Source organism: Methylocystis silviterrae, assembly GCF_013350005.1.
Lineage (GTDB): Bacteria > Pseudomonadota > Alphaproteobacteria > Rhizobiales > Beijerinckiaceae > Methylocystis > Methylocystis silviterrae.
In genome coordinates, this window is the sequence record NZ_JABVWW010000001.1 from 341,650 (window position 1) to 397,892 (window position 56,243).

52 protein-coding genes (2 of these 52 only partly in view) are annotated in these 56,243 nt (G+C 63.4%); 34 read left to right on the forward strand and 18 right to left on the reverse strand.

The window, feature by feature from the left end; all coding sequences use genetic code 11:
* The 4 genes in view from HUN39_RS01580 to HUN39_RS01595 are tightly spaced (at most 41 nt apart) and all read left to right on the forward strand, a layout consistent with a single transcriptional unit that may run on beyond the window.
* Positions 1-494, forward strand: the 3' portion of a protein-coding gene (locus HUN39_RS01580) for a chorismate mutase (protein WP_175092754.1). 385 nt of this gene lie to the left of the window's left edge; the window shows 494 of its 879 coding nt (coding positions 386-879); its start codon lies off the left edge, out of view; it ends in the stop codon at positions 492-494.
* 2 nt (positions 495-496) lie between these two features.
* Positions 497-1,627, forward strand: a complete 1,131-nt coding sequence (gene hisC / locus HUN39_RS01585; protein WP_175092755.1) for a histidinol-phosphate transaminase — start codon at positions 497-499, stop codon at positions 1,625-1,627.
* Positions 1,620-2,543 (forward strand): prephenate/arogenate dehydrogenase family protein, encoded by a 924-nt coding sequence (locus HUN39_RS01590; RefSeq protein ID WP_175092756.1) that lies wholly within the window; start codon positions 1,620-1,622, stop codon positions 2,541-2,543. Before hisC ends, HUN39_RS01590 begins: the two co-directional genes overlap by 8 nt.
* Before the next feature lie 41 nt (positions 2,544-2,584).
* Positions 2,585-3,280: a class I SAM-dependent methyltransferase gene (locus tag HUN39_RS01595; RefSeq protein ID WP_175092757.1), complete on the forward strand. Its 696-nt coding sequence runs from the start codon at positions 2,585-2,587 to the stop codon at positions 3,278-3,280.
* Here the strand turns inward: HUN39_RS01595 and HUN39_RS01600 are convergent.
* Positions 3,255-3,608: a polyhydroxyalkanoic acid system family protein gene (locus HUN39_RS01600; RefSeq protein WP_175092758.1), complete on the reverse strand. Its 354-nt coding sequence runs from the start codon at positions 3,606-3,608 to the stop codon at positions 3,255-3,257. The genes HUN39_RS01595 and HUN39_RS01600 overlap by 26 nt on opposite strands.
* Before the next feature lie 140 nt (positions 3,609-3,748).
* Between HUN39_RS01600 and HUN39_RS01605 the strand changes: the two genes are divergently transcribed.
* Both HUN39_RS01605 and HUN39_RS01610 read left to right on the forward strand, forming a co-directional pair.
* The gene (locus tag HUN39_RS01605) at positions 3,749-4,432 is read left to right on the forward strand and encodes an extensin-like domain-containing protein (RefSeq protein ID WP_332310700.1); all 684 of its coding nucleotides are present in this window, start codon (positions 3,749-3,751) and stop codon (positions 4,430-4,432) included.
* A 111-nt stretch (positions 4,433-4,543) separates the two neighbouring features.
* A complete protein-coding gene (locus HUN39_RS01610; protein ID WP_175092820.1) occupies positions 4,544-5,506 on the forward strand; it encodes a class I SAM-dependent methyltransferase in 963 nt (320 codons plus the stop codon).
* A gap of 72 nt (positions 5,507-5,578) precedes the next feature.
* Here HUN39_RS01610 and HUN39_RS01615 read toward each other — a convergent pair whose 3' ends face one another.
* The 4 genes from HUN39_RS01615 to sseA form a co-directional block, all read right to left on the reverse strand.
* Positions 5,579-6,550: a PstS family phosphate ABC transporter substrate-binding protein gene (locus HUN39_RS01615; protein WP_175092760.1), complete on the reverse strand. Its 972-nt coding sequence runs from the start codon at positions 6,548-6,550 to the stop codon at positions 5,579-5,581.
* Between the two features lie 295 nt (positions 6,551-6,845).
* Positions 6,846-8,255, reverse strand: a complete 1,410-nt coding sequence (gene glnA, locus HUN39_RS01620) for a type I glutamate--ammonia ligase (RefSeq protein ID WP_175092761.1) — start codon at positions 8,253-8,255, stop codon at positions 6,846-6,848.
* Positions 8,256-8,364: 109 nt separating this feature from the next.
* A complete protein-coding gene (locus HUN39_RS01625; RefSeq protein ID WP_014890136.1) occupies positions 8,365-8,703 on the reverse strand; it encodes a P-II family nitrogen regulator in 339 nt (112 codons plus the stop codon).
* 174 nt (positions 8,704-8,877) lie between these two features.
* Positions 8,878-9,756 (reverse strand): 3-mercaptopyruvate sulfurtransferase, encoded by an 879-nt coding sequence (sseA, locus tag HUN39_RS01630; RefSeq protein WP_175092762.1) that lies wholly within the window; start codon positions 9,754-9,756, stop codon positions 8,878-8,880.
* Positions 9,757-9,849: 93 nt separating this feature from the next.
* On the opposite strand from sseA, the gene HUN39_RS01635 reads away from it, so the two are divergent.
* The gene (locus tag HUN39_RS01635) at positions 9,850-10,266 is read left to right on the forward strand and encodes a hypothetical protein (protein ID WP_175092763.1); all 417 of its coding nucleotides are present in this window, start codon (positions 9,850-9,852) and stop codon (positions 10,264-10,266) included.
* Between the two features lie 76 nt (positions 10,267-10,342).
* A complete protein-coding gene (locus HUN39_RS01640; protein WP_175092764.1) occupies positions 10,343-11,179 on the forward strand; it encodes a DUF3108 domain-containing protein in 837 nt (278 codons plus the stop codon).
* Between the two features lie 16 nt (positions 11,180-11,195).
* On the opposite strand, the gene HUN39_RS01645 is transcribed toward HUN39_RS01640, so the two are convergent.
* Complete coding sequence (locus tag HUN39_RS01645) at positions 11,196-11,588, reverse strand: DUF1190 domain-containing protein (RefSeq protein ID WP_175092765.1); 393 nt, start codon at positions 11,586-11,588, stop codon at positions 11,196-11,198.
* 791 nt (positions 11,589-12,379) lie between these two features.
* On the opposite strand from HUN39_RS01645, the gene HUN39_RS01650 reads away from it, so the two are divergent.
* Complete coding sequence (locus tag HUN39_RS01650) at positions 12,380-13,165, forward strand: response regulator transcription factor (protein WP_175092766.1); 786 nt, start codon at positions 12,380-12,382, stop codon at positions 13,163-13,165.
* A gap of 154 nt (positions 13,166-13,319) precedes the next feature.
* On the opposite strand, the gene HUN39_RS01655 is transcribed toward HUN39_RS01650, so the two are convergent.
* Positions 13,320-14,123 carry a YdcF family protein gene (locus HUN39_RS01655; RefSeq protein ID WP_408631384.1) on the reverse strand — a complete coding sequence of 268 codons (804 nt, stop codon included), beginning with the start codon at positions 14,121-14,123 and terminating at the stop codon, positions 13,320-13,322.
* 92 nt (positions 14,124-14,215) lie between these two features.
* Positions 14,216-15,892, reverse strand: a complete 1,677-nt coding sequence (locus HUN39_RS01660) for an electron transfer flavoprotein-ubiquinone oxidoreductase (protein WP_175092767.1) — start codon at positions 15,890-15,892, stop codon at positions 14,216-14,218.
* Between the two features lie 174 nt (positions 15,893-16,066).
* Here HUN39_RS01660 and HUN39_RS01665 point away from each other — a divergent pair, with 174 nt between their 5' ends.
* The 4 genes from HUN39_RS01665 to HUN39_RS01680 all read left to right on the forward strand — a co-directional run bounded on the left by HUN39_RS01665 (position 16,067) and on the right by HUN39_RS01680 (position 19,419).
* Positions 16,067-17,056 carry an HlyD family secretion protein gene (locus tag HUN39_RS01665; RefSeq protein WP_175092768.1) on the forward strand — a complete coding sequence of 330 codons (990 nt, stop codon included), beginning with the start codon at positions 16,067-16,069 and terminating at the stop codon, positions 17,054-17,056.
* Positions 17,053-17,982, forward strand: a complete 930-nt coding sequence (locus tag HUN39_RS01670) for an ABC transporter ATP-binding protein (RefSeq protein WP_175092769.1) — start codon at positions 17,053-17,055, stop codon at positions 17,980-17,982. Before HUN39_RS01665 ends, HUN39_RS01670 begins: the two co-directional genes overlap by 4 nt.
* Before the next feature lie 83 nt (positions 17,983-18,065).
* Positions 18,066-19,166: an ABC transporter permease gene (locus tag HUN39_RS01675; RefSeq protein ID WP_175092822.1), complete on the forward strand. Its 1,101-nt coding sequence runs from the start codon at positions 18,066-18,068 to the stop codon at positions 19,164-19,166.
* Positions 19,167-19,215: 49 nt separating this feature from the next.
* Positions 19,216-19,419: a hypothetical protein gene (locus HUN39_RS01680; RefSeq protein ID WP_175092770.1), complete on the forward strand. Its 204-nt coding sequence runs from the start codon at positions 19,216-19,218 to the stop codon at positions 19,417-19,419.
* Positions 19,420-19,452: 33 nt separating this feature from the next.
* Here HUN39_RS01680 and ubiA read toward each other — a convergent pair whose 3' ends face one another.
* A complete protein-coding gene (ubiA, locus tag HUN39_RS01685; protein ID WP_175092771.1) occupies positions 19,453-20,409 on the reverse strand; it encodes a 4-hydroxybenzoate octaprenyltransferase in 957 nt (318 codons plus the stop codon).
* Positions 20,410-20,413: 4 nt separating this feature from the next.
* Positions 20,414-20,857: a hypothetical protein gene (locus HUN39_RS01690; RefSeq protein ID WP_175092772.1), complete on the reverse strand. Its 444-nt coding sequence runs from the start codon at positions 20,855-20,857 to the stop codon at positions 20,414-20,416.
* A 140-nt stretch (positions 20,858-20,997) separates the two neighbouring features.
* Between HUN39_RS01690 and HUN39_RS01695 the strand changes: the two genes are divergently transcribed.
* Together HUN39_RS01695 and HUN39_RS01700 are read left to right on the forward strand one after the other, a co-directional pair.
* On the forward strand, positions 20,998-21,759 hold the full coding sequence (locus HUN39_RS01695; RefSeq protein ID WP_332310702.1) for a 16S rRNA (uracil(1498)-N(3))-methyltransferase: 762 nt from the start codon (positions 20,998-21,000) through the stop codon (positions 21,757-21,759).
* A 256-nt stretch (positions 21,760-22,015) separates the two neighbouring features.
* Positions 22,016-22,339 (forward strand): hypothetical protein, encoded by a 324-nt coding sequence (locus tag HUN39_RS01700; RefSeq protein ID WP_175092774.1) that lies wholly within the window; start codon positions 22,016-22,018, stop codon positions 22,337-22,339.
* Positions 22,340-22,387: 48 nt separating this feature from the next.
* Here HUN39_RS01700 and HUN39_RS01705 read toward each other — a convergent pair whose 3' ends face one another.
* Both HUN39_RS01705 and HUN39_RS01710 read right to left on the reverse strand, forming a co-directional pair.
* Complete coding sequence (locus HUN39_RS01705; protein ID WP_175092775.1) at positions 22,388-23,776, reverse strand: glutamate--cysteine ligase; 1,389 nt, start codon at positions 23,774-23,776, stop codon at positions 22,388-22,390.
* A 196-nt stretch (positions 23,777-23,972) separates the two neighbouring features.
* Positions 23,973-24,881, reverse strand: a complete 909-nt coding sequence (locus HUN39_RS01710; protein WP_175092776.1) for a DUF937 domain-containing protein — start codon at positions 24,879-24,881, stop codon at positions 23,973-23,975.
* A 299-nt stretch (positions 24,882-25,180) separates the two neighbouring features.
* Between HUN39_RS01710 and ispH the strand changes: the two genes are divergently transcribed.
* From ispH to HUN39_RS01765, 11 genes are all read left to right on the forward strand, one after another.
* Positions 25,181-26,149, forward strand: coding sequence for a 4-hydroxy-3-methylbut-2-enyl diphosphate reductase (gene ispH / locus HUN39_RS01715; RefSeq protein WP_175092777.1), 969 nt, complete (start codon positions 25,181-25,183; stop codon positions 26,147-26,149).
* 29 nt (positions 26,150-26,178) lie between these two features.
* Entirely contained in the window at positions 26,179-27,144 is a 966-nt protein-coding gene (thrB, locus tag HUN39_RS01720) for a homoserine kinase (RefSeq protein WP_175092778.1), read from the forward strand.
* Positions 27,141-27,617 carry a ribonuclease HI gene (rnhA, locus tag HUN39_RS01725; RefSeq protein ID WP_175092779.1) on the forward strand — a complete coding sequence of 159 codons (477 nt, stop codon included), beginning with the start codon at positions 27,141-27,143 and terminating at the stop codon, positions 27,615-27,617. Before thrB ends, rnhA begins: the two co-directional genes overlap by 4 nt.
* Positions 27,618-27,809: 192 nt before the next feature.
* Positions 27,810-29,558, forward strand: a complete 1,749-nt coding sequence (locus HUN39_RS01730; RefSeq protein ID WP_232365842.1) for an OmpA family protein — start codon at positions 27,810-27,812, stop codon at positions 29,556-29,558.
* Between the two features lie 21 nt (positions 29,559-29,579).
* Complete coding sequence (locus HUN39_RS01735) at positions 29,580-30,368, forward strand: hypothetical protein (protein WP_175092780.1); 789 nt, start codon at positions 29,580-29,582, stop codon at positions 30,366-30,368.
* Positions 30,369-30,400: 32 nt separating this feature from the next.
* Positions 30,401-31,180 (forward strand): pentapeptide repeat-containing protein, encoded by a 780-nt coding sequence (locus tag HUN39_RS01740; RefSeq protein ID WP_175092824.1) that lies wholly within the window; start codon positions 30,401-30,403, stop codon positions 31,178-31,180.
* Positions 31,177-32,100, forward strand: a complete 924-nt coding sequence (locus HUN39_RS01745) for an ROK family protein (RefSeq protein WP_175092781.1) — start codon at positions 31,177-31,179, stop codon at positions 32,098-32,100. Before HUN39_RS01740 ends, HUN39_RS01745 begins: the two co-directional genes overlap by 4 nt.
* A gap of 118 nt (positions 32,101-32,218) precedes the next feature.
* Entirely contained in the window at positions 32,219-33,022 is an 804-nt protein-coding gene (locus HUN39_RS01750; RefSeq protein ID WP_175092782.1) for an NAD kinase, read from the forward strand.
* 5 nt (positions 33,023-33,027) lie between these two features.
* Positions 33,028-33,327 carry a (2Fe-2S) ferredoxin domain-containing protein gene (locus HUN39_RS01755; RefSeq protein WP_175092783.1) on the forward strand — a complete coding sequence of 100 codons (300 nt, stop codon included), beginning with the start codon at positions 33,028-33,030 and terminating at the stop codon, positions 33,325-33,327.
* A 61-nt stretch (positions 33,328-33,388) separates the two neighbouring features.
* Positions 33,389-34,117 (forward strand): aldolase/citrate lyase family protein, encoded by a 729-nt coding sequence (locus HUN39_RS01760; protein ID WP_175092784.1) that lies wholly within the window; start codon positions 33,389-33,391, stop codon positions 34,115-34,117.
* Positions 34,118-34,125: 8 nt separating this feature from the next.
* Complete coding sequence (locus HUN39_RS01765) at positions 34,126-35,121, forward strand: hypothetical protein (RefSeq protein WP_175092785.1); 996 nt, start codon at positions 34,126-34,128, stop codon at positions 35,119-35,121.
* Positions 35,122-35,175: 54 nt separating this feature from the next.
* Here HUN39_RS01765 and HUN39_RS01770 read toward each other — a convergent pair whose 3' ends face one another.
* Entirely contained in the window at positions 35,176-36,789 is a 1,614-nt protein-coding gene (locus HUN39_RS01770) for an outer membrane beta-barrel protein (protein WP_175092786.1), read from the reverse strand.
* 353 nt (positions 36,790-37,142) lie between these two features.
* On the opposite strand from HUN39_RS01770, the gene HUN39_RS01775 reads away from it, so the two are divergent.
* Complete coding sequence (locus tag HUN39_RS01775) at positions 37,143-38,696, forward strand: FAD-dependent oxidoreductase (RefSeq protein WP_175092787.1); 1,554 nt, start codon at positions 37,143-37,145, stop codon at positions 38,694-38,696.
* A gap of 8 nt (positions 38,697-38,704) precedes the next feature.
* Here the strand turns inward: HUN39_RS01775 and HUN39_RS01780 are convergent, their stop codons facing one another.
* A complete protein-coding gene (locus tag HUN39_RS01780; protein ID WP_175092788.1) occupies positions 38,705-44,560 on the reverse strand; it encodes an apolipoprotein A-IV repeat region-like domain-containing protein in 5,856 nt (1,951 codons plus the stop codon).
* 269 nt (positions 44,561-44,829) lie between these two features.
* Between HUN39_RS01780 and HUN39_RS01785 the strand changes: the two genes are divergently transcribed.
* Positions 44,830-45,273 (forward strand): Hpt domain-containing protein, encoded by a 444-nt coding sequence (locus HUN39_RS01785; RefSeq protein ID WP_232365843.1) that lies wholly within the window; start codon positions 44,830-44,832, stop codon positions 45,271-45,273.
* On the opposite strand, the gene HUN39_RS01790 is transcribed toward HUN39_RS01785, so the two are convergent.
* Complete coding sequence (locus tag HUN39_RS01790) at positions 45,240-46,148, reverse strand: transporter substrate-binding domain-containing protein (RefSeq protein WP_175092790.1); 909 nt, start codon at positions 46,146-46,148, stop codon at positions 45,240-45,242. The two genes, HUN39_RS01785 and HUN39_RS01790, sit on opposite strands and share 34 nt — an antisense overlap.
* 529 nt (positions 46,149-46,677) lie before the next feature.
* Here HUN39_RS01790 and HUN39_RS01795 point away from each other — a divergent pair.
* The 3 genes from HUN39_RS01795 to HUN39_RS01805 all read left to right on the forward strand — a co-directional run bounded on the left by HUN39_RS01795 (position 46,678) and on the right by HUN39_RS01805 (position 49,800).
* Entirely contained in the window at positions 46,678-47,562 is an 885-nt protein-coding gene (locus tag HUN39_RS01795; protein ID WP_232365844.1) for a glycosyltransferase, read from the forward strand.
* Between the two features lie 144 nt (positions 47,563-47,706).
* The gene (locus tag HUN39_RS01800) at positions 47,707-48,204 is read left to right on the forward strand and encodes a hypothetical protein (RefSeq protein WP_175092791.1); all 498 of its coding nucleotides are present in this window, start codon (positions 47,707-47,709) and stop codon (positions 48,202-48,204) included.
* A gap of 636 nt (positions 48,205-48,840) precedes the next feature.
* The gene (locus HUN39_RS01805; protein WP_175092792.1) at positions 48,841-49,800 is read left to right on the forward strand and encodes an IS1595 family transposase; all 960 of its coding nucleotides are present in this window, start codon (positions 48,841-48,843) and stop codon (positions 49,798-49,800) included.
* Here the strand turns inward: HUN39_RS01805 and HUN39_RS19390 are convergent.
* Together HUN39_RS19390 and HUN39_RS01815 are read right to left on the reverse strand one after the other, a co-directional pair.
* Entirely contained in the window at positions 49,797-51,521 is a 1,725-nt protein-coding gene (locus HUN39_RS19390; protein WP_175092793.1) for a site-specific DNA-methyltransferase, read from the reverse strand. The two genes, HUN39_RS01805 and HUN39_RS19390, sit on opposite strands and share 4 nt — an antisense overlap.
* Before the next feature lie 72 nt (positions 51,522-51,593).
* Complete coding sequence (locus HUN39_RS01815) at positions 51,594-52,061, reverse strand: hypothetical protein (protein ID WP_175092794.1); 468 nt, start codon at positions 52,059-52,061, stop codon at positions 51,594-51,596.
* Between HUN39_RS01815 and HUN39_RS01820 the strand changes: the two genes are divergently transcribed.
* Positions 52,017-52,823, forward strand: a complete 807-nt coding sequence (locus tag HUN39_RS01820) for a glycosyltransferase family 2 protein (RefSeq protein ID WP_332310703.1) — start codon at positions 52,017-52,019, stop codon at positions 52,821-52,823. The two genes, HUN39_RS01815 and HUN39_RS01820, sit on opposite strands and share 45 nt — an antisense overlap.
* Here the strand turns inward: HUN39_RS01820 and HUN39_RS01825 are convergent.
* Positions 52,782-53,855 (reverse strand): DGQHR domain-containing protein, encoded by a 1,074-nt coding sequence (locus HUN39_RS01825; protein ID WP_175092795.1) that lies wholly within the window; start codon positions 53,853-53,855, stop codon positions 52,782-52,784. The genes HUN39_RS01820 and HUN39_RS01825 overlap by 42 nt on opposite strands.
* Before the next feature lie 280 nt (positions 53,856-54,135).
* Here HUN39_RS01825 and HUN39_RS19535 point away from each other — a divergent pair, with 280 nt between their 5' ends.
* Both HUN39_RS19535 and HUN39_RS01835 read left to right on the forward strand, forming a co-directional pair.
* Positions 54,136-55,623, forward strand: a complete 1,488-nt coding sequence (locus HUN39_RS19535; protein ID WP_332310704.1) for an ATPase domain-containing protein — start codon at positions 54,136-54,138, stop codon at positions 55,621-55,623.
* A protein-coding gene (locus HUN39_RS01835; RefSeq protein ID WP_232365846.1) for a hybrid sensor histidine kinase/response regulator crosses the window boundary here: on the forward strand, positions 55,623-56,243 show its beginning. It continues 951 nt past the right edge of the window; only the first 621 of its 1,572 coding nucleotides appear in the window; it begins with the start codon at positions 55,623-55,625; the stop codon falls past the right edge of the window. Before HUN39_RS19535 ends, HUN39_RS01835 begins: the two co-directional genes overlap by 1 nt.

Below are 56,243 nucleotides of genomic sequence, written 5' to 3' on the forward strand. Positions count from 1 at the left end.
ACGGCGCTGGCGCTGTGATCGACGCGGTCGCCGCGTCGACCGGCGATCTGGGGATACTGCGCGCGACGGGCGGGCTGTCGGATGGCGCCTGGTGGATGCGCCTCGTCGGCGAAGGCGCTCCCAAGATCATCGCGCGCCTGCCTTTCGTCGAGCGGCCCAATCATCCTGCGGGTCTGCCGATGTTCGTCGTCGCGCGGCTTCCGGCCGACGCAATGGCGCAGGGCGTGACGCTTTATGCCGTCGGCCTCGCGCGCTGGACTCACGCGCTGCCCGCCGCTTTCCAGACGCTCAAAGGTGAAATCCTCGCGAGCGCCCCGCATCCGGAAGGGCTGGCGCTGCTTGTCGCGGCCGCCGGCGACGCTGACGCGCAGTCCTTCGCCAAAGCCTTGGCCGAAGCGGGGGTGGAGGGCGCGCGCGTCGACGTGATCGGCAGCCATGCGATGCGCTTCCAGCTTAACGACGCGCGCAGCGGCGTCTTCGCGCCAGGCGATTGATCATGACGAAGCCCACCCCCCGTTCAACCGTTCTCGCGATCGACGCTTATGTGCCCGGCAGGAGCGCCGCGCCGGGCGCTGCGCGCGTGTTCAAATTGTCGGCCAATGAGACGCCGCTGGGGCCATCTCCGCGCGCGGTAGAGGCCTTGCGCAGCATGGCCGGCGAGATTGCGCTTTATCCCGAAGGCTCTTCGCGCGCCCTGCGCGAGGCGATCGGCGCGCGTTACGCGCTAAACCCAGATCGGATCATCGCCGGCGCCGGCTCGGATAATCTTCTGGAGCTGCTTGCGCTCGCCTACATCGGGCCAGGCGACGAGGGCGTTTACAGCCAGCACGGGTTCCTTGAATACAAGATCGTCACTCTGGCTGCGGGGGGAACGCCGGTTGTCGCTCCCGAGACGAACTACACGGCGGAGGTTGACGCGCTTCTTGCCTGTGTGAGCGAGAGAACAAAGATCGTATTTCTCGCCAATCCAAATAATCCGACGGGAACGTTTTTGCGCGCGAGCGAAGTCTCGCGGCTGGCGCGTTCGCTTCCCGCGCATGTGCTGCTCGTGCTCGATTCCGCCTATGCCGAATATGTCCTGCGCGAGGATTACGAGGCGGGCGTCGCGCTGGTCGACGCGCATGAAAATGTCGTGATGACCCGCACCTTCTCGAAAATTTACGGCCTTGCGGGCCTGCGCGTTGGCTGGGCCTATGGACCCGCGCATGTGATCGACGCGCTGAACCGAATCCGCTCGCCCTTCAATGTCTCGAGCGCGGGTTCAGCAGCGGCGATCGCCGCGCTGTCGGATCGCGCGCATCTCGACGCGGCGATCGCGCATAATGACCGCTGGCTGCCGTGGCTCTCGCGAGAAATTTCCGCGCTCGGTCTCGACGTTCTGCCGAGCGTCGCCAATTTCGTCGCCATACGTTTTCCGGACGCGCCGGGATTGACGGCCGTCGACGCCGACCGCTTCCTCATGTCGCGCGGTCTGGTGCTGCGCGCCATCGGCGCCTATGGCATGGGGGAATTCCTGCGGCTTACCGTCGGCGCGCAGGAGGCGAATGAACGCGTCGTCGAAGCGCTTGCTGAATTCATGCAGAGCGCCCGGGCGCTGCAAAACGCGCAAGCAGACGTTCATGGCTGATCCTGCGTGTGAACGCCTGGCGCTGATCGGCGTCGGACTCATCGGCTCATCGATCGCGCGTGCGGCGCGCCAATTCGGCGCAGCCCGGCGCATCGCGGTGATGGATTCATCGCAAGAGGTCGTCGGCCGCGCCGGCGAACTCGGTCTCGCCGACGTTGCGACACAAGATTTTGCGCAGGCGGTTCGTGGAGCCGATCTCGTCATTGTGTGCACGCCTGTCGGCGCTTGCGGCGACGTTGCGCAATGCCTCGCGCCGCATCTGGAAAAGGGCGCGGTTCTTTCCGACGTCGGCTCGGTGAAAGGCGCCGTCGTCGCGCAGATGACGCCGCATCTTGCCGAACCGGCGCGCTTCATTCCCGCCCATCCGATCGCCGGCACGGAGTTCTCCGGGCCGGACGCAGGATTCGCCACGCTGTTTCAAAACCGTTGGTGCATTCTCACGCCGCCCGACAACGCCGACGCCGCAGCCGTGGAAAAGCTGACGACATTCTGGATGCGTTTGGGGGCCAACGTCGAGACGATGAGCGTCGCGCATCATGACGCCGTGCTCGCGCTGACGAGCCACCTGCCGCATCTGATCGCCTATAATATCGTCGGAACGGCGGATGATTTCGGCGACGAGACGCGTTCCGAGGTCATCAAATTCTCGGCGTCCGGCTTTCGCGATTTCACGCGCATCGCCGCGTCGGATCCCATCATGTGGCGAGACATCTTCCTCGCCAACAAGGACGCCGTTCTGCAGATGCTCGGACGCTTCAACGAAGATCTCAGCGTGCTACAGCGGATGATCAGGCGGGGCGACGGGGAAGGACTGCTGGAATTCTTCTCGCGCACCCGCGACATCCGCCGCTCGATCGTCGAGCAGGGCCAGGACACGGCCGCGCCTGACTTCGGAAGGCGAGCCGAAGGGCGGTGAAGACCGTCTCTCCACGGCCGCTGTCTTCACGGGAATCACATATGACCGAAGCGAATTTCGACGCGCTGCGCGCCGCTTTCGAAAACGCCGTTCCCGGCTATGACGCGCTGCGACGCAAACTCATTCCGCATTTCGACGCCTTCTATGGAACCGCGCTCGATCTTCTCGAAGAGGTCGTGGGCGAGGGAGAATTTCGATGCGTCGACCTTGGCGTCGGCACGGGTCTTTTGTCGGAAATGATTCTCAAGCGGTTTCGCGGCGCGCAGGTCGAAGGCGTCGATCTCGCGCCGAAGATGCTCGATGCGGCGCGCGAACGGCTTGCGATTTACGGCGCGCGCCTGCGCCTGTCGCTCGCGGACTATGCAACCACGTCGCTCCCTGGGCCGCTCGACGCCGTCGTCTCGGCGCTCTCGATCCACCATCTCGATCACGAGGCGAAGCGCCGCCTCTTCCGGCGGATTCATGATGCGCTGCGACCCGGCGGCGTTTTCATCAACGCCGACCAGTCGCTCGGCGCGACCAGTGAAATCGAGGACGCCTATCAGCGCCGTTGGGAAGCGGATGTCCGAGCTTCGGGAATCGCCGCCGATGATTTCGCGGCGGCGAGAAAGCGCACAGAACTCGATCGCAGCGCGACCTTCGCAGATCAGATCGCCTGGCTCGAAGACGCGGGGTTCCGCTATGCGGACATTGGCTGGAAGCGCCACCGCTTTACGGTGTTTTACGCCCGCCGTTAGGATCGTTTTTTGACGCGTTGCCGATTCGCAAGGCATCGCCGGCGTTGCGCGAGATGACCTGCTGCACGGCGCCGGACAGCGCCGCGAGCAGCCAGGGCAGCTGAACGTCAATGCGCAGCAAATCTTTTAGCACCGTGATCTGCGCCGATGCCGCCTGGCCGAGCGCCCTCACGTGAACCGTCGCCACGTCCCCCGCCCAAGTGACTTCGGAATGCGCGACCTTGTCCACATATTCGCGCTGCATCTTTGTCAGCTGTTCGGAGACTCGGGCTTTCGCCGCTTCGACGCCGAGATCATGCGGCACTGTGACGGTGATGGCGTTCGACATAGGCTTCCTCCACTTGCCACAATGTAGGCGCCCTCTGAGGGATTAGAAGAATGGCGCGGCTAAAGGCGATGACGAGAACCGGGATCTCTCGCGAGCTTGTACGATGTACAGTCGAGGTTGCGCTCGCTCTGGCGTTAAGCGTGGTCGCAACTTCCGCTGGGGCGCTCGACGCGCCGTCGCCTCCACGACGTCCGGAGTTTCAAGCCGTGCCCTTGCCCGGGGCAAAGCCCGCGGCAGGCGACAAGCCGCCGCAAGGGGAGACCCAGTCCGCCGAGGATTGCATGGCGAATCTGCGCGCGGCTGGCGTCGCTTTCGAACCCGCCGAAGCGCCTGCCGGCGCGCTTGACGGTTGCGCGATCGAGGCGCCCGTGCGTCTCGTTTCGGTGACGGCCGGCATACGGCGCATTGCGCTCATCGCAAAGCCGCTGCTGGCTTGCGGCTTCGCGCTGCAGTTTTCCGATTACGTGAAAAATTTGCTGGCGCCGCTCGGCGCCGGGACGATGGTCGCCTCGCTCGTCGCGATCGACACAGGTTCGGGATACGAATGCCGCGGCCGCAATCATGATAACGGGGCCAAGCTGAGCGCGCACGCCAAAGGGCTCGCTCTTGATGTCGGCGCATTTGTTTTCTCGGACGGTCGAAAGATCGCCGTCGACGCTCAGCCGGACGCTCAATCGACCGCTTACGTCAGAGGGCTACGAACGGCGGCGTGCGGCTGGTTCACCACGATCCTGGGCCCTGGATCAGATCCCTATCACGCAAGCCATCTTCATTTCGACATCGAGCGCCATGGATCGAATGGCGGCTATCGAATCTGCCAATAGTCGAAAAAAATAGAATTCCCTGCGCTGAAACGTTAAGGTGCCGTTCATCTTTCATGGTGAACGCGACGCGCCGGCGTGGCACGCCGCAGCGATGCAGCGTTGTCGCTTCGGATGGACAACACAGGGAGGCTTGGAATCGTGATCGATGACTATGGCGAGATCAACACAGCCAAGGCGAATTTCGACGAAATCTATGTAATGGATGACCCAAGGTCGTACTATTCTGTCCTGGGTGGTTTGGATTACATGATTCCCGACGTCGCTGAGCCCGTCATCCGGCAGGTGCTTGCGGCAAAGGCTTCCGGCGGAAATAAGCCAGTCGTCCTCGACGTCGGTTGTTCGTACGGCATCAATGCCGCAGTGCACCGTTTTCCGCTCAGTTTCGATACGCTGAGGCGTCGATATGCACGGCGCGAACTGGTGGAACTATCCTCCGATGATTTGTTGCGGCTCGACGCCAATTATTTCGCGGCCTGGCCGGATCGCGGCCTGGCGAGCTTTATCGGCCTCGACGTCTCGGAGCCTGCGATTCTTTACGCAAAAAGCGTTGGTCTGATCGCGGACGGCGTCATCGCCGATCTCGAGGAGAATGAGTTGACGTCGGACGCTGCGCGCATCGTCTCCCGCGCGGACGTCATCCTCTCGACGGGCTGCATCGGTTACCTGGGCGAAGCGACTTTCCGCAGGCTGCTGGCGCAGATGAAGCGGCGGCCATGGGTGATCTCCTTCGTGCTGCGCATGTTTCCCTTCGATGGCGTTGCGCAGACGCTCGGCGACTTTGGCTACGTCACGGAGCACTTGGACGGCGCCACCTTCATCCAGCGGCGCTTCCGAAACGGCGATGAATTCGAGCACACGTTGCAGACTCTCGCGGCCCTCGGAAAAGACACGCATGGCCTGGAGGCGGAGGGCCTCTACCACGCCGACCTCTACATTTCCCGTCCCGCCGAGGAAACGGCGCAACTGCCGCTCTGCGACTTCGTCACGATCGCGAGCGGCCGCTATCGGTCGTTCGGACCGCGCTATGTCCATGTCGAGACCGAAGAAGGCAAGCTCGTCACGCTCGAGCCTTGAGCGCGCAATCGCCTAGGGCGCGCTCGGCGAAGTGAGCGTGGTCAGACGGAGACCGGTCTCACCTGTCGCGGTTCACCTCGACGATGCGAGTAGGCCGAGCCGCGTCAGCTCGTGCTCGCGAATGTTGCGGGTGATCGGATAATAGCCGCCTTTTTTCGCCTGGGTCTGGCCATCTCTCGAAAGCACATATGTGACGAACTCGCCGCTCAGCGCGTCGATCGGCTTTTTGGGATCCTTCAGCAGATAGACGTAGAGGCCTCGCGCCAGCGGATATTTGCGCGAATAGGTATTGTCGAAGGAGGAGTCGTAGCAGCCCTTGCCGGCAGTCACGGGAACGGCGCGCACTGCGTCCGTCCTATAGCCGATGCCTGAATAGCCGATCGCAGACTTGTCGGCGCCGACGGCGCTCACGACGGCTTCGGATCCGACCTGCATCTTGATGTCGTCCTTGAAATCGGCGCCGCTCAAGACATGCTGTTTGAAGAGCTTGTAAGTGCCGGAAAGGGTGTTGCGGCTGTACATGGCGATCGGCTTGGCCGCCCACTCGCCGGTCAAACCAAGTTCGCCCCAGGTGCGGATGCTTTTTCCGCCGCCGCTTTTCGGATCGGCCGCAAAAACCCGTTCCATCTGCTCCATGCTGATGCACTGGAGCGGATTGTCCTTATGGACATAAATCGCGAGAGCGTCGATCGCGACCAGAACCGCCGTTGGCTTGTAGCCGAATTTCGCTTGGAAGGCGGCGATCTCGTCCGGCGTCATTTGACGCGACATTGGACCGAGTTGCGCTTCTCCCGAGAGGAGCGCCGGCGGCGCCGTGTTCGAGCCCTTGCCGACAAGTTCGATCGACACATTCGGGTAGATCGACTGAAACCCTTCGGCCCAGAGCTCCATTTCGTGATGCATCGTGTCCGAGCCGATCGACCTCAATTTTCCCGACAGTCCGTTGACGACCTTGTAGGGGGAGAGCTCCAAATCGAGCGCAACAGCGCCGGCGGCCACAACCACGAAAGCCGCGACGGCGGCGGAGAGGGCTCGCAGTTTCATGGCTTTGCTTTTCTCCGTTGCATCAATCATTGCGGCCGAAACCACCTCGCCGCGGCAAGCGCGCGATCGACGTGGAACGGCCGGGGGATCGTCCTCTAGGCGGATTTCAGTGAGTCGTTCTTGCTTTCGCCGCAATTTCGCTCGGCGAAATGACAGGCGCATGACGCCAATGCGACGGCGCGGCCGCGCAGCGTGCAGCTCAAGAAAAAGCGCAAAAAAAAACCGGAAGGCGAGGCGTCGCCTTCCGGTTTGACGTGATGCGGCCGCTGCGCGAAGGCGCCGCCGCGTCTGTTCGTCAGTAGCTGTAATACATGTCGAATTCGACCGGATGCGGCGTCATTTCGAAGCGCATCACGTCCTGCATCTTGAGGTCGATGTAGGAGTTGATGAAGTCCTCGTTGAAGACGCCGCCGGCCGTCAGATAGGCATGGTCGGCTTTGAGATTCGCGAGCGCTTCGCGCAGGCTGCCGCACACCGTCGGGATGGCCTTCAATTCTTCCGGCGGGAGATCGTAGAGATCCTTGTCGGCCGGTCCGCCCGGATCAATCTTATTGGCGATGCCGTCGAGGCCCGCCATCAGCATGGCGGCGAAGGCCAGATAGGGATTCGCCGTCGGATCGGGGAAACGAACCTCGACGCGCTTCGCCTTCGGGCTGGAGCTGAAGGGGATGCGGCACGACGCCGAGCGGTTGCGTGACGAATAAGCGAGCAGCACTGGCGCCTCATAGCCCGGAACCAGACGCTTATACGAGTTGGTCGACGGGTTGGTGAAGGCGTTCAGCGACTTCGCATGCTTGATGATGCCGCCGATGTACCACAGGCACTCCTGAGAGAGGCCGGCGTATTTGTCGCCTGCGAAGACCGGCTTGCCGTCCTTCCAGATCGACTGATGGACGTGCATGCCCGAACCGTTGTCGCCAAACACCGGCTTCGGCATGAAGGTCGCCGACTTGCCGTAGGAATGCGCCACCTGATGGATCGCATACTTATAGATCTGCAGGTGGTCGGCGACCGTGACGAGCGTCTCGAACTTCAGACCGAGTTCGTGCTGGGCCGAGGCGACTTCGTGATGGTGCTTCTCGACCTTGACGCCCATGGCTGACATGGCGGCGAGCATCTCGCTGCGCATGTCCTGTCCGGCGTCGACCGGCGGCACCGGGAAGTAGCCGCCTTTGGTGCGCACGCGGTGGCCGAGATTGCCGCCTTCATAGGCCGTGCCGCTATTGGAGGGCAGCTCGGTCGAATCGAGCGTGAAGCCCGTATCGTAGGGCTCGGTCGAAAAGCGCACGTCGTCAAAGACGAAGAATTCGGCCTCGGGACCGAAAAAAGCCGTGTCGCCGACGCCAGTCGATTTCAGATGCTCCATCGCCTTCTTGGCCACGCCGCGCGGGTCGCGGTTGTAGGGCTGGCCCGTCGAGGGCTCTACGACGTCGCAGACGACGGAGAGCGTCGACGCCGCGAAGAACGGGTCCACGGCGATGGAATTCAGATCCGGAAGGAGCGTCATGTCCGATTCATTGATCGCTTTCCAGCCGGCGATCGACGAGCCGTCGAACATGATGCCTTCGGTCAAAGCTTCTTCATCGACAATGGAAACGTCGAACGTCACATGCTGCCACTTGCCGCGCGGGTCGGTAAACCGGAAATCGACGTATTTAACGTCGTTATCCTTGATCTGCTTAAGAACGTCCTTGGCCGTTGTCATGTGGTTCGATGCCTCTCTTTGCTGATCTTGCTGTTTAGTTGTTTTCGCGTTGGGCGCGGCGGAACGTCTGAAGATGTTGGCGAGAAAGCTCATGGGCGGGGGCTCAGTGCTAGATGGCGTCCGCGCCGGTCTCGCCGGTGCGAATTCGGATCGCGCCTTCGACGTTGGAAACAAAAATCTTGCCATCGCCGATTCGGCCGGTTTGCGCCGCCGTGCGTATCGCCTCGACGGCGCGCTCCACGGCGTCGTCCGCAAGAACGATCTCGATTTTAACTTTCGGTAGGAAATCAACGACATATTCGGCGCCGCGATAGAGTTCCGTGTGCCCTTTTTGACGGCCAAAACCCTTCGCCTCGGTGACCGTAATCCCCTGGAGGCCCGCCGCCTGCAGCGCTTCCTTCACTTCATCGAGCTTGAACGGCTTAATGATCGCCTCGACCTTTTTCATCAAATCCCCCGCGCGCTTAGCTTAAGCCCCGGCCCGCTAGCGACTTTGGCTCTGCTGAAGAGCCGCCGAGCTTCTAACATTGCCGCCCTAGTCGCGCCATGGCCAAAGTTCCGGCGCCAACCCAAGTCTGTCGCCTATTAAACACACAGTATGCACTTATTTTAGGCCATAAGCCTAACTTATAGGCTCTGTTGGCTCGTCGACGATGGCAGGCAGGTCTTCCCGGGCGCCCCATTCCGACCAGGAGCCGTCATACACCGTGGCCGGCGGACGCCCCGCCGCCGCGAGCGCGAGGCTGATGAGGCAAGCCGTGAGCCCGGAGCCGCAGGTGGCGATGACCGGCGCGTCGGGATTGACGCCCGCCGAGGCAAAGGCCGCTTCGAGCCCGGGCTTGTCCTTTAGCTTTCCGCCTTCGAGGACATCGCCGAATGGAAGGTTCAGCGCGCCGGGCATGTGGCCGGAGCGCAGGCCCGGGCGCGGCTCAGGCGCCCATCCGTGGAAACGCTCCGCGCCGCGCGCGTCGACCACCTGCGGCCCGCCGAGATCAAGCGCGCGCCGCACCGCCTGCGCGTCGGCGACCAGGCTCGCGTCGAAACGGGGCGTAAAAACCGCCGGCGCTCTCTTGCGCGCCTCGCCCTGTTCGAGCGGGCGGCCTTCGCCCTGCCACGCAGGAAGGCCGCCCGCGAGGATCGAGACGCGTTCCGCGCCGAAGACGGTAAGCGTCCACCAGAGACGCGGCGCTGAAAATATGCCGACGCTGTCGTACACGACGGCCTGCATTCCGTCTCCATATCCGAGCCGGCGCATCTCCGCCGCGAAGACTTCGGGCTTGGGCAGCATATGCGGCAAGTCGGTGGACGGATCGGCGATCGCGTCTATATCGAAGAACTGCGCGCCGGGAACATGCCCCGCAAGGAACTCGGCGCGAGCGTCGCGGCCAGTCACCGGCATGTGCCACGACGCGTCCAGGACAACGAGATCCGGCGCGTCGAGACGCTCTGCGAGCCACGCCGTGGTGACGAAGAGCTTTTCGGGATCAATTCTATGCGACATCGTCCGCTCGCTGCGCCCGACGCTGCTTGCATCCGGCGGTCCGGCGTTCACAATACGCCGATTCGATTCTCACGCCATTGGCGCTTGACCGACATGCTCGACATTCCAGGCAAGGCCTGCGGCTCCTGCTTCTTCTGCTGCAAGGTTCTTGAAATTGACGAATTCAAGAAGCCGGCGGGCAAGCTCTGCGAGCATTGCGTGCTGACGGGCGGCTGCGGCGTTTATGACACGCGTCCGGACGTGTGTCGCGACTACTACTGCCGATGGAAAGACGAGCGCAGCTTTTCCTCGCAACTGCGACCCGACAAGGTCGGCACGCTGCTGATGGATGACCCGGACAGCGACGAATACCACGCGGTCTGCGACCCGGAAAAGCCGTTTTCCTGGCGCAATCCTCTCGTATTCAAGCATCTTGTCGCCGAGGCGAAGGCGGGACGGCTCGTCGTCGCAAAGGCGGGGTTGCGGGCATGGCGCATTTTCGACGACGGACGGTGGCAAGAATGGGCCTGAGCCTCAGAGCCGCGCGCGCCAAGAATTCGACCGAGAATTCCGAGGAATTGTCTGCGCCGAGCGACGCTTCGAGGCCATGAGAGCGGCCGCCCGGCTTTCTTGCCTTGCGGCGCGCGGCGGCTGCGCCGCCGCAGCGATGTCGGTAGCGCTCTGCGCGCCCGCCGCCGCGGAGATGCTCAGGGCGCATTACGCCTTGAGTCTCATGGGGCTCTCCATCGGCAGCGCATCCGCTTCCGGCATCGTCGACGCGCAGAATTACCGCGTTGATATCTCGATGCGGACGACAGGGCTCGCCAATCTCATCAACAACGCCAAGGGCGCCGCCAGCGCGAGCGGCGGCCTGACCGCCGGCGGTCCGTCGCCGGCAAATTACGCCAACACCACATCAAACAGCGAGGAGACGCGTACGGTGCGCATGTCGCTCGCCGGCAACGCGGTGCGCGCGGTGGAGGTGAGGCCCGCGCCTTGGGACGCCGAAGCGCGCGTCCCCGTGACGGAAAGGGCCAAGCGCCACATCGTGGATCCGGTCAGCGCGCTGATCATGCGCGTGCCGCCTGGAGAGGAGCTCACGGGTCCTTCGGCGTGCAACCGAACCATTTCCGTTTTTGACGGCGTGACGCGTTTCGACGTGGAGCTCGCCTATGCCGGCGATCACACGGCGCAAACGCGAGGTTACGCCGGCCCCGTCACCGTATGTTCGGCGCGTTACACCCCGATCGCCGGGCATCGCCCCGACAGCTCCGCGACACGCTATATGGCGAACAATCACGACATCAGCGTTTGGCTCGCGCCGCTTCCCGAAGCGCGCGTCGTGGTGCCGATTCACATTGCGATCGGCACCGCCGCCGGCAAGCTCGTCATCGACGCGTCGGAGTTCCAGATCGAGCAGCGCCGCGCCGATTTCAGGCGCTGACCGGCTTCGGCCGATTTCACTCGACGCGAACTTCCTTGGTCTTTTTCCGGTTCATGCGGTCGGACTCATATTCGAGATATCTGACTTCCAGAGGGTCGGAGCCCTTATTCGGGCGCAGACAGAATGACGGGCGCGGCGAAAAGCCTCCGTCCTGCGCCTCGAAGCAATCCGAGAAGCGCACCTCGCACTGAAACATCGTTTCGCTTTTTGGCGCCGCCCGCGCCACGACGGCGCGCGCCTTCTCGATCGCCTGCCTACAGACGTCGGGGTTGAAGCCCCAGGCCTCGCAGTCGCTTTGCGTCGCCATATATTTGCCGTCGGCTGAACAGACGGGCGAGCGTCGGAACGCGTAGTAGGCTGAAAATCCAGCGGCCGCGACAGCGACAGCGATGATGAAAAACTTGAACATCGGACTTCACGCTCGCGAGATGGACTGTTGCCGCGCTCCGATAGATAGTCGTCGGCGCGCAGCGGCGGCAAGCGCAAACTGAGCCCTTGTACGAGCTTTGATGCGGCGATGCAGCGCAGCGGCGGCCCTGTCGGTCGCTTGACAGCGCTTTGCGTCTGCAATACTCCGAAACCACCGCATTTCGGAACCGCGGCCGAGAGCTGCGAGCATTATAGCTCTCCGGACGCGGCTAGGGCCGAATAAGCGATGCAGACGCGTTCCCGCCTAGGTGAGGTCGACGTTGAACCAAAACCGAGGCGGGCCGACGTCAGCCATGCTTTCCACTTGACCAATTCGACGAAGAAAGCAACGCCGCGGTCGCGGATTGCAGCCTGAATCTCGGCTTGTGGCGAAACCGGCAGTGTGTGTGACAAAAGGAGGAAACTATGGGCGCTATTCTTGAACTGACGAGCTATGCAGCGACCCCGGTCGGCATGATCGCGATCATCGTCATCGGCGCGGCCGCGTATTTCGCCGCCCGCTGGGTGTTCAGCGACTAAAACAAGCTTCAGCATTCAAAACGCGGCGCGCTGGCCTTAGGCCAGCGCGCCGTTTTTGTTTGTCTGCTCGCCCGCGTTCGGCGCGCGCAAAGAGGCTTGCATCCGTGGGAGCCTGCGGTATTGTGACGTACGCCCCACCTCTAACGGGCAGGGCGCGCCGGACCCGCCGGGCTCCAGGATTGGGGTGCGTCCTAGGCCAGTGCGGGGCGATCTCGACCAATACGCTGCGCTTCGCGCGGCGGCGGAGGCTGAATGGCTCCTACCTCTTCGATCAGGGCCGCGAATGACCACAGGGACGGCGCGCGCGCCGCTCGGCCCAATGGCGCCGACGGCGTCCGCGCGACGGCGGAGGCGGATCGCATCGACGTCGCCATTGCCGATAAGAGCCCGCTGATCCTCGCGGGGCTGGACAAGCTGCTGTCGGACGACCGCCGGTTCACCCTTGTAGCGAAGCTGACGGACGGCGAAGAATTTCTCGAAGCGGCGCGTCAGCAGAAATTCACTATCGCCGTCATCGGCTGGCAATTGCCGACGCTGCACGCCCGCGACGTCTTGCGCGCGCTGTCGCGGCAAGTCGCGGCGCCGAAGATCGTCGTCTACAGCGGCACCAATGATCCAGCCGCGCCGGCCGAAACTCTGCAGCTTGGCGGCGCAGGCTTCGTCTCCAAGCGCGCGCCGCCGGAGCGGCTTCTGGATGTGTTGGCCGCGGTGGCGGCGGGCGACATGGTGTTTCCCTTCGTCGACATCCGCAAGATGCGGAGCGACCCGCTGGAAAATCTAACCCTACGGGAGCGGAGCCTGTTATCGGCGCTCGGCTCCGGCCACACCAACAGTCAGCTCGCCAAGGATTTCGGCGTCTCGATCAACACGATCAAATTCCATCTGCGCAATCTTTTCGAAAAGCTCGATGTGCGCAATCGGGCGCAGGCGATCGCGCTCTTCCTGGAGATGAAGCACGGCGCATATCCAGGCGGGGCCGGCGGGCGCAGCATGGAGCCGGCGGGCGCGTCGCGCGGAAGACGGCACCGTTCGGACTAGATCACGCTGCATTTGGTCGGAATCGCCAAAATGCAGATAAATTGATCGATTCCAAAAGTTCAGAGCGCGCTCAACGCGAAAAACCGGTTTCCACTTTTTCGCGAGCCGCGCTCTAGGCGCGCATGGGCGGCGCCCTCTATGGGCAATGGCCGGACTAAGGCGCGGGAAACAGCGCGTCGCTTTTTCCGGTCAGCCGATAGGCGACCAGTCCCGCCCACTCATGCGCGGCGAATTCCACAAGTCCGAGCGCTTTCGTCGCGAAACGCGGGAATTCGAGCCCAGAGTCGCCGCTGGTGCGATAGTCGACCGGATAAGCGATCACGTCGAAGCCCGCCTGACGGAACACGCCGACGGCGCGTGGCATGTGAATCGCCGAGGTGACGAGCAGCCAACGCGCGCCAGGCTTGGGGCGAAGCAGTTCGTGCGTGAAGACGGCGTTCTCGTAACTATTGCGCGAGCGACGCTCATAAAGAACGTCGCCCTGATCGAGTCCGATCTCACGCCAGAAGCGCTGCACCGCGTCGGCTTCAGAGTAGGGCGAAGCCTGCGGCGCGGCGGAGCCGCCGGTAAAGACGAGACGCGCATTGGGATATTTGCGTTTGAGCGCGATCGGCGCGGTCAGGCGCTCGGCGGCATCGACCAGCGTCGGACGATCGCGGCTGGCGCTCAGCCGCTCGTCGATCGTTCCGCCGAGCACGATGATGCCGTCGGGCGCCGGCATATCGTCGGGCGGCGGAGGAAAACGCGCCTCGAGCGGACCCGCAAGGAGACCGCCGAGCGGTCCGAAGGCCATCAGCAGCAAGGCGAGCGCGCTTACGGTCGAGAGCGCGCGTCCCCAAGTTTTCCAGCGCGTGAACAGCAGCGTTGCGCCGATGACGGCGAGGAAAATGAAAAAATGGACCGGCGCCAGAACGAACGCGAAGCTTTTCGAGACGATGAAGAACATCGGTTCATGCATCTTTCCGGCGCGTCATCGCGCGCAAAGCGGCGGAAGCGAAGGTATTGCGGACGGCTTCGCTTCGCGCGCAATGGCGCCTTCGCTGCGACCAATCACATATTCGGATAGTTCGGTCCGCCGCCGCCCTCCGGCGGAACCCAGGTGATATTTTGCGCCGGGTCCTTGATGTCGCAGGTTTTGCAGTGAACGCAATTCTGCGCGTTGATCACAAAGCGCGGATCACGGCGCGTCGTCTCATCGGCATAGACCACCTCATAGACGCCCGCCGGGCAATAGAGTCGCGCGGGCTCGCCGTAGATCGGGAGATTGCGCGCGATCGGAATCGCGGGATCGGCAAGCTTCAGATGAACCGGCTGATCCTCCTCGTGATTGGTGTTCGAGACGAACACCGACGACAGCTTGTCGAAGGCGAGCTCGCTGGCGCGTTTGGGATAGACGATCGGCGTGACTTCCGAGAGCGGCTTTAAGGTCTCGTAATCGGCCTTGCCGTGCTTGAGCGTGCCGAAGAAGGAAAAGCCGAAAAGTTCGTTCATCCACATGTCGAGGCCAAAGAGTGGCGCGCCGACATAGGTGCCGTATTTCGACCAGAGCGGCTTGACGTTGCGCACCGGCTTTAAATCGCGGCCGATCTCGGAGGCCCGCCAGGCGGCGTCATAGGCGTCGACCGCGTCATGCGCGCGGCCTTCGCCGATCGCCGCCGCGATATGCTCGGCGCACAGAATGCCCGAGACAATGGCGTTGTGGGACCCTTTGATGCGCGGCACGTTCATGAAGCCCGCGGCGCAGCCGACCAGCGCGCCGCCCGGCATGACGAGCTTTGGCACGCTCTGCCACCCGCCTTCCGTCAGCGCGCGCGCACCATAGGAAAGACGTTCGCCGCCTTCGAGGGTGGGCGCGATCATCGGATGCGTCTTGAAGCGCTGAAACTCGTCGAAGGGAGAGAGCGTCGGATTTGAATAGTTGAGATGCACGACGAAACCGATCGACACGAGATCGTCGTCGAAATGATAGAGGAAAGAGCCGCCGCCGGTGTCGGCCGCAAGCGGCCAGCCGAAGGAATGCTGCACAAGTCCATCCTTGTGTTTCTCCTTCGGAATGCGCCAAAGCTCCTTGAAGCCGATGCCGAATTTCTGCGGCTCGCTGTTTGCGCAAAGGTCGTATTTGGCCAGCAACTGCTTGGTGAGCGAACCGCGCGCGCCTTCGGCGAAGATCGTATATTTGCCTTTGAGCTCCATCCCGCGGGTGAAGCTGTCCTTGGGTTTGCCGTCGCGTCCCACGCCCATGTCGCCGGTCGCGACGCCGACGACTTCGCCCTTGTCGCCGTAAAGAACTTCGGCGCCGGCGAATCCGGGATAGATCTCGACGCCAAGGTTTTCCGCTTCCGAGGCGAGAAAGCGCACGACATTGCCGAGCGAGCCGATGAAATTGCCGTGATTGTTCATCAGCCGCGGCATCAAAATATTAGGAATGCGAATGCTGGCTTTTTCCGACAGCAACAGGAAATGGTCCTCATGCACTTTCGTCTTCAGCGGCGCGTCGTCGCGCGTGCGCCACTCGGGCAGAAGCCGGTCGAGACCGATCGGATCAATGACCGCGCCGGAGAGAATATGCGCGCCGGGCTCGGAGCCTTTCTCGATGACCACGACGGAGAGATCCGGCGCAACTTGCTTCAAGCGAATCGCCGCGGCGAGGCCGGCCGGGCCCGCGCCGACCACGACCACGTCATATTCCATAGATTCGCGTGGCGGCAGCTCCGTATCTTCAGCCATTTTCAATCCCTTTTGCCTTTTCTTGGAGGCATTCTAGCCTTTTTGCCGCCGTCGCGGCAAAAGGAGTTTCGCCTTGGAGGGGCTTTGTTGGAGGCGCCTCGCGGCAAGGTTTCGTCGCGCGGCGGGGAAGGTGCATAATCCGGCCATGCTCGACCCGCTCTACGCCCCCGCCGCATGAAGCGTCTCGCGGTCTTCATCGCGCTGGCGCTTCTCGCCGTCGTCGTTTGGCGCGTCGCCTATCGTCCGGCGACTCCCGCCGATGTCTTTCTGGGCTATGTCGAAGGAGAGATGCTCTACATCGGCCCTTACGAGACCGAGAGGGTCGCGAGCCTCGCGGTTTCGGCCGGCGCCCAGGTCAAACAGGGCGATCCGCTGTTCACGATGTCGACGACGCTTCTCGATCGCGTGCGCGACGAGTCGTCGGCGCGCCTCGCCCAACTCGAGGCGCAAGTCGAAAATCTGCAGGCGGCGATGAATCGGCCCGAGCAGATCGCCGTTCTTCAGGCCGCGCTGGAGCGCGCCGAGGCCGCCCTCGAATTGTCCCGCGCTGATTACGAGCGGCAGCGAAAACTATACGCCAAAGGTCACGTCGCGAAGGCCGCGCTAGATCGCGCCGAAATGGCCCGAGCGCGCGATGAGGCGAGCGTGGAGGAAGCGCGCCGGCAGGTTCAGGCTTCGCGCATGGCGAGTCGCTCGCAGGAGATTGAAGCCGCTGAAGCCAGTCTGAAGCAGGCGCGCGCGCAACTCGACGCGCTGAACATCCGCATCAAGCGCCAGAGCGTGGTCGCGCCCGCCGACGGCGTCGTGCAAGATATTTTTTTCCGCCCCGGCGAGATCGTCAACGCTGGTCAGCCGGTCGTTGCGCTATTGCCGCCGGAGAATCGCAAGGTGCGCTTCTTCATTTCCGAGCCGGAGCTGCCGAAGATCTCGCTGGGCGAACGGATGCGCGTCACCTGCGACGGCTGCGCCGATGATCTCTTTGGGCGCGTCAGCTATATCGCCAGCCGGCAGGAATACACGCCCCCCGTGATCTTCAGCGACAAGGAGCGCGCAAAACTCGTTTTTAAGGCCGAAGCGCGGCTCGAAGGCGCGGCGCGCGCATTGCCGCTCGGTATGCCGGTCGCCATCGGGCCGGCGCCGGAGTCGACGGGAGCGGCGCCGTGAGCGCTGAGAGCGACATCGCGATCGATGTGCGTGGGCTTACCAAATCCTTCGGCGCCAAAAAGGTCGTCGACAATTTCACGCTGCAGGTGGCGCGCGGCCACATCCAGGGCTTTCTCGGCCCGAACGGCAGCGGCAAGACGACGACGATCCGCATGCTCTGCGGCCTGCTGACGCCCGATTCGGGCGAGGGCGAATGTCTTGGCTTCGACATTCGCCGGCAGCAGGAAGAGATCAAGCGCTATGTCGGCTATATGACGCAGGGCTTTTCGCTTTATCGCGACCTCACCATTCGCGAAAATCTGGAGTTCGTCGCGCGCGTTTACGGTCTCGAAGCGCCGGAAAACGCAGCTCAGGGCGCGCTCGAGCGCCTCGGCCTCGTCGCGCGCGCCGACCAACTCGCCGGCGAGCTTTCCGGCGGCTGGAAACAGCGACTGGCGCTTGGCGCATGCATCTTGCCTGGCCCGTCGCTGCTCCTCCTCGACGAACCGACCGCGGGCGTCGATCCCAAGGCGCGACGCGACTTTTGGGACGAGATCCATCATCTGGCGACGCAAGGCTTAACGGTGCTCGTTTCGACGCACTACATGGACGAAGCGGAGCGCTGTCACCGAATCGCCTATATCGCCAATGGGCGGCTGCTCGCTTCGGGCACGATTCCGGAGATCATCGCCGGCGCGAATCTCTCGACCTGGGTGGTGACAGGCGAAGGCCTCGATCGGCTCAGCAGCGAATTGAAACGTCAACCCGGCGTAGACATGGTTGCGCGTTTCGGCTCGGCGCTGCATGTCGGCGGCCGCGATGAAGCGGCGATGGAGCGCGTCGCGGATCGCTATAGCGCCGAAGGCCTTCATCATTGGAGACGCGACGAGCCATCGCTCGAAGACGTGTTCATTGATCTGATGACCCGCGCTGGAGCCGACCCGTGAGCACGCAGGAAGACCCGCGGAGCGTCGTCCCGCGTCCGGCGCGCCGCGGCCCGCTCGCGCAGTCTTGGCAGCGTGTCGTCGCGATGTTCGTCAAGGAATTCATTCAGCTTCGGCGCGACCGGCCGACCTTCGCGATGATCGTCGGCATTCCGCTCATTCAGCTGATGCTCTTTGGATATGCGATCAACACCGATCCCAAACATCTGCCGACGGCGGTGCTGACGGGCGACGACAGCCCGATCGCGCGCGCGCTGATCGGCGCCTTACGCGCCACCGATTATTTCAACATCAAATATGTCGCGCGCGGCGAGGCCGACGCCGACAAATTGATCCTCTCGAACAAGGTGCAATTCGTCATTCAAATTCCGCCCGATTTCTCTCGCCAGCTCGTCCGCGGCGAAAAACCGGGGCTGCTACTCATCGCCGACGCCACGGACCCGACGGCGACCTCGGGCGCGGTCGCCGCCGCGCTTGGCACCGCGAATCAGGCGCTCGACCGTGAACTGACCGGACCGCTGGCGTCGCTTGCGCAGAATGCGCCGCCTTACGAGATCCGCGTGCATCGGCGCTACAATCCGGCTGGAGAGACGCGCCGCAATATCGTGCCCGGACTGATCGGCACGATTTTGACCATGACGATGCTGATGTATACGGCGATGTCGGTGACGCGGGAAATCGAGCGGGGAACGATGGAGGCGTTGCTCGCCATGCCGATACTCCCGGTCGAGATCATGCTCGGAAAAATCGCGCCCTATGTCGTCGTCGGCGCCGTGCAGATGGCGACGATCCTCATCGTCGCTTCCTTGTTGTTTCAGGTGCCGGTGGTCGGCTCGCTCTTTACGCTCACCGTGCTGACTTTGCTTTTTATCGTCGCAAATCTGTCGGTGGGCTACACTTTCTCGACGGTCGCGGTAAATCAGCTGCAGGCGATGCAGATGACCTTCTTCTTTTTTCTGCCGAGCATGCTTCTTTCGGGCTTCCTTTTTCCTTTCCACGGGATGCCGATGTGGGCGCAATATACGGGTGAGGCGCTGCCGCTCACCCATTATCTGCGCATTGTGCGCTCGGTGATGTTGAAGGGCTCTAACTTCGACGATCTCGCCGTCGACGCCGGCGCGCTTGCGGCCTTCACGCTTGTTGCGATGAGCGTCGCGGTGATGCGTTTCCGGCAGACGCTGGACTGACGTTGACGGCCCAATTTTCGGCGGCTTAACATTCGCGCGGAGACAAACAATGTCGGACACCCAAGACGCGGAAGCGCGATTCAACTTCATCATGAAAATCGCCGCCGTCGCCGCGGTGGTGCTGACTGGCTATTACATCTGGTCCTTCTTCGTCAGCAGTCGCTACGAGGCGCTCTGCGGCGGCTCTTATTGGGAACTCGACAAGAAACAAATCGATTCTTGTCTCGACAGGAAAAAGGAACTCGAGAAGTAGAGCGGTTCCGCATCGCGCGTCGCCCGAGGCCCTCTAGAAAAGAAAGGCGAGGCTCTGCGCAAAAAAGCCTGCGAACAGCAACAGACCGGCGTCGCGATTTGAGCGGAACAGGCGCAGAGCGGTGATCGGCGCGACATCTTCTCGGGTCTGCGCGATCTGCCAGGCGAGATGCGTCGCATAGGCGGCGACCCCGGCATAGGCGAACCATCCGCCGCCTGCCAGAAAAACGGCGAAGGCGGCGCATGCGGCGGACAAGGCGTAGAGCGCGCCGACCGCCAATTGCACCCGCGGTCCGAACAGTCGCGCCGTCGAGCGCACGCCGACGATCGCGTCGTCACGCATGTCCTGGAGCGCGTAAATCGTGTCGAAGCCGATCGTCCATGAGATCGCCGCCGCATAGAGAAAAAGCGCCGGCGCGCCGAGTTCGCCCGTGCGCGCCGTCCAGCCGAGCAGCGCGCCATAGGCGAAGGCTAATCCGAGAATCGCCTGCGGCCAGGACGTGAAGCGCTTGGCGAAGGGATAAATCAGCACGATCAGCGGAGATATCAGTCCAAGAGCGATCGTGAGGCCGTTGAACGACACAAGCACCGCGAGCCCGACGAGGCATTGCGCGACGAGGAAGCCCACCGCCGCTGCGGGCGTTACGCGCCCGCTGGCGAGCGGCCGCAGGCGCGTGCGCTCGACCTTGGCGTCGATCTCGCGATCGATATAGTCGTTATAGGTCGAGCCCGCGCCGCGCATGGCGACGGCGCCGATAAAGAACAGCGCCAACTGCCAGACGTTGGGGCCTTCGCGCATCGACGCGGAAGCGAGCGCGCTCGCTTCCCAGCAGGGAAGCAGCAGCAGCCACCAGCCGATGGGCCGATCGAGGCGCGCAAGCTGGACATAGGGCAGGAATGCTGGCGGCGTGTGGCGCAGTAACGGATGATCCGCGATGGCGTCGGGCAGCGCGGTCGCTCCCGCCGAATCGCCGCTTCGCCTTATGCTCACAGGCTCACAGCGGTCCGGCAGGCAACTTTGGCGGCGCCATCATGCCGCCGCCGCCAGCCGCCGCTTGATCGCGCATCTCTTTCATCTTCGCTGCGGCCGCGCAGGCCTGCGACGCGAAGCCCTGAGTTTTGGCGCGCGCTTCCTTGAAGCCGTCGGCGACATTGTCAGGAATGTTGCACCATTCCTTGTTCTTGATGATGTAATTCATCATCTCGGTTTCGACGGCGACGAGACGTTTCGCTGCGGGGCAGGCGGCTTCGGGATCCATCTTGCCCTTGCCAGCCTTTCCGAGAGTGTTGAGCGCCTCGATTCCCGCCATGCGCTTCTGGGTGAGCTTCTGGAAGTCTTCCTGACAGGCTTGCGCATGCGCGCCGGTAGAGGCGAGCAGCATCGCGAACAGCGAAAGCCCCGCGACAGCGCGGGAAATATCGACAGCGCCGATGATCATGTGTCTTGGTCCGCTCATCAGGCTCGCAGCATTACCAGCAGGCTTGCCGGCGACGCAAGTTTTGGCGAACCTGCACGCAACAAAGCGGCGGCTTCATGGCGAGCGCGCCTTGCGCTCGCGTCTCCGCTTGGGAAGCCATTGTGTCAGCTTACGATTTTTCTGCGCAGCGCTTGTTCGTTCGTGACGATCTCGCGCCGGATGTCGAACTCGCGCCTTCAACTGAGGCGTCGAACTATCTGCTCAATGTCCTACGCATGCGGGAGGGCGCCGCGATCCATCTGTTCAATGGCCGCGACGGCGAATTTCGCGCGACGCTCGCGAACGTCTCGCGACGCTCCGCAAGATTACGCGTCGGCGAGCGACTGCGCGCCCAGACCGAACGCGCCGACCTCGATTATTGTTTCGCTCCCCTCAAGCAGGCGCGGCTCGACTACATGGCGCAGAAGGCCACCGAGATGGGCGCCGGCCGTCTCCTGCCGGTGATGACGCGCCGAACGCAGGTCCGCCGGCTCAACGCGGGGCGGCTCGAATCCAATGTCATCGAGGCCGCCGAGCAATGCGGCGTGCTGGCCGTGCCCGAAGTCGCGGCCGCCGTCGAACTGTCAGAGTTTCTCGCGCGTTGGCCGGCGCGGCGGCTCCTCGTGTTTTGTGACGAACGCGCCGCGCTCGCCAACCCCTTGGACGCGCTCGAGGGCCGTATGGCGCGAGAGGGCGTGAGCGTGCTCATTGGACCGGAAGGCGGCTTCGACGACGCCGAACGGGCCGCCATCGCTGGTCTGCCGAACGTCGCGCGCCTTTCGCTCGGACCGCGCGTGTTGCGCGCCGACACCGCCGCCGTCGCGGCTCTGGCGATCGTCCAGGCCGCGATCGGCGATTGGCGTTCTCGGACGGCCGCCGTCTAAACCAAAAATAAATAAATAGAAAATAAAGGGTAGTTCTCACGTGGCGCCGACTGTTTCGCCAGTGGGCGTCCAAGACACGATCCTGCCACGATGTTTGGCTCTAGTTGGATTGCAGCGCCGGAATGCGCCGCTCGAAGGCGAGGAGGTTCTCCTCGCCGCCAGCGCAATTACGGCGTATCGAGACATTGTCGGGATCGTAAGGCTCCGGAAATCTCGCGCGACGCGCGCGAACTTTCGGAAATGAGGCCCTAAACTCATGACCCTAGCCAACATCAGCCGCAGTAACCGTCTTCTGCTGGCGGGCTTTTTCGGCGCCATCGCGCTCACGGCCATCGCCGTTGCGCCGGCGCATGCCGATAATGTCAGCCAGTGCGCGCGATATGGCGCCGATTATGTCGCAGTCGCGGGGTCAAACGGTTGTGTTCGGCTCGGCGGTCACGTCCGCGTCTCTATGCCTCGCACCCCTGTCGCCCCATTGGGTTACACGGATATGCGCCGAGACGGCATGCAGCATGCCGCCGCGCGTTCCTCGCTGCCGCCGATGGCGCCCTTCGGGTTGCACGACCTCTTCCCACGCTAACCATCGCGTCGGCGCCGGCTCCAATATTATTGTGGAAGCACGCAAATATTATTGCGGAAGCACGCAGTCGGTGAAGGCGGCGTCGATCGACTGCCCCCACCCGCCGTAATAGGCGTCCAAGCGCCGCTGGGCCAAGGTGCGTCCGTCTTCGAGAATTGCTTCCAGCGGCGCAAGAAAAACGCTCTCATCGCGCCCTTTGGCGTCAAGGCGGGCGCGTCGGCGCAATCCGACCTTCGCCAGCGCAAGCACGTCGCGCCCGACGTCGCGCAGGCTGCGGCCCTCGATTCTCGCATCGAGCGCCAGACCGGGCACATCCGCGCGTAGCGCCTGACGCGCGGCGGCGCTCCACCCCTTCGTCAGTTCGCGCGCCTGATCGAGCCCGGCGGCGTCATAGAACAGACCGGCGCAAAGCGCGGGAAGGGCGGTGAAATGGGCGCGCGGGCCTGCGTCCGCGCCGCGCATTTCGAGATAGGTCTTTAACCTCACCTCCGGAAAGATCGTCGAGAGGTGATTGGCCCAGTCGGACATTGTGGCGCGCTCGCCAGGAAGTTGCTGAAGGCGGCCCTCCATCAAGTCCCGAAAGCTCGCTCCCGCCACGTCGTGATAGACGTCGCCGCGTTTGACGAAATACATCGGCACGTCGAGCGCATAGTCGACGTAGCGTTCGAAGCCGAATCCCTCCTCGAAGGCGAAGGGCAGCATGCCGGTTCGGTCGGGATCGGTGTCGAGCCAAATGTAGGACCGTTGCGACAGCCGGCCGGTCGGCTTGCCGTCGAGAAACGGCGAATTGGCGAACATCGCGGTGATGAGCGGCTGTAAAGCGAGGCCGACGCGCGTTTTTTGAACCATGTCGGCCTCGTCGACGAAGTCGAGGTTGACCTGCACGGTTGCAGTGCGAAACATCATATCGAGCCCCAGCGCGCCAACTTTCGGCATATAGGCCTGCATGATGGCGTAGCGCTGCTTGGGCATCGTCGGCGTCTCCGAGCGGGACCACTTCGGACTGCAGCCAAGATCAAGGAACCGCACGCCCAGCGCTCGGGCCACGGGCGCAAGCGCCGCGAAATGCGCGTCAAGCTCGTCATGCGTGGCGTGAACGTCGGCCAGCGGCGCCCCGGAGAGTTCGAATTGCCCGCCGGGCTCGAGCGAGATCGCGCCGCCGCCATCGGACTGATAGAGCCCGATCAGCGCGTCCCGGTCGAGGATGGGGGCCCAGCCGAGCGTGTCGCGCAGGCCCTCGAGCAGCGCCCGCACGCCGCCCAGGCCTCCGGAGCCCTCATAGGGGACCGGCGAATCGTCGGCCGCATAGAAGGGGATTTTCTCGTGCTCCGTGCCGATAAGCAGCGGCGCGCCGCCGGTCTTGGAGCCGGCTTCGAGCCATTCGACCAACATGTTGCGCGACGTGATCGGCGTCGTGTCGGATACGTCGCGGGCCATCTAAGGGGAATTTTCCGTGCTAGAGGAGACGCGCGATTGCGGCGCGGGATGCGCCTCGCGGGTGAAGGAATCGCGCCGATGGATTGCAGGAAAGCGGGCGTTGCGCAAGCCTCCGCCCGCGCCGGCTCGCGGGGGCTCGCCGAAGGGCGTCTTCGGTTAGAATTTCGCGGGCCGTCCCGAGCTTGGCGGCCAGCCCCTAGCGCTTGCCGAACATCTGGCCGAGAATGCTTTCAAAGTCCGAGCGCGCGCCGGCGTTTTCGCCGCCGCTGCCGCGTCCGATCTGCAGCGTCTTCTTGATCTCTTCGATCGCCTGCTGAATCGACGCCTGATCCATGTCGTCGGGCAGGCCTTGAGAGCGCCCGGCGCCCGGGTCGAGGTCAAGCGGGCCGCCCATCGGTCCGCCGACAGGTCCACCCATAGGGCCGCCCATCGGTCCGCCAATGGGTCCGCCGTAGGGGTCGGGCGCGGGCCGGCGGCCGCCGCCGAGCAGCGAGCCCAGAATCGACCCCAGAAGTCCGCCAAGCAGGCCGCCGCCGCCAGTTGCGCCGCCAGCTGCGCCGCCTTGAGGCGTCGGCGTCGGCGCGGGTTCGGGCTGCGAGGCCCGCCCGCCGCCGAGCATTTGCTCCAAAATGGAGCCGAGCGCGCCTGAGCTGACGAGCTGGCCGAGCACGCCGCCGAGACCCCGGTTGCTCACATTTTTGAATAATCCGCCGATGAGCACGGAAACGAGCACCGGCAGCAATTGCGAGAGAATGTCCGGACGCAGCCCCGACTCGCGGGCCGCGACCTGCACGACTTGCCCAGCGGCCGCCGGCGAGCCGAAGAGATCTTCGAGCAGCTGTCGCGACTGGGCGAGAGAGTCCGCGTCCTGCGCGGCGCCAGGGTCGTCGAAGGCGGCCACGCGTAGCGGGGACGCGATATCGCCCAAGACCTTTTCGAACAGCAACGGCCGTTCGGCGGCGTTGCTCAGGCCGACTTCGAGCGCGGGAGAGAGGGCTTTGATGGCGCGGTCCATCTGTTCGTCGGAGAGGCCGAAGCGCTGAGCGAGATTGGAGACCAACTGGCCGCCTTGCGCGGACTGCAAAATCTCGTCGAGATAGGACATGCGCCCAGCTCCGTTCACGCGAGCCCGGAAGGCGAGCCCGCCGTCATGGTGTCACAGTCTGGCGGTTGCGCCAATCGGCGGCGGCGCAGGAAACTTGTTGCGGCGCGTCGGCGTTAGCACAACGCATTGACCGCGTTCGCCGAGGGGTCTCCCGCAGTGGATCCGCGCTGCGCCGCGGCTTGACACCGTCGCGCATGCGCGACATTGCTTGCCGGCATTCAGCCGGGTGATCCGGATGGCCGCGATTGGCGCTTGAGCGGCTCGCCGCCTCGGCGCCGCCTCTGCCAAAAGGCGCGAAGATGAACGTTCACCCCCGGCCGACAAAGCCGCCGCTCAAGATACTGCTTTGCTCGCCGCGGGGATTTTGCGCAGGCGTCGTGCGCGCGATCGACGCCGTCGAGCGGGCGCTGGCCAAGTTTGGCCCTCCCGTTTATGTGCGCCATGAGATCGTGCACAATCGCTACGTCGTCGAATCGCTTAAGGCGAAGGGCGCGATTTTCGTCGAGGAGCTCGACGAAATCCCCAATACCAACGCGCCGGTGATCTTCTCGGCGCACGGGGTCGCCAAATCAGTTTCGGCCGCAGCGGCGGGACGCGGACTCCTCGCCATCGACGCGACCTGCCCGCTCGTCACGAAAGTGCATCGAGAGGCGGAAATTCACAGGCGGCGCGGCCGCCGGGTGTTGCTCGTCGGACATTCCGGGCATCCTGAGGTCGTGGGCACCATGGGACAGCTGCCTGAAGGGGCGGTGGTGCTGGTCGAATCCGTGGAGGACATTGACCGGCTCAAACTCGATGACGAATCGAATCTGGCGTATGTGACGCAAACAACGCTGTCGCTCGACGACTCCCAGGAGATCGTCAGCGCGCTGATGCGGCGCTTTCCATTGATCATTGGCCCGCACAAGGAAGACATCTGCTATGCGACCACGAACCGCCAGGCTGCGGTGAAGGAGGTCGCTCCGCATGTCGCGGCCGTGATCGTGGTCGGCTCGCCCAATTCGTCGAACTCGCAGCGGCTGCGCGAGGTGGCCGAGCGCGCTGGCGCGCCGGCGCAGCTCGTGCAGGGCCGGGGTGAGATCGACTGGGAGATTTTTGGCAACATATCGTCGCTCGGCATTACCGCTGGCGCGTCCGCGCCCGAAGTTCTGGTCGAGGAGATCATGGACGCATTCGCCGAGCGATATGACATTGTCGTCGAAACCATCTCCAGCGCCGACGAGAACGTGTCTTTCCCTCTGCCCAAGGAGCTGCGGGCGATCGCCTGAGGGCGGCCCGCAGTGAACGGTCGGCGCCCATGGCCGTCTACACGCTGGTTGACGATGAGGAGCTGATCGCTTTTCTCGCGACATACGACCTCGGGCCGCTGCTCTCCTGCAAAGGCATCGCCGAGGGCGTCGAAAACTCCAACTATTATCTCCATACCGGGGCCGGCAGCTTCATCCTCACGCTTTACGAGAAGCGCGTCGCGGAAGCCGATTTGCCATTCTTCCTGAACCTCATGGAACATCTCGCGGCGCGGGGCGTGACCTGCCCGCTGCCGGTGAAGAACCGCGCCGGGCTCGCGCTGGGGCGCCTCGCCGGCCGACCCGCCGTCATCGTCACTTTTCTGGATGGCTATTCGATCCACCACCCGGAAATCGCGCACTGCGCCGCGCTCGGCGCAAATCTCGCGCAACTACACCTCGCCGGCGCCGATTTCGCGCAGCGGCGCCACAACGCGCTTTCTGTCGAGGGATGGCGGCCGCTTTTTTCGACTTGCGCGTCCCGTGCGGAAGAGGTCGCGACGGGATTGCGCGCGCTCGTCGACGCGGAGCTCGATCATCTGGAGCGGAGCTGGCCGCGGGACCTGCCGAGCGGCGTCATTCACGCCGATCTCTTCCCCGACAATGTTTTCTTTCTCGGCGAGCGCATCTCGGGGTTGATCGACTTTTATTTCGCCTGCACCGACGCCTACGCCTACGATCTGGCGATCTGCCTGAACGCCTGGTGCTTTGACGCCGAGCATCGCTATCAGCCGGACAAGGGCGCCGCGCTGCTCGACGCCTATCAGCGGATTCGGCCGCTCTCCTTCGCCGAGATCGACGCCTTTCCCATGCTCGCGCGCGGCGCCGCGCTGCGTTTTCTGCTCACCCGCTACGTCGATTGGCTCAACGTGCCGCCGGGCGCGCTGGTGCGTCCCAAGGATCCGCGCGAATATCTCGCCAAGCTCCGGTTTCACCAGTCCGCCGCCGATGCGCGCGTCTACGGAGTCGGTTCATGACGCTCGGCGTCGAGATCTGGACCGACGGCGCCTGCTCGGGCAATCCGGGGCCGGGCGGCTGGGGCGCGATTCTCCGCTTTGGCGATCGCGAGAGAGAGATCAACGGCGGCGAGCCGCTCACCACCAATAATCGCATGGAGCTGATGGCGGCGATCATGGCGCTTGAAACTCTCACGCGTCCTTGCGCGGTCGATCTGCATACCGATTCGCAATATTTGCGCAGCGGGGTCACCTCATGGATCGCCGGCTGGAAAGCGCGCGGCTGGCGCACCGCCGACCGAAAGCCGGTTAAGAACGTCGATCTGTGGCAAAGGCTCGAAGCGGCGGCGGAGCGGCATGACGTCGACTGGCATTGGGTCAAAGGCCATTCGGGCCATGACATGAACGAGCGCGCCGACGAACTGGCGCGCGCTGGCATGGCGCCTTTCCTCCCTGGCAGACCGCCTGCAAGCGCGCGCTTTTCATCAAGATAGCCTTGTCGAAGAGCGGGCGAAGCCTATCTCACAGTCGACCAGGACTCTTCTTCGCCTTTGGGGAGCGCGGCGCGGCCGCGTTCCCCATTTTTGTTTGCCATCATATTGACACGTCGCCGCGCAAAACGAGCATGTGCGGTTGAGTTAAGCGCGTCTTTGCTGATTCTCTCTTCGATGGAGGGCAAGACGTCGATGCACCTTCCCAAAAAATGGTGGATTGGACTGCCGGTCCTTTTTGGACTGGCCTATTTTGCGCAGGGCGCGTTGGCGCCTCGTCTAGAGGACGATCTGCGCGCTGCGATCTTGTTGCGAGTCGCACAGTCGCCTGACGCAATCGACAGGCCGGAGGTCCGCGTCGTGGGCCGTGACGTCGTCCTCGCCGGCATTTCGCTGTCGCCCGATGTGAAAGCTCAGCTTTTGACGGCGCTGGGCGTTGAAACGCCAGCGCGGCGCATCATGGACGCGACGCAGCCTCTCTCGCGCGCAACGCCCTTCGTGCTGCGACTCGAACGCCGCGGCGGTAAGGCCATGATCTCGGGCAACGTCCCGCCCACGGGCGCGCGCGAAAAGCTGCGCGCGGAGATCGCCGCCTTAGGCCTGGAAGTGTCGGACTCCGCCGCCTACGCCGACGGCGCGCCGAAATCCTTCCCCGATCTCGCGTCCTTCGCCGTGCGCCGCCTCGCCGAACTCGATCCGGCGACGACGACGATGACTGACGCGAATCTGGCTGTTTCCGGCGAAGCGCGCAGCGCGGCCGATTACGGCAAGGCGCTCGCCGCGCTCAAGGCGTCGCCGTTTGAGAGCGCGGTAAAGGTGGACGTGTCGCCGCCGCGTGTTTCTCCCTACGTGTTTTCAGCGGCGGCGCGCGATGGCGTCATCAGCCTCTCTGGCCATTTGCCGAGCGACGATCTGCGCAAACAGGTTGTCGCTATGGCGGCCTCCGTGGGCGCCGGCGCCGCGGTCAGCGACGCGACCGAGCTTGGCGCCGGCGCGCCCGCCGGAGACTTCGCCGGAGCGCTTGCGTTCGCGGTCAGCGAGCTCGGCAAGTTGTCGCAAGGCAAAGTCGCCGTATCCGACGGCAAGATCATCATCGAAGGGCAGGGGCGCCAGAACATATTGGGCGAGACGATCCGCGCCGATGCGAAAGCGCGGTTGCCTTCGGGATTTGAGATCGCGCGGCTCGACGTCACGGCGGGTCCGATAACGCCGTATGTTTTCAGCGCCCAGCGCGCCGGCGGAGACGTTACGCTCACCGGCTATGCGCCGGATGAGTCCGTCCGCAATCGCCTCGTCGAAACCGCGCGCAGGAATTTCTTCGACGCGAAAGTCGTTGATCGGCTCGTTATCGCGAAAGGCGCGCCGCAGAACTTCGCGGAAGCGATGGATCATGCCCTCGCCGCATTGGCGCGGCTCGACGAAGGCAAGCTCGCGATCAGCGACTCGAATATCTCGCTCGCCGGCGTCGCGCGTCATCAGAACGCACGCGCCGAGATCGCGGCGAGCTTCGCCGATGCGCTTCCGCAGAGTTTCCGCGGCGAGGCGCAGCTCTCGACACGCATCGTCGGCTCGCCGCTTGTTGCAAGCCAGTGCGCCGCGGCGCTCGCCGATCTTCTCGCCAAATCGCCAATCGTCTTTGTGTCCGACGATTCGGCGATCGCCGCTGAATCCGCGCCTCTCGTCGATGCGATCGCTGCGACGGCGCTGCGCTGCCCGGGCGCCACTCTCGAGATCGCGGCGCACACCGACAACGTCGGCATCGCCGAAGTGAATCTGGGGCGCAGCAAGCGTCGCGCGCAGGCGTTGGTCGAACGATTGGCGAAGGCCGGAGTCGACCCGTTTAGAACAATCGCCGTCGGCTATGGCGGCGAGCGTCCGATCGCTTCCAATGACAGTGACGAAAATCGCGCGCGCAATCGCCGCGTCGAAATCGTCGTCAAGTAGCGCCAGAGAAGGAGACGGCAGATGTCCTACTTGCTGACGCTTGGCTGGCCTTGGTTCGCCGCCGCTTGTGCGCTTGGCGCGCTTGCCGGCTATGTGACGACCTCGCGGGCGAAGGACGCCCCTGCGGCGCCCGGCTGGAACGTTATCGCGATCGCAGTGACGCTCGGCGCGGGCGCAGCCGCCTCCTGGCTGGGGCTCCTTGACGGGCGCGCCGCGCTGACGATGGACGTATTGCTGATCGCGATGCTCGCTTATCTCGTCGGTCTGCCGGTTGGCGCCGCGCTCAAGACGACACAGGCCGCGCCCGCTTATGCCGGCAAGCGGCCGATCATTGTACTGCGCGGCGCGACGCGCGACGTTTACGAAACGACCGTCGCGCCGTCGACCGAACCGCAAGATGAGCAAGGTGAGATTGTCGCGACTGCGCAGCCAGCGACACAGATGAGCGTTGAGCCGGCGCTAGAGGCGGCGGCTTCTGCCGCCAAGGCGCTAAAAGAAAAAGCCGCGCAAATGCGCGCGCCGAGCGGCAAAATGGCGCCGGGCGCTCCGCCTGCCGCGCTTCCCGCGCCACGCGACGGCGCCGCGGACGATCTTGCAAAAATCAAGGGCGTCGGACCAAAGAGCGTCGAGAAGCTGCACGCGCTGGGGGTTTTCCATTATGATCAGATCGCCGGCTGGAGCGACGACAACATCAAATGGATCGAGGCGTCGATCGGCGCGGCGGGGCGGGTGAAGCGCAACGGATGGATCGCGCAGGCGCAAGCGCTAAGCGGCGGCGCCTCGGCTGATCGCAGCGCCGACGCGGCATAGGTCGGCAGAGGGACGAGTTCGTGCGTATGCGTATGGGTCTGAGCTTCGTCCTTATCTGCGTCGCGTCATTGTCTGCCCAAGACCTCCGCGCGCAGGACATGCTGCAAGGCGTCGATCTTGCGCAGCCGGCTTATTCCAAGGCTGAATTAACGCGCGCCGACGTCGAAGCGGCGCTGCTGCATCGCAAGAGCGGACATAAGGTCGATCTTTCAGAAAAGAGCCTCAACGGGCTCGATCTTTCCGGGCTCGATCTGCACGGCGTCGATTTTCGCGCGACCCGCATGAACAAGACATCGCTCGCCGGCGCGCGGCTCGACGACGCGATCCTCGATCAAGCCTGGCTGATCGAAGCCGACCTCACCGGCGCATCGCTGAAGGGGGCGCACGCCTTCGCTTCGCAAATGCAGCGTATAAGGGCCGACGGCGCAGACTTCGCGCATGCGCGTCTCGCCGGCGATCTGACCGGCGCATCGGCGCGCGGCGCCAATTTCAGCGAGGCGGATCTCTCCGCCGACATGAAGAACCAGTCGATGGGATTGATGCGTGCGGTGCTGCGCTCGGCCGTGCTCGAAGGCGCGCGTTTTCACAAGGCCAATCTCGCGAGCGCCGACCTGCGCTTCGCGCGCGCCGCGGGCGCGGATTTTTCCGAGGCGAATCTGAAGGGCGCCGACGCCGCCGGCGCGGATTTGACCGGCGTAAACTGGACCGGCGCCACGACTGACGGTCTTGATCTCGATTCCGCGCAGATCGACTCCGCCGCCGGGAGCGCGCTCGCAGGCGCGCAAAACATCGATCGCGCCCGTGTGAAATGACGCGCGACGTTATCCGCATCGGCGTTGATCTCGGCGGCACCAAGATCGAGGCGATCGCGCTCGACGCCGCGGGCGAGACGCTGGAGCGTCGCCGCGTCGCGACGCCCGCCGATGATTATGCGGCGATCATCGAAGCCGTCGTGACCCTCGTTCGTGATGTCGAATCGAATATCGGGCGGCGCGGCGTCGTGGGCGTCGGCGCGCCGGGCGCGATCTCGACGCATACCGGCCTCGTAAAAAACTCCAACACGGCCGTCGTCAACGGCAAGCCGCTCGACGTCGATCTCGCGCAGGCGCTCGGACGCCCGGTGCGGGTCGCCAATGACGCCAATTGTTTCGCGCTGTCGGAGGCGATTGACGGCGCCGGCCGCGGCGCCAGCGTGGTGTTCGGCGTTATTCTTGGCACCGGCGTCGGCGGCGGCGTCATCGTCAACGGAAAGATCCTTGAGGGGCGCAATCGCGTCGCAGGCGAATGGGGCCATACGCCGCTGCCGTGGATGACTCCGCAGGAATATCCCGGGAGCCCCTGCTTTTGCGGGCACAGCGGCTGTATCGAGACGTTTCTTTGCGGGGCCGGCCTTTCGCGCGACTATGAGAAGCGCTCCGGCGCGCGCCGCCATGCGGCCGAAATCGCCGCGCTGGCGGAAGCCGGCGAGCCCGCCGCGCGCGCAAGCCTCGATTGCTATCAGGACCGTCTGGCGCGGGCGTTGGCGGTGGTCGTCGATCTCATCGATCCTGACGTCATCGTGCTCGGCGGCGGGCTTTCCAACATCTCGCGCCTCTATGAGGGACTCGCGGCGCGCGTGGGGGAGAACGCCGTCACCGACGCCTTTGATACGAAAATCCTGCCGAATGCGCATGGCGACTCGGGCGGCGTGCGCGGCGCCGCCTGGCTATGGGGCGCCGGCGAGGCCGAATGAGCTGGACATATTGAGGCCGCCGGAGCGGAGCTCGCGCCGGCGCCGTTCCCTCCGGCCTCGCGCCGGTGTATGCCGAAGCAATCGCGGCGGCTGCGGCGAGCGTGAAAGGGAGTTTGCGATGGGCGCCGCCGGAGATCAGCAGACTCACGGAAAGAAGCCGTGCGCCCATTTGGCTTTTCTTGCGTCGGGTGCGCCAGAGGCGGAAGAGTCGCGCCAGCGCCTTATTGAAAAATACGGCGACTGCCCGCCTGAGGAGGCCGATTGCATCGTCGCGCTGGGGGGCGACGGCCTCATGCTTCGCACGCTGCATCGGTTCATGGACGCCGGCAAGCCGATCTACGGCATGAATCGCGGCTCGGTCGGCTTTCTGATGAACCAGTATCGAGAGACGGGACTGCGCAAGCGCATCGCCGAGGCCAAGCCTTCGATCATTCACCCCTTGCTGATGCATGCCGTCAATGTGCGCGGCGACGAGTTTTCGGCGCACGCCATCAACGAGGTGTCGCTGTTGCGCCAGACGTCGCAGATCGCGAAGCTGCGCATTCTGGTCAACGGCCAGGAGCGTTTGCCGGAACTCGTCACCGACGGCGTGCTGGTGTCGACGCCCGCCGGCTCGACCGCCTACAATCTTTCCGCCAATGGTCCGATCCTGCCGCTCGATGCGCCGCTGATGGCCTTAACGCCGATCTCCGCCTTCCGCCCGCGCCGCTGGCATGGCGCTCTGCTGCCCGACCTCGCAAAGGTGCGGATCGAGGTCCTCGAAGCGGCGAAGCGGCCCGTCTCCGTCGTCGCCGATCATGACGAATTTCGCGACCTTGCTTATGTGGACGTTGTGATGGATCACGCCACCAGTCTGGTGCTTCTCCACGATGCTGGCCATTCGCTGGAAGAGCGAATCCTGCGCGAGCAGTTCGGATACTAAACTTAATGACTGAATCCGCGATCAAACCCTTCCGCCGCCACGTCTTCGTCTGCGTCAACACGCGCGACGGCCGATCCGCCTGCGAGGACCACGGCGCAAAGGAGGCGCTGGCCAAGGTTAAGGAAGCGCTCAAGGCGCTGCCCTTCGCCAAGCGCGACGGCGTGCGCCTGTCACAAGCGGGCTGCCTCGGCCAATGCGAGCATGGCCCCGTCGCGGTCGTCTATCCTGGCGGCAAATGGATCAGCTATTCGTCGCCCGACGAGCTGATCCGCTTCGTGCTGGAGCAGATCGAGGCCCCCGACTGATCAGCGGCGCTGCTGGGCGTGTTAAAAGGGATCAGAGGTCTCCTGAACAAGCCCCGGTCGCATGCGCTCCTGTTTGATCCTTGAGTCCGACGCCAGCGATGAGGAACTCGCGGCGGCGTTCGATTGCGGCGCCGACGCGCTCCTGTTGCGGCTTGGCCCCTGTGCGGAGGACGAGGCGCGGCGCAGCGCCCGCGCGCGCGCCTGCGCGCTGATCAATGAGGCGCGAGGCAAGAGCGCGGCGCCGAAGCTCTTCGTGGAGGTGGCCTCGCTCGACAGCGAACTCATCGAGGCCGACCTCGACGCGCTGTTCGGTCCGGGACCGGACGGCGTCTTTCTGCCATCCTGCGATGGCGCCGCGAGCTTGCAGCGCATGTCGGTGAAGCTCGCCGTGCGCGAGGCGCAAGCCGGCCTCGCCGACGGCGCGACCAGGATCGGCGCCTTCGCCGGGGGCGATCCCGCCGCCGTGTTGGCGTTGCGTTCCCTCGCCGGCGCGTCGCCGCGTCTCGCGGCGCTGGCCTTCGACGAAGCTGGGCTGCGCGCGGCGCTGGGCCTCGCCTGCGGTGACGGCGCCGCGGCCCAAATGGCGCGGGCGGCCGTCGTTCTGGCGGCGGCGTCGGCCGGCGTGTCGGCGCTTGCTGCGCCCGTGCAAACCGGAGAGGAGAATGCCTATGCGGCGGCGCGCCGCGACGGTTTTCAGGGGGCGATGGCGCTTTTTCCCGGACAGATCGCGGCCATCCACGAGGTCTTTCCGGCGAGCGAGAATCGACAAAGACCGCAATCGTCGGCATAGACAGGACGATGAAAAAGGTCCGATTGGACGCGCTTGGCCGGGCCGCCGCGGCGGCGCTCGCCGGCGCAGCGCTTTTCCCCGAGCCGACGCAAGCGCAGCAACAGCCGCCGCGCCGTCCCCATCCGCCGCATGGCGCCGGCGAAGCGGCCGGACCGGCCGCGCCGCCGACCGAAAGACGCGCCACGCTGCGGCTGAGCGCGACGCTTGCAGCCAATGACCAGCAGCCGGTCCGCTCGGGCCTCGTCTGGCGCGTCTTTGAAGAGAGCGCCCAGCCGGACGGATCGCACAAGCTTGTGGCGCAATCCGAGGAGGCGGTCCCGACGCTGCCGCTGCCGGACGGCTCCTATATCGTCCACGCCGCCTATGGTCTTGCCGGCGTCACGCGCCGCGTCGCCATCGAGGGGGGCAATGTGTCCGAGCGGATCGTTCTGAACGCCGGCGGGCTGAAGCTCATCGACAAGCTGGGCGACGCAGAAATTCCCGCGCAGCGGCTTTCAATTTCGATCTATGTGCCGGAGCGCGGCAATTCCGAAGCGAAGCTCATTCTCGCCAACGCCAACGCCGATCAAGTGATCTGCCTCCCCGAGGGCGCCTATCACATCGTGTCCACTTTACTCGACACGGGGCAGGGCGCTCAGGGCGGGACGAACCAGACCAACTCCGTGGTTACGGCGGATCTGAAAATCCCGGCCGGAAAGCTGATCGAAGCGACACTGCGCCATCGCGCGGCGACCATGACCTTGAAGCTCGTCAAGCAGCCGGGCGGCGAGGCGCTCGCCAATACCAGCTTCTCGGTGCTCACGCCCGGTGGCGACGTCATCCGCGAGATGATCGGCGCTTTCCCGTCGCTCGTTTTGGCTGAAGGCGAATATGTCGCTATCGCTCGCCACGAGGGCAAAACCTATCAGGGCGCTTTCCGCGTGCAGTCGACCAAGGACTCGGACGTCGAAATTCTGATCCGCGATCAGCCGCGCAATCACGCGAACGACGAACATCCGCAATAAAAAGCCGCCCGGCGAACCGGGCGGCTTGCTTGGGTCGCTCTTGAAAACTGCGTTCTAGAGGAGCGTGAAGGGAACGATCACGTCCATGTTGAACATGCCCTGGTTCGAGCTCAGTCCGCTGCGGCTGAAGAACGGCGTGGCGCCATTGACCGTCGTGTCCCAACGCAGCTCCGGCCGGATGATCAGGCCGGTGATGTAGGGCAGTTTGACCGGCAGTTCAGGCGTAATCGTCATGCCCAGCGTGAAGGCGAGATAGCTCGTGCCGGAATAGACCGGCTTGTTAGCATAGAGGCCCGTTCCCAGGTTCTGGTTGATGCAGGACGGACACCAGAAGCCGTGCGCCAGATTGACCGCGTCGAAATAGCCCGGATAGGCGCTGACGAAGAAGTTGTTGTTGTCGCGATAGAATTCGGCGCGCCCGTTGAGCTTGAAGATATCGTTGATCTTGTAGGAGAAATATTGCGCGATGCCGAAGGCGCGCGCGCCCATTGGATAGGCCGGCGCCGTTCCCCAGAATCCCGTGCCGGTAATGGCGTTGGCCGCGCCCCAGGCCTTCTGCGGCAGGCCGAAGGAGCTTGGATTCCAGCCGCTTTCCAGCATGAAGCTGATGTCGGTGATGAACGTCAGATCCTCGGTCGCCTTCCAGGTCGTCGTGAGGTTGTTAAACGAACGGATCGCCGTGTTGACGTCGCAGGCGCAGAGGCCAGGGGCGCCGAAACCGCCCTGGTTGACTGGCCAGCCCGCCGTGAAAGCGTTGGGCCAGCCGGTCTGGGTAAACGGAGTTCCGTTAGCGAAACCAACCGGCCAGCCGACGCCGAGCGGATCGGTCTGCCTCTGGTTCTCCGGACCTGTATGGGTGATCGCCATAATGGTCAGATCGCCGTCGAGCAGGTTGAAGCCAAAGCCGCCGTGAAACGAGGCGGCGGCGTTGTTGTCCCCAGGCCAACCAAGGCTCGTGTTCACGCCGCTGGTCACGCCAGTATAGACGTCGAGCCAGGGCTTGACGTGGGTGGTGACCATTGCGCCGGTGTGGATAAACGGACCGTAGTTGAAGATGTAGGAGTGGCTGTAGAACAGATTGTCTTTCGCCGGGATCACTTCCGCGCCGTTGTAGGTGACGAACATGCCCACCTTGAGGTCGACGCCGCCTTCGCTGATCGGGCTAATCCACGGAAAATGCGCCAGGACATTGGCCTCGATCGGCCCGATCTGCGTGCGCGAGGCGATCGCATAATCGAGAATGCCGAGGTAGTGGTTGTAGCGCATGTCCTCGCCGATCATGCCCTGAAACTTGAATCCGAAGTCATAGCCTTCGGCCTTGGGATCGAGCGGACGCTGCACGGTCAGGAGGGCGCCGTTGAAGGTCGGCCAGTTGGCGCGGTCCGTATAGAGGTGGCCCCAGTTCAGTTTGTTGAACGGCTGATTGAAGTTGACGGCGACGCCGCCTTCGACGTAGCCGTCGATGGTCAGCGTATCGATCCAGGCCGGCGTCGGCGCCATGGCCGGACCCTTGACGATCTTACCTTTTCTGACGGGCGTGGGCGCGGGTTGATTCTCTTCGATGAGAGTCGGATCGACCTCCATCAGCTTCGACTGAGCATGAGCAGCGCTCGTGACGCTGGTTGCTAGCGAAAGTGCAGCGACGGTCGAAAGATAGGGCCATTTCATTGCTGGGAACTCCGTCTGGGAGGCGAGATCTGATTGATATCACTCGCGAGCGAAGTTCCGTTCAAGCCCAACGTCCGCGCATCTGCTCAATTGTTAGGCAAAAAAAGCCCTGACGAAAAATTGTTCTAATGAGTGTGGCGGCAATGTCACAATTTTTGATGGTTCCACGGCGGCCGATGCTGATTTCATAGCGCCTCTCGTCGTTAAAAAGGTGACAAATGTTCGTTTCTTGACGAATCACGATCCCTTCCGTCCAGACCGAGGCTTGCCTCTCTTCAAGCGCCGCCCTCTTTAGTAAGCGTGGCAATAGGCGGGCGCGCGGGGCGCGACGCCGCGGAACAGGAGAGGGCGACATGACGGAAGAGGGGCGCAATCAACCCGAGGGCCCCGACTTCACGCAGGGAGTCGCTGCCGCCGAGGTGTCCGAAGGCCGCCCGTTGCTTGGTCATGTGGCCGGCGAGGACGCCGTGATGGCGCGACAGGGCGACGAGTTCTTCGTGATCGGCGCTCATTGCACGCATTATCATGGGCCCTTGGCCGAGGGCCTCGTGGTCGGCGGCTCGATCCGGTGCCCCTGGCACCATGCCTGTTTCAGCTTGCGCAGCGGCCGCGCGTTGCGCGCGCCCGCCTTTGATCCGTTGCCGCGGTGGCGGGTCGAGCAGGCCGATGGAAGGGTGTTTGCGCGCGAAAGGCTGCCGGACCCCGCGCGCCCTGAGCGCAAGGGCGCCGCCGAGCCGCGCGGCGTCGTCATCGTCGGCGGCGGCGCCGCGGGCTTCGCCGCGGCGCAGATGCTCAGGGCGGAGGGCTATGACGGCGTTCTGGAGCTGATCAGCGCCGATTCGGCCGAACCCTACGATCGGCCCAATCTCTCGAAGGATTATTTGGCCGGAACCGCGCAGGCGGACTGGCTGCCGTTGCGAGACTCAACTTGGTATCGAGACAATGGCGTCCAACTGCGTCTGGGACGGCGTGTCGAATCGCTCGACCCGGCGGGCAAGCGGCTGACCCTCGCTGACGGGGCGACGCTGTCTTACGACGCGCTGCTGCTCTCCACGGGCGCATTCCCCACCAAGCTGCCGACGCCGGGAGCGGAACGGAGCCACGTTCATTATCTGCGCTCGCTCGCCGACGCCGACCGTCTCATCGCGGCCTGCGCCGGGGCGCGCCGCGTGGCCGTGATCGGCGCGAGCTTCATCGGCCTTGAGGTGGCGGCGTCGCTGCGCGCCCGTGGTCTCCAGGTGCGCGTCATAGCGCCCGAGGAGATACCGATGGCGCGCATTCTTGGACCCGAAATCGGCGCGCATGTGAGAAAGCTCCACGAGAGTCACGGCGTCATCTTCCATCTCGGGGACACGGCGACGGAAATCGGCGAACGCACGCTCCAATTGAAAAGCGGCGCGACTTTGGACGCCGATCTCGTGGTCATCGGCGTCGGCGTGAGGCCAGATCTCTCGCTCGCCCAGTCCGCCGGCCTCGCCGTGGACCGCGGCGTGCTCGTCGACGAATATCTGCAAACAAGCGCGCCCGATATTTACGCCGCCGGCGACATCGCCAGCTGGCCCGACAAGATCACGGGCGAGCGGATACGCGTCGAACATTGGGTGGTCGCTGAACGTCAGGGCCAAACAGCCGCGCGCAACATTCTCGGTCGCAAGGAAAAGTTCGACGCCGCGCCCTTCTTCTGGAGCCAGCATTACGACGAGGCGATTTCCTATATCGGAAACGCCGCGTCGTGGGACCGGCTGGAGATGTCAGGCGATCCGGCCGCCGCCGACTGCGCCGTTTCCTACTTCAAGGGCGATCGGCTGCTGGCCGTCGCGACCATCGGCCGCGACCTCGACAATCTGCGCGCCGAAGTCGCTTTTGAAGCGCGCATCGGCGCCGAGCCCCCGGAAGCGATCGAATAGGGTTCGAGCTATTCGAAGCGTCCGGAGGCGTGGCTGAGCATGGTGTAGACCTTGCCGGCGTCGCCGGTCAGCAGGTCGAGCGCTTTCGAGCCGTCGTGATCTCCGCGGCTTGTCTCAACGAGCAGATCCTCGAAGTGCTGGACGTAGCGATCGGCGGTCGCGCGAAAAGCCTGATCGACGCGATAGCGGCGACGAATTTCCTCGAAGGTCTGATGGCCTTGCGCGGTGTAGAGACGGCGACCGAAAAGTCCGCCCTTCTCGCCGCGCTGATAGCGGCACCATAGCTCCGCCACGGCGGCGTTGTCGACCATACGCGCAATGTCGAGCGTCAGGCTGTCGAGGGCGCCCACCGTCGCCAGTGACCGCGCCGTGCGCGGCGGCTGTGGCGCGGCGTCGTCGAAGGAGGCGCGCGCAAGCAGGTTGCTCAGCCATCCGCCCTGCGGCTCGCGTGTCGGCTCCGCCGAGCGATTCTGCGCGACGCGTGGCGCTGCGTGCTCGGCGCGCGTCGCCTGATCCAGGGCCGGCTGACGGAGCGGAGGCGCGCTTTGTTCGGCGATGTCATAGACGCGGCCCGAGCGCGCCACGATGTCGGTGAGCTCGTTCAGCGCCTTCACCTGATCGCCGACGACCCGCCGCAGCGCCGCCGCCTGCTCCGCGGTTTCGCGCGGAATTTCGGTCGCGCCGCGGCGCACCTCCTCGCGGGTCTCCTCGATCTCGCGATGGATGTTGCGCGCGAGGCCGCGAATCTCGTCTGTCGCGGCGTCGAATTTCGAGCGCGCGTCGCCGAAGAGACGGGTGATCTCTTCATTAGCTTCGAAGAAGGCGGCGCGCAGCGCCTCCGAAGTCTGCTCGCGTTCGCCTTCCGCCGCGGCGCGCACCGCTGCAAAGCGCGTCTCGATCAAATCGGCGGTTTGCCTGGAGGTTTCGCTCAACTCTCCTCCAAGGTCGCGCGACCGCGCTTCGATGGAGCGGAACGAATGATCCATCAGCTCGCTGAACCTTGTCATGGCGCTTTCCATCTCGGCGCCGCGGCCTTCGATGAGCGTCACCAGTTCCTCGAGCGAGCGCCGGCGGGCGGCCATCACGGCGTCGAGCGCCTCCTGGCTATGCGCCAGTTTTTCCGCGCTCTGCGCCAGCGTGTGCTGTCGCTCGTCGAGCGCCGCGACGATGGCGTTCGCGTCTTGCATCGTGCCGCCAGCGACGGCGCTGATATGTTCAACCTGCGTCGAGGCCTCGTTGAGCGCGCCGTGGAACTCGGCGAGGCGTCTGCCGAGTTCATGTTCGAGCGTGACCAGATTACCGCCGGTCTTGTCGATGACCGCATGGAGCGAGGCATTTGTCTCGCCGAGCGTGTCGAGCAGGGTCGGCAGCTCGGTACGAATCCTTTCGTTTGTCTCCAGCAGCGCCGCAATCGAGGTCTGCGCGCTGGTCTCTAGCGTCAGCGCCAGCGCCTCGCGGGAGGCGTCCAGCGCATTCGTCAGCTCGTCGCGCTTGACGCCGAGGCGTGAGACAAGGGCGGCGCTGCTATTTTCAACGGCGGTCGTCACCAAATCGCCGATCGTCGTCAATTCTTGGGCGACGGCTCCGCCGCGCGCGTCGAGCACGGTCTGCATTTGCGTGAGGCGCGCATCCAGCGCGCCGCTGATCTCTGCGACGCGTTCGGCGAGCGACTCGCCGAGATCGCCCGTGTGCGCATGAAGCGTCGTATCGAATTCGCGCCGCGCGACGGCCAGAACGTCTTTGATGTCCTGCAGACGGGCGCCGATCGTGTCCACGACCAGTCGGCCGCCCTCGTCGATCTCCGAAGAAACGGCGCCGAGCCGGCTGATTACATCGTTCTCGAGCAGTGCGATGCGCCCGTCGAGGGTCGTTTCCAGCTCCTTCGCGTGTCCGCCCAACGCTTCGTTGATTTCCTCTGTCCTGGAGGCGATCGTATGGGCAAGTTCGCTCGATCGCGAGAGCAGCACCCAGTCGACGTCCTTGATCTTTGCGTCGAGCGTTTGCATGACTTGGCGTCCGCCGTCCTCCATCACCCGCGCGACTTCAGCCGCGTGTTTGGAGAGCGCCTCCTGCAGCATCTGGCCGCCGACGCCGAGGCCCGCGTCAACGCGGCCGACCAGTTCGTCGATGCGGTCCGCCGCCTCCATTGTTCTGGCGTTGGCGACGTTCTCGAAGGCTTCGATCTTGTTCGACATCGTCGACGCGATGTCGATCGCGCGGGCGCCGAGCTTTTCGACCAGATGGCCGCCTTTGCTCTCGATCGCGCCGTCGATCTCGGCCAATCTCGCGTCGATCTCATCGGTAAAATGGCGAGAATTGTCGCCGATCCTGGCGTTGTAATGCTCGACTTGCGCCGAGAGCCTTTCGACGAGCGCGCCGCCCTGCATGCGGATGGTCTCGTCGAGCGACTGCAGCTGGTCGTCGATCCGATGCGTAATCTCTTGCGCCTTCACGTCGAGTCGAGCGGCCGCGTCCATCGTCCGCGTCGTCAGATTGTCGACAAGCTGCGTTCCCTTGCCGCCGATCACGTCCTCGACGACAGCGAAGCGCTGCGTGAGTTCGGCGCTGAGGCGTTCGGCCTGCGCGCCGACCCGGTCGGCGAGTTCGCCGCCGTCGCGAAGCAGCGCATTCTCGAATTGGGTGAGCTGTTCGCCGAGCGTGACCGCGATGCGCTCGCCATGGTCGGCCAGCGAGGCCACGACGTCTTTGCTTTCGGACAGGACGGCGTTCTCGAAGGCGCCGAACCGATCGTTCACCAATTCATGCAGCCGCTCGCCCTGCGTGGCGATCGCCAGAACGGCGTCGCTCGCCGTATTGGCGAAGCGCTCATGCATCGTGGCGGCGTTTTCGGCGAGAGCCGAGGAGGCGTCGGCGACGCTCTGGCGAAGCTTGTCGCGCAACGCCGCGCCATGCGTCTCGAATTCCTGCAGCGCGAGCTCGCGCGTCGTCTCCATCGTCTTGGCGACGAGCATTCCCGCCGTCTCGAGCGCGTTGAGCCGCTCGTCGAGCAATTGATCGACGCGCGTCGCATGTTCGCTGACGACGGACGCCACGCTTTCACTGTGACGCTTAACGGCATCTTCGAAGGAGCCGAGCTTTTCGGCGAGGTCGACTTCGGCGCTACCGGCGTGCGCCGCCAGGCGCTGCGCGATCTCGCCGCCTTGGCGCACAAGCACGTTTTCAATCGCTTCGAGACTCTGCGCGACAGCGTCGCTGACTTGTCCGCTGTTGCGAGCGAGGCTGTCTTCGAAGGCGGCGAGCTTGTCGCCAAGTTCTGCGGCGGCGCGCTCGGTGCGGGCTGCGACCCGGGCCGCCAAATCTTCGCCCTGGCGCGCGACGACGTCTTCGAACGTCGATACGCCCTGCGAAAAGGCCGCCGTTGCGCGCTGGCCGTGCTCGCTGACGCGCTGGGTGATTTCTTCGCTGTGACGCTCGACGGCCTCTCCGAAGGCGGCGAGCTGCGCGGAGAGCGTCGATGCGGCGCGTTCTCCACGCTCGCCGACGCGTTCGGCAACCTCATCGCCGTGGCGGATGATGGAGTCCTCAAAGGCGGTGAGTTGCGCCGCGAGCGTCGATGTCGCGCGCTCGCCTTGCTCGCCCACACGCTGCGCGATCTGTTCTCCGTGACGCGTGACGGCGTCTTCAAACGAGGCCAACTGAGCCGCGAGCGTCGACGTCGCCCGCTCGCTCTGTTCGCTCACCCGAAGAGCGATGTCGTCGCTATGGTGAGCGACGGTCTCTTCGAAAGCGGCGAGCTGCGACGTCAGCGTCGAGGTGGCGCGCTCGCCATGTTCCCTCACGCGCGTCGCGACGTCGTCGCTGTGCTGCGTGACCGCCTCCTCGAATGCGGCGAGCTGAGCCGATAATGTCGCTGTCGCGCGTTCGCTCTGCTCGCTGACCCGTTCGGCGATTTCGCCGCTGCGGCTATTGACCGACTCTTCGAAGGCGGCGAGCTGCGTCGCGACGGTCGTCGCGGCTCGCTCGCTGTGTTCGGCGACGCGCGAGACGACTTCCTCTCCGTCGCGCGCGAATGTGTCTTCAAAGGCGGCAAGACCGTCCGAAATGACGGAGCTGACACGGTTGCCATGTTCAGCGACGCGCATGGCCGCTTCCGTGCTGTTGCGCACCACGGCGTCTTCGAAGGCGGCAAGCCGCTCGGCGAGAGTAGTCTCGATCTGCAGCCCTCGTTCGGCGATCCGTTCCGCCACTTCGCCGCCGCGGCCGAGCACGGTCTGTTCGAAGGCCTGGAAGTTATCGGCCAGCGTTTCATTGACTCGATCGCCATGCTCCCCGATCGCGGACACCGCTTCGCTGGCGGCGGCGACGAAACGCGCCTGCACGGCGTCGACCTGTTCGACAAGCGCCGTTGAGCTCTGGTTCAAGCTGGACGAGATTGCGTCATGCAGCGCCTGTCCGCGCAATTGAAATTCGTTCTGCGCCTTCTGATGCGTGTCTTCGAGCAGGCCGACGATTCGGGTTTCCGCGGTTTCGAATGTCGCCCTGGCGTTTTCGACATGTTCGGCGACGCGCGTCGTCAGCCGTTCCTGGGTTTCGGCGAGCGAGCGCTCAAAGGCTCCGCCCTGCGTCTCGATCGTGTCGCGAATGGCCCCGCCGGTTTCCGTGAGCTGCGCGACGATCCGCTCCCCCTGGCCGCCGATCGCCTCGGAAAAACTCGCGCCAAGCTCTTCGAACCGTCCGAGCACATCTGCGCCGCGCGCGCCGAAATCGCCGGCGATCGCTTCGCTCGCGGCTTCCAGCTTGCGGCCAACTTCCTCGACTCCATCGGCGAAACGGCGGCTGACGTCGTCGCTCGCGCCGGTCACTTTCTGCGCGACTTCGTCGCCGGTCTGGGTCAGGGCGATCAGCACTCTTTCGCCGTGACTGGCCAAAGTCGATTCAAAGGCGTCGCCCGCTTCGTCAAGCGCGAGCCGGATCTCCTCGCCCTTGGAGCCGAGCGAGGAGGTGACGCGCGCTCCTGCCTGGCTCACCGCTTCGGCGAGATGGACCGAGGTCGTGGCGAGTTCCTGAGACAGCGTCTCGCGCGCGCCAAAGAGCGCCGTACGGGCGTTGTCGGCGTTGACGACGATCGCTTCGCGTTCGCGCGTCAGCTCGTCGATGAGAAGCCGAATGCGCCGTTCATTCTCGGTGTAGGAGCGTTCGAGGTTGGTCACCTCGGTGCGCACGATCACTTCCAATTCGCCGGCCCTTGCCAGCGCGCGTTCAATGCCGTCTCCCATGGAGGCGGCTTCGCGTCGGATCGCCTGAGAGAGCGAGACCACCTGTTCGGTGGCGACCGTTTCGGGCTCGATGAGCCGAATGGCCACTTCGGTCATGGAGTTGGCGATGAGCCGCATCTCATGGGCGCGGCGCGCCATCAGTCCCGTGAGGAAGAGGAAAACGAGAGGCGCGATCAGCGCTGCGAGCGTCAAAACCGGTTTCGGCGCGAGCATCGAGCCGTCGAAGTCAAGGATTTCGCCTTGATGGAAATAAGCATACAAGGCCCAGCAGGCCGCCCACAGCCCCATGGAAGCGAAGGTGAGCGCCATGATCGAGCGATTGGGCTTGATCTGCAGCGCTTGCCGCAACTCGCCGACCGTGCGGCGGTCGTCGTTCGCGGGCGCAAGGGCAGGCGCCATCGCTCCAGGCTGCGGTTGAACACGGTTCTGCGGCTCGCTGTAAGCCGAGGCCGGCCTTCTCTGGTCCCCGGCGTGCGCTTCCGCTCTCCGGCTCTGGGCCGGGCCGGACCGGCTGTTCGCCTCACCCGCAGCGCCTGCGGCGTCCGGCGGCGCGCCGATATCGAGCGCCTCCTCGATCGCCGTCAGAGCGGCGGACGCCGCGTCCTGGATCTTTCCCGATGTCGCCATTCGCCCTCTCCAGCCGGCGCAGACGCGTCGCCCGGCCCGATTTCACGGCCCGCCGCTCAGCGACCGCCAGTGAATAAAGATTAACCAAACTTTACAGCCCATCCCTGGCAATTGAAACATCCGGCGGGGCCGTATCGGGAAACTTCGTTAACGCGCCCTTCAGGATCGACGCGCCAGTCTCCACTCTGGGCGCCCCTTTTGGCAGGCCTTTCTGCGGGGCTGCAAAACGAACCGCTTTGCGATAGATATCAAGGGGAACAGGAATGGGGATGGCGAAACTGGCGGACTCCACGTTTCTAAATTGCGAGGCTCAACCGCAGCCGTTATCCGAGGCCGACGCGGAGTCGCCGATCGACCTCGTCCATCTCTCCCGACAGACCTTCGGCGACCATGATCTCGAACGGGAGCTGCTGGGACTATTCGACGCACAGGCGGCGCAATTTGCGAAGCGCTTGCGCGCGCCCGCCGCGCAGGGCGACGCCGACTGGCGCATCGCGCTTGCGCATACCATCAAGGGGTCGGCGCGGGCGATCGGCGCCTTCGAGGTGGGGCGGGCGGCGGAGGCCTACGAACAGGCGCTGCGCGGCGCGGATGCGAGCGCCGCTGAGAAGTCCGAGATCCTCGGCGCCGCCATCGGCCGCGCGCGCGGCGCCATCGCCCTATTGCTGGGCGGCGCGGCTCAGAACGGCCCCACTGGGAAATATTTCAGATAGAGCTCGGCGAAAACGCCGCGCTGGGCGAGGCGGGAGAGCGCGTAGTCGAGCGCCCGGCGCAGCGGCGCATTGCCTTTTTTCACGGCGATGCCGACGCCTTCGCCGAAATATTTCGGATCGGTGAAGGGGCCATCCCGAAAGACGCAGCAGCCGGCCGCTTCGGCGCCGTTCAGCCAATAGGAAAGGGCGATAGCGTCGCCGAAAGTCGCCTGAACGCGGCCGTTCTTGAGCGCGCTGCGGGCCAGGGCGGGCGTTTCGAACGTCACCAAGGTCGAGCGCGGATAGAAGGCTTGAAGAAACGCCTCGTGTCGCGAGCCCGCGACCACCGCGACCGGCCGATCGGCGAGCGCGGCGGGAGAAGCCGACTTTAGGGTCGTATCGGCCTGCATGGCGAACCGGCCGGGCGTCAGCATGTAAGGTCCGGAAAAATCGACCTGTTTTCGAGTTTCGTCATTGATCGCGAGCGAAGCGATGATGGCGTCGCCGCTATTGTCGTTGAGCGCGGGAACGAGCAGATCCCACCGCCGCCGCTGGATCGTGCAGGCGGTGTCGAGTTCGACGCAGATCGCCCTGGCGAGATCAATGTTGAAGCCGGCGACCTGCCCATCCGAGAGTAGAAAATTGAACGGCGGATAGTCATCCTCGGTCAGGAAGCGGATCTGGCGCAGTCCGGAAACATCCGGCTTTTCCGGCGTGCGGTTGGGGTCCCAAAATGAGGGCGTATTCGCGGCCGGCGGCGTCGACGCGGGGGGCGCCGGCGCGGGCGGCGCGCCGTCAGCCGCCGCCGTGAAGCAGGACGTCAGGAACAGCGCGGCGAGCGCCGCACCATTGAAGGCGAGAAGACCGGTTCGGCGCGGCTGAGTGAGACGGCGCATAAAAGGATTGCTTGGCCCTTGCTGGAGGTCGATAGTCGCGCGCAGGCTGCTTGCGCTTGCCGGATTTATTGCATGAATTTTGTGCCGATCGATAGTGTTGCTTCCTCTGCTTCGCAGATCAAGGACGAACTTCCTCCTCAGCCTTTCAGACGCCGGCCGTTCGCTGACTCCTCGGCCGTTCGCCGGCCGTCGCCGTCGCGTGCGACCGCGTCGAGACCCATTCCTGTCGAGATTGCCTTTCTTTCGGCGCATGGCGTGCCGGAGCAGGTGCTGCAATTTGCCGCTGCGACGGCGTGTCGCCAGGGCGTTTGCGCCGACGAAGCGCTACTCGCCGAGGGGCTCGTCTGCGAGGATGTCTTCTATCGGGCGCTGGCGAAGCATCTCAACGTCGAGTTCATAGACAGTCCTGTCGACGTCGCCGCGTCAGGCGTTGCGACGGCCGAATGCGGCTACGCGCGCGTCCGGGACCCGTCGAGCGGCTATCTATCTTTGGCTATTCGCGCCGAGCGGCAGCGGCGTCTTTCGATTGATGAGCGCGCGGCGTGCGGCAAGAGGACGGCCGCTCTTCGCGATCACCACCCGAACGCGGCTCTTGGAGGCGGTGCGTCGCGCCGATCCCGCCAAAGCCGCGCGAGACGCGGCCTTTCTCGTCGAGCGCGTCGATCGGGATTTATGCGCGCGCGGCGGCTTGCGGCGCGGACAGGTGGGACTGCTGCTCGTCGCGCTGATCGGACTGGCGGCGAGCCTTTACGCGCCTTTCTTCTTTCTACGCCTTGCATCGGCTTTGCTCCTTGCAGGCGCATTCTTTTGCGGCGTGTTTCTGAGGCTTTTCGCCTGCGCGGCGAGTTTTCAACACTGCGCAGACGCCGAACCGCTCGAAAGCGAGGCGCAACTGCCGATCTACACGATCGTGCTTGCGCTCTACCAGGAAGCCGCCGTGGCGCGCCAGCTCGCTCGAGCGATCGACCGTTTGGATTATCCGAGAGCCAAGCTCGACGTAAAATTCGTTATTGAAGCCGACGATGAGCCAACGGCTGCTGCATTAAAGGCGCACGCGCCACATGCGCCGCATGAGATCGTCATTGCGCCCGAGGGCGCTCCGCGCACCAAGCCACGCGCGCTGAACGTCGCCATGCCGCTCGCCCGGGGATCGCTCGTTGCGGTGTTCGACGCGGAAGATTTGCCCGAGTCACGCCAATTGCGCCGCGCCGCGACGCTCTTCGCCGCCTCGCCGCCGAGCGTCGCTTGCCTGCAGGCGAGCCTCGCCATCGACAACGGAGAGCTGAATTGGATGACGGCGATGTTCGCGCTTGAATATGCGGCGCTTTTTGACGTCTACAACAAGGGCCTCGCAGCGATGGGAATGCCGCTCTTCCTTGGCGGCACGTCCAATCACTTTCGCGGCATTAGGTAGCAAACGCACCTGCTATCTTACCTTCCACGTATAAAGATATATCCATACGCGTTGATCGACAGATATAAACTGCTATGGGGAGAATGGTGAACGCTGCGTATCTTGTCTTGACTGGTATGCTGCCGTCGCTTAAGCACGGTCTCCATGACGCAGCCGCTAACTCTTATCCATCGCCGAAGGGCAGAAATCGAGAAAGAGATTCAGGAATGCCGCGACCGTATCGCGGCATTGCAGGCTGAGTTGCCTGAGCTGGATGTCGCCGCAAGGGTGATCTCCCGTCTAGGACGTCAGGAGCCCTCACAGACGGTATTGGAGATCGAGGATGGAATACCACTCCCTCCAGTCCCGGCTCACGCCAAACCGGCAAACATTCCGACGATGCCGGACATGATCATAGATGTCTTGGATACGCCTTCAGTGGTGCTCTACGGCGGCTTAGAGCCCGCTGATATCAGGGACCTTATCGCCAAGAAATGGTGGCCTGAGGTTCGCCCCGACGTTGTCGGGCCGATCGCTTGGCGTATGTGGAAGCGGGGCCAACTGAGGAAAAACGGCACAAAATATTTGCTGCCGAAAAATGATGAAACCGCAGACGCCGTGGTCCAGCCGGACACGGTTGAAGACGACGATTCCCCATTCTGATCGCCAATGAGCGTCAGAGAAAAAATTGGCCCTGCGCGTCGCCCTCGAAAAGCAGCGCAGGGCCGTAACCAGAGACCCGGATCATACCGGGAAGGTAGGTGGGACATGAGAAGATAGCTTCAGATGCCGGCTGGTCGTCATTGCGTTGGCGTGACGGCCAGTCTCCTAGCGGGGCTGCACAGTGCAGGGCACGGCTTTCCATCCAACGCCCGGCGGGTGCAAGTCCCGCTAGCTCCACCGTCGTCTCCCTAGCAGAATCTAAGATTTTTGTCCACTGCGCTGCGCCTGATCAGGCGCAGCGCAAAGAACGCCCAATGCGCCATCATCGCCACAATCAACGAAGCGAATCCCCTTCGCCTCAAGCGCTGACCGCATTGCAGCTTGAGTTGCCGCTATTGGCGCCCGCTTCCCAACTTCAAAGTCGCGAACCGTCGAAACGCCGACGCTCGCGGCTTTCGCCAGATCGTCTTGCGAAATTTGAAGAAATGCGCGCGCGGCGCGGCACTGTCCTGGCGTCATGCGCTGAAAATAGCGATGGCAACTTTTTACGTCAAGATCATTGTTTTAAGTTGACGCCATCTCTAATGTCATTTATAAAAGCTGACATAAGCGGAAAACGCGGACAGTCAGCATCCCATGTCGCAACACTTCCTTCTCTCGAAACATGCAAGGAGCCTGAGCCTAGCTCGGGTTGCTCGCATGTCCGAAGAGGAAGCCCGCGACGCCTTCAAACAAATCCGTTGGGCCTCTACCGAAGGCGAGCCGGTGTGCCCGCACTGCGGTTGCCTTGGCGTCTACAGCTACAAGAGCCGTCCGGTTTTCAAGTGCAAAGCTTGTGACCATCAATTCAGCGTTACGTCCGGCACTATCTTCGCCAGCCGCAAGCTGCCGATCTCGACTTACCTTCTGGCGATCGCGATCTTCGTCAACGGCGCGAAGGGCCATAGCGCCCTGCAACTCTCTCGCGATCTCGACTGCCAGTATAAGACGGCCTACGTCATGGCCCACAAAATCCGCGAGGCGATGGCTGCGGAAGTCGAGACGATGAAAGCCTGCGGCGAAGTCGAAATCGACGGCGCCTATTTCGGCGGTTATGTGAAGCCGTCAAACTACAAGGAAAACCGCCGCGATCGCCGCCTTGCGATCAATCAGAATGGCAAGCGCCGCGTCGTCGTTATCATGCGCGAGCGCGCCGGCCGCACGCTGCCTTTCGTTTTCAAGAGCGAAGCCGAGTCGGTTCCGACGCTTGAGGCCCGTATCGACGCCGGAGCCGTCGTTCACGCCGACGAAGCGACGCATTGGGACCGTCTACACGCCCGCTTCCTGACGAAGCGCATCAATCATGAATGGGCTTACTCAGACGAAGGCGCTTGCACGAACAAGGCCGAGAGCTTCTTTTCCCGGCTGCGCCGCGCGGAAATCGGCACGCATCACCATATCGCGGGGCCGTATCTCAAAGCCTACGCCCGCGAAATGGCTTGGCGTGAAGACCATCGGCGCGTGAGCAATGGCGAACAATATCTAATGGTCGCCAACGCGGCGCTTACACATCCGGTTTCGCGGCAGTGGAAGGGCTACTGGCAGCGTAGCGCCTAACCAGTTAGTGAAACGAAGCGCGGATCGACGATAACGCCTTTTGAGGGGATGATTTTCTCCCCTTCAAACGGCAACAACAATTCAAGTTGATCCTTGTCCTTGCGCTTAATTGAAGGCGTTAGCTTTCGTTCTGGAACAGGAAGCGGCGGCATCTTCGGCATTCGCCCAGATAGCATGTCTTCTACGGTCACGATTTGCATACGGGGCAGGCGTCCGTGCGCCGAGCGAGACAAAAACCCTGCCTCGGAAGCTTCTCGCAGCATTGGGCCGGTTGGGTCCGCAAGGGTTACTAAAATTCCCATTTCCGCGTCTTCCCGCTCAATCACGCCGCGAAGATCGCGGACCATCTGAGCGCCGACGTTCTCGCCACCTTTGACAGAAACAATAATCCGGCCGTCACCATACGGACCATTTTTGAATAGGATGTTCCCATCAATACCTCTATCGGCTCCCTTCTTCTCTTCTCGATATGTCTGTGAGCCAATGCGCCATGCAGCCCACCACTGAAACTGATGCTTATCCCGCCGCGCGAGATCGCGTGCGCCGGCGAGATCGGTCGGTCGGCCATGCACGGTGAAGCTGGCATCTGGATTGTTAGCTTTGAGCCGCGCCTCTATTAGGGTAATCGCATAGTGCGTTACATCGATCCCGATCCATTGCCGCCCTAATCTTTCCGCAGCTTCAACAGTTGTCCCGCACCCGCAAAATGGATCAAGGATAACGTCTCCCGGATTTGAGGACGCCAAGATAATTCGCTCAAGCAGGGCGCGTGGTTTTTGGGTAGGATAACCCAGCCGTTCTTTTGCATGGGCTGAGATCGGAGCAATATCGGTCCAAATGTCTCCTAGACTAACCCCCTCCAAATCTGACGTGAACCATTTGAGCCTCGGCGTTCCGCCGCGCGCTGGCCACGCGATCCTTCCGACCGCATCAAGCTTGTCCAGCTTTTCCTGTGTCGTGCCGCTTGTTATCCCCTCTCTGGCGAGCACTGCATGCGGCAGCGCCCAATGGCGACCTACGGATGTTGGATTTACGCTGCGCCATGGGTCGCCGCTTTCGCCTCGTCTGGTTCCCGCTCCGGTGAGCGAAATCGACTGGAAATAATCGTCGCGCTTTTCATCGAAGCTTTTGAAGTATTTTTCGATATATACCGGATCGTGAGGCACAGTTGGATAAGTCCAAGTAAAGTTGTCAGATTTGGAGTAAAACAAAATAACGTCATGAAGAGGCCCGTAACGCTTAGCGGACCCATGAGAATGCGTCCGCTTCCAAATTATTTCACTTCTAAAGTTCTCATGACCAAACGCGGCGTCAAGTATCAATTTAAGATAGTGACTTGCTTTAGGATCACAGTGTAGATACATCGATCCTGTTGGCTTTAAAACGTCACGCAATTCAAGAATACGTGCGGCCATCATGACGATATAAGCCATCATCGCATTCTGTCCGATCCATGCCTTCAAACCCTTAAGCGCCAAGGCTACATCGCCAGAGGAACGCATCACGTCTTCATATGCCGAAGCAGCGCTTTCACCCCACTCCCAAGTATCTCGGAATGCCTCGGCCTGCGCCTCAGATGGAATAGTGCCACCTTCCTTGAAAAGAACATTGTAGCTGGCGTTAGAATTGAAGGGTGGGTCCAGATAAACAAGGTCAATAGATTCGGGCTGAACGCGCTCACGAAGCACATCTAAATTGTCCCCGAAAAATAGTTTGTTCATTGCGCGCCCCATCGCTGCGGCGCGCAGCACGCGTCGCAGTTTATAGTTGCTGGTGATTTGGTTAATTGGCCTCTAAGATTTTCGGGATTTTTCCCAAAGCATGTTGCCGCCCTTGTCGCCGGCCCCGACGACAGCCCCATGTCTTTTCAGGATACGCAGCGCCTTGCTCACCCGCCGCGTATGTTCGGTAAGCAACCGCCTGTCGCGCGGGTCTTGCTCATTCACGGCCAAGATGGCGCGGGCAATCTCTCGCGTCGCCATCGGCTCGGTAGCGTCCCTGAGCACGTCTAGGATGGCTCTAGTCAGCTCACCCGGCCCAAAGAGCACTTGCCGCTTCTGGCGCGGCATTTCGGCGTCTAGATTGCCGGTATAGCCGAGCGTGCCAAGAACGCGGTCCAGCGCGCCGATATCGTTCTTGATCTCTGCCAGCCGGTCGCGGATGCGCTGCGCTTCGTTGAAAAGGTCTGCGCGCTTCGTCAGCAAGCCGGAAATCGTGTGCTCATAGGTGGCGGTTCGCGCCAGTTTGATCGTGTCGGCCATGCCGCCGATTGTTGCAAAACCGGCGGAAATCCGCGAGAATCCGCTAGGTGCGGTTGCTACCTAATACCGCACTTTCGCATCGAGGCTCTGCGCGACATCGGCTTCTGGGACGCCTTCAACGTCACCGAAGATGCGGATCTCGGCCTGCGGCTCGCGCGCGCGGGCTTTGAGGTGCGGACATTCGCCTCGCAAACTTTCGAAGAGGCGCCGGCGGCCTTCGCTGCGCTGGTGAGACAGCGCACGCGCTGGTTCAAAGGCTGGATGCAGACATTCATCGTGCACTGCCGTCGGCCTATGCGGCTTTTCGTCGATCTCGGTTCCCGGCGCGCGATCGCGGTGCTCGCAATGTTCGCCAGCGGATTGTTTGGTCCTTTGCTCGGCCCGTTCCTGGCGGCGCGTATGACCTATGACGCGATCTTTGGGGCACTGTTGGCGCCGGTCGCGCCATTTGAAATCGCCTTGAGCACGCTGTGGTGCTGTCTGGCGATCGCCGGAGCGATCTCCCTGATCTTGCCGCTCGCCATGGGGATGCGCCGGCGCGGCCTGACGCGGTTTCGCCGCGCACTTCTCTATCTGCCGTTGTGGCTGATGATGCTGAGCATCGCGGCCTGGCGCGCCCTTTATGAACTCTGTCGGCGCCCTTTCCACTGGGAAAAGACCGAGCACGGGCTGACCGCGCGCGGCGTTGTCGCAGCGGAAAAAGACGTCGACCCATTCGTCTCAAGAGAAGAGCCACTGTTTGATCAGGAAGCCGGCGCTTAGCGCCTTGCCGTAATGCTCATGCAGCGCGACATGGCTCATGCCGGCGCGCGGCAGATCCGATTTCTTCAGGCGTTTGAAGAAGGGAATGAGCACGTCCTCGAAATTCGTCACCGTGTATTTTCCGCCGTGGCGATCGGCGACCCGCTCGGCGACATTGGCGAACAGCAGCGCCAGCGCCTTGAACAGGGCCGGATGCGTGATCTGCTCATCGGCGTTGTGCAAACCCAGACCGTGCCGGCAGGCGCGTAAATAGGCGTTGAGCACCACGTAGACTTCCTCCGCCCGCGCATCGACGAATGCGCCCTTGATCGAGCGCAGCGCGGCGTTGAAGGTGACGCGCGAAATCGTGCCCTTGCGCCGTTCCGCCGGACTGAGCAGGTCCTTGAGCGCGCTGTCGTCGCGTGTGTGGAAAAGATCGAAGACGTCGTGCAGCAGCGCGTCGGCTTTCGTCTCGACTTCCGAGAGGCGGCGGATGTCGAGCAACAGTTCATTGGGCACGGGCCGCTGCTTGGTGTTGATGTCCATGAACAGCCGGCATTCTTCCGAGCGCTTCAGCTTATTGTAGATCACCACCGGCACGTCGACGGCGCGTTTCGCCAGCTTGAAGCCGAAGATGCGATGTTGCCCGTCGATGATCAGGAAGGCGCGGGGGTCCTGCCGGAATGTCAGAGCTCCCGCGGCGCGGTCATAATGCATATGCGCGCGCGACTGCGCCGAAAGGACCACGGCGCCCGGAACCGTGCCGAACCCGGCGTCGATATATTTGGCGATGGACTTCGCGCGCTTTGGATCGAGCAGGCGCTGGAAGCCTTCCGCCGGATTTTCGACCCGCGGTTCGACCGTGCAGGTTTCAGCGAGCAGGCTGCTTGGCAGCACCAGCGCGTAGAAGCGATGCGCGCCTTGAGAAACGAGTTGCGCCGGAACGCTGATCGACGTTTTGCCGGCGGCGGAAGCGGAGGGGCTGCGCAATTCGGCCCCTGCGTCCGGCAACGGGGCGGATTCGGCGATATCGCTGAGCGTGTCCCGATCCATGTTCTGATCCCTCGGAAGCGTGAACTTTCAGCGTTCACGACAGCTGACTCGACGAATCGACCGGCACTCGGACGAAGACGCTAAGCGGGAAAAGGTTTGGCGGCAAGATGGGTTGAGGGCGCGAAGCCGTGTTTTATCTTCTGAATACCCCTTCAACGCCATTGCGGCCACGGCTGCGATGGGCTCTTAGGCCGCGGAAGGGGAGACATAGCGGAAAGCAATGTTGTCGAATACTTGCCGTGCTGTAAGCTGAACGCTCACGATTATCGGGAGAGCCACAGTGTCCGTGCCGATAGAGACAACCCCGCGTTTTGCGACAGGCGTTCCGGGGCTCGACAGGGTTCTTCACGGCGGTCTTCCGCGCTGCTCACTTATTCTCGTTGAAGGTGCGCCCGGCAGCGGCAAGACGACCGTGGCGCTCCAGTTCCTGATCCAGGCGGTTCGCGCGGGCGAAAGCTGCCTGCTCGCGACGAGCGCCGAGTCGCCGCAACAGTTGCGGTCGATCGCCGCATCGCACGGATGGAGTCTCGACGGGATCAATATCACCGGCCTGTCGGAGCCATCCAGCGCGGAAGACAAAGGGCTCGATTACACGCTTTTCCCGGAGGCGGAGGTCGAGATCGGCGAGACGTTCGACCACCTTTTTTCCGAAGTCCAACGGGTGAAGCCGAGACTGCTTGTGCTCGATACGATTTCAAGTCTGCGTGTGTTGGCGCCGACGGCGGCTTTCCATCGGCGTCAACTGAAGCGAATTCGCGACTTCATGGCGGCGCGCAACTGCACGACGGTGATGCTGGATGAAGCATCGACGACGGAAAAGGATCTCCGCAGCAAAACTATGTCTGACGGCATCATCGAATTGCGGCAAAGACCGTCTTCCTACGGGGCCGACCGACGCGCATTGCGCGTGATCAAACTGCGCGGCTGCAGCTATGTAAGCGGCTCGCACGACGTAACGCTCGCCGCCGGAGGGCTGACCGTGCATCCTCGCCTCGTCGCACAGAGCTTTCCGAGCCTCGTGGCGGCTCCGGCGCTCGGCTCCGGCAACTCAGAGATTGACGCGCTTGTCGGCGGCGGGCTTCCGAGAGGCTCGAACACGCTCATCGCTGGGCCTGCGGGCGCTGGAAAATCAACCATATCATCGCTCTACGTGATGGCCGCAGCCAGGGGCGGCGAGAAATGCGCCGTTTTTCTGTTCGACGAGAGCGAGGAGAGCTATATCGCTCGCAGCGAGGGACTGGGCTTCGACATGCGCGCCGAAGTCGACGCCGGCCGCATTGAACTCAGGCATCTTGATCCGGCCCAACTGAGCGTCGGCGAGATCGCCGACCTGGCGATGGATCGAGTCGAGAAGCAGGGCGTCAAGCTCGTCGTGATCGACACGCTGAACGGCTATCTGCAATCGGCGATGGAAGAACCGAGCGTTATTCTTCACATCAGGGAGTTGCTCTCCTATCTGAACCGTCGTCAGATCGTCACCATCATGACGCTGACGCAGCACGGAATTTTTGGGATGGAGCTCTCTTCGCCGATGGACTTCAGCTTCCTGGCCGACAATGTGTTCCTGCTTCGTTTTTTCGAGCTTGACGGCGCGCTGCACAAGGCCTTTTCGATCGTCAAAAAGCGTAGCGGCCCACATGAGCACACAATCCGGAAACTGACGATGAGACCGGGCGGCGTCGACGTCAGCGAGCCGCTCACAGGCTTTACCGGCGTCCTGATGGGAACGCCTGTGTATCATCCTGAATCCATCGTTCCGATTCCATGATGGCGGAGAGTAGCGCAGCGGAGGTCGTCCCGCGCGCCGAGGATAGCCTGCGCGTTCTGATTATGACGCCGACGGGACGCGATGCCGCGCTCGCCGAAGACGCGCTCAATCGTGGCGGTCTTTCCAACTGCGTTTGCAGCAACGAAGAAGAGCTACGCCGGGAGATCGCGAATGGCGCAGGCTGCGTTCTTATGGCGGAGGAGGCATTGCCGCGCGATCGCGCGGTGGCCTGGGACGAGTTGTTCGGTCCTGAACCGGCCTGGTCCCAGTTGCCCGTGGTGTTGCTTCTCGCCCGCGGCCACGCTCAAAAAGATTTGGCTTTGCTCCGAACGATCGAAAAGCGCCCGAGTATAGTTTTCATCGAACGCCCTGCGCAAAAGCGCTCGCTGATCAGCGCGCTCAAGAACGCAATTGAAGCCCGTCGCCTACAATACGCCATTCGCGATGCGCTGGACGCGCTGCAGACCGCCGATCGCCGCAAGGACGAGTTCCTCGCCGTGCTGGCCCACGAGTTGCGCAATCCTCTCGCTGTGATTTGCGCGGCGATTCACATCAAGAAGCGGCGCTCAGCCGACAGGGACGACGACATGCTATCGGCGATCGAGAAGCAAACTCAGCAG

Excerpts from the sequence above, each read along its gene's own strand:
- hisC (WP_175092755.1), top strand. The coding sequence starts at position 497 with ATGACGAAGCCCACCCCCCGTTCAACCGTTCTCGCGATCGACGCTTAT.
- HUN39_RS01590 (WP_175092756.1), top strand. The coding sequence starts at position 1,620 with ATGGCTGATCCTGCGTGTGAACGCCTGGCGCTGATCGGCGTCGGACTC.
- HUN39_RS01595 (WP_175092757.1), top strand. The coding sequence starts at position 2,585 with ATGACCGAAGCGAATTTCGACGCGCTGCGCGCCGCTTTCGAAAACGCC.
- HUN39_RS01600 (WP_175092758.1), bottom strand. The coding sequence starts at position 3,608 with ATGTCGAACGCCATCACCGTCACAGTGCCGCATGATCTCGGCGTCGAA.
- HUN39_RS01610 (WP_175092820.1), top strand. The coding sequence starts at position 4,544 with ATGGACAACACAGGGAGGCTTGGAATCGTGATCGATGACTATGGCGAG.
- HUN39_RS01615 (WP_175092760.1), bottom strand. The coding sequence starts at position 6,550 with ATGAAACTGCGAGCCCTCTCCGCCGCCGTCGCGGCTTTCGTGGTTGTG.
- glnA (WP_175092761.1), bottom strand. The coding sequence starts at position 8,255 with ATGACAACGGCCAAGGACGTTCTTAAGCAGATCAAGGATAACGACGTT.
- HUN39_RS01625 (WP_014890136.1), bottom strand. The coding sequence starts at position 8,703 with ATGAAAAAGGTCGAGGCGATCATTAAGCCGTTCAAGCTCGATGAAGTG.
- sseA (WP_175092762.1), bottom strand. The coding sequence starts at position 9,756 with ATGTCGCATAGAATTGATCCCGAAAAGCTCTTCGTCACCACGGCGTGG.
- HUN39_RS01635 (WP_175092763.1), top strand. The coding sequence starts at position 9,850 with ATGCTCGACATTCCAGGCAAGGCCTGCGGCTCCTGCTTCTTCTGCTGC.
- HUN39_RS01640 (WP_175092764.1), top strand. The coding sequence starts at position 10,343 with ATGAGAGCGGCCGCCCGGCTTTCTTGCCTTGCGGCGCGCGGCGGCTGC.
- HUN39_RS01645 (WP_175092765.1), bottom strand. The coding sequence starts at position 11,588 with ATGTTCAAGTTTTTCATCATCGCTGTCGCTGTCGCGGCCGCTGGATTT.
- HUN39_RS01650 (WP_175092766.1), top strand. The coding sequence starts at position 12,380 with ATGGCTCCTACCTCTTCGATCAGGGCCGCGAATGACCACAGGGACGGC.
- HUN39_RS01655 (WP_408631384.1), bottom strand. The coding sequence starts at position 14,123 with ATGCATGAACCGATGTTCTTCATCGTCTCGAAAAGCTTCGCGTTCGTT.
- HUN39_RS01660 (WP_175092767.1), bottom strand. The coding sequence starts at position 15,892 with ATGGCTGAAGATACGGAGCTGCCGCCACGCGAATCTATGGAATATGAC.
- HUN39_RS01665 (WP_175092768.1), top strand. The coding sequence starts at position 16,067 with ATGAAGCGTCTCGCGGTCTTCATCGCGCTGGCGCTTCTCGCCGTCGTC.
- HUN39_RS01675 (WP_175092822.1), top strand. The coding sequence starts at position 18,066 with ATGTTCGTCAAGGAATTCATTCAGCTTCGGCGCGACCGGCCGACCTTC.
- HUN39_RS01680 (WP_175092770.1), top strand. The coding sequence starts at position 19,216 with ATGTCGGACACCCAAGACGCGGAAGCGCGATTCAACTTCATCATGAAA.
- HUN39_RS01690 (WP_175092772.1), bottom strand. The coding sequence starts at position 20,857 with ATGATCATCGGCGCTGTCGATATTTCCCGCGCTGTCGCGGGGCTTTCG.
- HUN39_RS01700 (WP_175092774.1), top strand. The coding sequence starts at position 22,016 with ATGACCCTAGCCAACATCAGCCGCAGTAACCGTCTTCTGCTGGCGGGC.
- HUN39_RS01705 (WP_175092775.1), bottom strand. The coding sequence starts at position 23,776 with ATGGCCCGCGACGTATCCGACACGACGCCGATCACGTCGCGCAACATG.
- HUN39_RS01710 (WP_175092776.1), bottom strand. The coding sequence starts at position 24,881 with ATGTCCTATCTCGACGAGATTTTGCAGTCCGCGCAAGGCGGCCAGTTG.
- ispH (WP_175092777.1), top strand. The coding sequence starts at position 25,181 with ATGAACGTTCACCCCCGGCCGACAAAGCCGCCGCTCAAGATACTGCTT.
- thrB (WP_175092778.1), top strand. The coding sequence starts at position 26,179 with ATGGCCGTCTACACGCTGGTTGACGATGAGGAGCTGATCGCTTTTCTC.
- rnhA (WP_175092779.1), top strand. The coding sequence starts at position 27,141 with ATGACGCTCGGCGTCGAGATCTGGACCGACGGCGCCTGCTCGGGCAAT.
- HUN39_RS01730 (WP_232365842.1), top strand. The coding sequence starts at position 27,810 with ATGCACCTTCCCAAAAAATGGTGGATTGGACTGCCGGTCCTTTTTGGA.
- HUN39_RS01735 (WP_175092780.1), top strand. The coding sequence starts at position 29,580 with ATGTCCTACTTGCTGACGCTTGGCTGGCCTTGGTTCGCCGCCGCTTGT.
- HUN39_RS01740 (WP_175092824.1), top strand. The coding sequence starts at position 30,401 with ATGGGTCTGAGCTTCGTCCTTATCTGCGTCGCGTCATTGTCTGCCCAA.
- HUN39_RS01745 (WP_175092781.1), top strand. The coding sequence starts at position 31,177 with ATGACGCGCGACGTTATCCGCATCGGCGTTGATCTCGGCGGCACCAAG.
- HUN39_RS01750 (WP_175092782.1), top strand. The coding sequence starts at position 32,219 with ATGGGCGCCGCCGGAGATCAGCAGACTCACGGAAAGAAGCCGTGCGCC.
- HUN39_RS01755 (WP_175092783.1), top strand. The coding sequence starts at position 33,028 with ATGACTGAATCCGCGATCAAACCCTTCCGCCGCCACGTCTTCGTCTGC.
- HUN39_RS01760 (WP_175092784.1), top strand. The coding sequence starts at position 33,389 with ATGCGCTCCTGTTTGATCCTTGAGTCCGACGCCAGCGATGAGGAACTC.
- HUN39_RS01765 (WP_175092785.1), top strand. The coding sequence starts at position 34,126 with ATGAAAAAGGTCCGATTGGACGCGCTTGGCCGGGCCGCCGCGGCGGCG.
- HUN39_RS01770 (WP_175092786.1), bottom strand. The coding sequence starts at position 36,789 with ATGAAATGGCCCTATCTTTCGACCGTCGCTGCACTTTCGCTAGCAACC.
- HUN39_RS01775 (WP_175092787.1), top strand. The coding sequence starts at position 37,143 with ATGACGGAAGAGGGGCGCAATCAACCCGAGGGCCCCGACTTCACGCAG.
- HUN39_RS01780 (WP_175092788.1), bottom strand. The coding sequence starts at position 44,560 with ATGGCGACATCGGGAAAGATCCAGGACGCGGCGTCCGCCGCTCTGACG.
- HUN39_RS01785 (WP_232365843.1), top strand. The coding sequence starts at position 44,830 with ATGGCGAAACTGGCGGACTCCACGTTTCTAAATTGCGAGGCTCAACCG.
- HUN39_RS01790 (WP_175092790.1), bottom strand. The coding sequence starts at position 46,148 with ATGCGCCGTCTCACTCAGCCGCGCCGAACCGGTCTTCTCGCCTTCAAT.
- HUN39_RS01795 (WP_232365844.1), top strand. The coding sequence starts at position 46,678 with ATGAGCGCGCGGCGTGCGGCAAGAGGACGGCCGCTCTTCGCGATCACC.
- HUN39_RS01800 (WP_175092791.1), top strand. The coding sequence starts at position 47,707 with ATGACGCAGCCGCTAACTCTTATCCATCGCCGAAGGGCAGAAATCGAG.
- HUN39_RS01805 (WP_175092792.1), top strand. The coding sequence starts at position 48,841 with ATGTCGCAACACTTCCTTCTCTCGAAACATGCAAGGAGCCTGAGCCTA.
- HUN39_RS19390 (WP_175092793.1), bottom strand. The coding sequence starts at position 51,521 with ATGAACAAACTATTTTTCGGGGACAATTTAGATGTGCTTCGTGAGCGC.
- HUN39_RS01815 (WP_175092794.1), bottom strand. The coding sequence starts at position 52,061 with ATGGCCGACACGATCAAACTGGCGCGAACCGCCACCTATGAGCACACG.
- HUN39_RS01825 (WP_175092795.1), bottom strand. The coding sequence starts at position 53,855 with ATGGATCGGGACACGCTCAGCGATATCGCCGAATCCGCCCCGTTGCCG.